Genomic DNA, 56887 nt, shown 5'->3' on the forward strand with positions numbered 1-56887 from the left:
ACGCACCGTGCGCTACCGCACCGTCGGCGACATGTCCTGCACCGGCGCCGTCGACTCCCACGCGGCCACCATCGAGGAGGTCATCACCGAGATCACCGCCTCCCGCCGCACCGAACGCGGCGCCACCAGAGCCGACGACAGACTCTCCGAAGCCGCCATGGAGGACCGCAAACGCGAAGGCTACTTCTAGAACAAGCCGGTCGGCATGCTGGTTTCGGCGGCGCTCCTGAGGGATCTTGTACTGACAGATCGTTCACCGACAGGACGGCCCGGCGCGCCACCGCGTTGCGGACACGTCGCGGCTAGAGAGGACCTCAGAACTGTGAGCTCGCGAACCACGGGGGACCCGGGCGCCGGCACCGAGGGGTACAAACGCACCCTGGGCTCCCGGCAGATGCAGATGATCGCCATCGGCGGCACCATCGGCACCGGCCTCTTCCTCGGCGCCGGCACCGCGATATCGCAGGCCGGCCCCAGCCTCATCATCTGGTACGCCGCCGCCGGCATCGTGCTTTTCTTCGTCATGCGGGCCCTGGGCGAGCTGCTCACCCACAACCCGGTCTCCGGCAGCTTCGCCGACTACGCCCACCGCTTCCTCGGGCCGTTCTGGGGGTACGCCACCGCCTGGACGTACTGGATCATGTGGGTGACCACCGGCATGGCCGAGATCACCGCGGCCGGGCAGTACGTCAACTACTGGGCGCCCGGCTTCGCCCAGTGGAAGACGGCGCTGATCTCCCTCGTGGTGCTCGCCTGCGCCAACCTGATTTCGGTGAAGATCTTCGGCGAGCTGGAGTTCTGGTTCGCGATCATCAAGGTCACGGCCATCATCGGCATGATCCTCATCGGCCTGGGCGTGCTCATCATCGGCTTCGGCGACGCCGGTGACACCGCGTCGGTCAGCCATCTGTGGGCGGACGGCGGAGTCGCCCCGCACGGGGTGTGGAACTCCCTGATGACCTTGCAGATCGTCCTCTTCGCCTACCTCGGCGTCGAGCTCGTCGGTGTGACCGCGGGCGAGACCAAGGACCCCGAGAAGAACATCCCGCGCGCCATCAACAGCCTGCCGCTGCGCTTCGGCCTGTTCTACCTCGGCGCGCTCTTCGTCATCCTGTCGGTCGTGAGCTGGCAGGAGTTCCAGCCCGGGACGAGCCCGTTCGTCGCCGCCTTCACCAAGATCGGCATCCCGGCGGCGGCCGGCATCGTCAACTTCGTCGTCCTCACCTCGGCGCTGTCCTCGTGCAACGCGGGCGGGCTGTACGCCACGGCGCGCATGCTGCGCACCGCCGGGCTCAACGGACACGGCCCCGCGGCCCTCGGCCGGCTCAGCAAGCGCGGCGTGCCGGCCACGGCGGTCGTCATCTCGGCGCTGGTCATGGCCCTGGGCGTGCTCGTCAACGCCCTCGACCCGGAGCACGCGTTCGCCTACATCACGGCGGTGTCCACCGGCGGCGCCATCACGGTGTGGAGCATCATCCTCGTGACGCACCTGCGCTACCGCCGGGCCGTGGCGGAGGGCCGGGCGGTCGCCTCCTCCTACCGCATGCCCGGCGCCCCGTACACGAACTGGATCGCGCTCGCGGCCTTCGCCTTCGTCACCGTCCTGGTCGCCTGGGACTCCGACACCCGCGTGGCCCTCTACGTCATCGCCGTCTGGTTCGTCCTGCTGGGGGCGGGCTACCCGCTCGCCCGCCGGCGCCGGGCGGCCGCGGTCCCCGCCGCGGCCGCCCAGGACACGGTGAAGACCGGCGCACGGAGCTGACGGCCCGGCGCCCCCGCCCGGGGGCGCCGGACCGCCGGTCCCCTCTTTCGGCCGCGGCTCCATCAGTTGCGGCCGAACGCTCCCGCGAACCGCACGCGCGTGGCAGCATTTTCAGCACGGTCGGCGGTGACACCCGCCGATTCGAGGGGGGCTGATGACGTGCCGGAGCCTGTGAGACGGCCCTTGGGGATCGAGGGCATCGAGGCGCTCTACCAGGAATGCCGCACCATGGTCCAGGACGGCCGTGCGGGGCGGGGCGGGCGCGGACTGCCGGTGCTGGTGCTCGTCGGCACCCGAGGCAGCGGACGCACCGCGGCGCTGGCCTGGCTCGGCTACCTCGGCTCCCACCGCCCCCACGCCTTCTACGACTTCGCCTCCGCCGGGCCGCGCCGGCCGCACGAGGTCGCGGGCCGCCTCGCCTACGGGCTCTCGCACCGCTTCGCCCGCCAGCCCGCCCTGCTCTTCCCCCGCCTCACCCTGGGCCTGCTCGTCGTCGACCCCGGGCTCTCGCTGGACGCCAACGACTCCCGGCGGGCCGGCCGGCAGCTGCGCCGCGCCCTGCACGAGGCCCGCGAGAACACCGCCGCGGCCGACCGGGCCGCCGACGTCGCCGGCCTTCTGCAGGACCTCAACCTCCTGCAGATCCCCGGCATCGGCCTGCTGGCCGGGCTGATCCGCCGCCCGCCGCGGCTCCCGCTCAGCATCGCCCGGCGCACCGGCTTCTCCTGGTACGCGGGCCCGCACGCCCCGGTGGACGAACTCGTCGCCCTCAACCAGCTGAGCAAGAGCGCGACCGACGTCGACCGGGCCGCCGTGGACCGGCGGCTGTGCGAGGCGTTCCTCGCCGACCTGCGCGGCGAGTACGCACGCCGCCGCCGCGACCGCAACTGCGCGGTCCTCCTGGACAACGTCGACGCCGAAGGCGGCCGGGACTTCCTCGACCTGCTCGTGCGGCTGCGCGACGAGAGCGGCGCCCCCGACCCGCTGCTGGCCGTCGCCACCGCCTCCGACACCGGGCGGATCCCCGGCCCCTTCGCCCGCGGGCCGGCCGGGGTGTGGATCCGCTCGCCCGAGCAGGCCTCCTACGCCGACTGGGAGCGGTCCGTCCCCGACCCGCCGCCCGACGCCTCCTGGCACTGGTACTGCGTCCAGCTGCGCGACCTGACCGCGGCCGAGGTCTCCCAGCTCGGTGCCGGGATCGCCGACCGCCTCCCCGAGGCCCCGCCGCTGGCCCACCGGCTGACGCACGGTCACGCGTGGAGCGCCGGCCGGCTGCTGGAGGCGGCGGCGCGCATACCCGGCCGCGGCGACGGCGAGGCCCTGCTGCGCGGGATCCTCGCCACCCCCGTCCCCGCCGCCGACGACCAGTCCGAGGCCGAGCCGCTCGACCGCGTCATCCTGCGCGACCTCCTGGACGGCATGAACGAGGAGCAGCGCGCCGCGCTCGTCGTGTGCGCGGCCGCCCGCGAGTTCGACGCCGCCTGGGACGCCGACCTGCTCGAGTCCTTCACCCTGCGCACGCGCAACAGCCTCGCCCGCGAGACGGGCACCCGGCTGTGGCTCACCGACCCCGTCCCCCAGGACGCCGGCGCACGCGGCGGCCGCGGCTCCGGCTACCTGGAGAACTCCCACCCCCGCCCGCTGTCCGCCAGGCCGGTCCTGCACCCGTGGCTGCGCCTGCTGCTCCTGCAGGAGCTGGCCCGCAGCCGCTCCCGCTGGGACGAGACCCACGAGCAGCTGCAGGTCTGGCACATGCTCTACGGCCACCCGCTGGACGTGCGCTACCACGCGCTCGCCCTCGGCCAGCTCGACGACGTCGTCGACCACCTCGCCCGCAGCCTGACGGAACTGCCCGACACCGACGCCTGGCTCTACGAGCTGTACGCGGTCACGGCCGCACCGCTGCGCACGCCGGTCCTGCCCGAGCGGACGGCCACGCTGCGGGTGGACCGGGTCGCCGAGGAGCTGGCCCCGCGCTCCTTCGCCGAGCGCCGGGCCCTGACCGTGCTGGTGGCCGCCCTGTGGCTGGCGGGCGACGCGCGCAACCGGCTGCCCGCGGCCCGCCCCGAACTCAACCACACCATCGGCTCGATGTTCCTCAACCTGGCCCTGCACTCCGACCCCCGCAGGGTGGGGCTCAGGCACGAGGCCGCGAAGTACAGCTGAGCGCGCCGTGACCGCGCGTGACCACCGCCGTCCGCAAGGAGCCGCATCATGCCCATGCCCCCCGGACCCGACGACCCGCCTCCCTGGTGGAAGGGGTGGCCCGGGCTCGCCGCGCTCGTCCTCGTCCTGGCCCTCCTCGCCGGCGGCGCCTTCTGGCTGCTGGGCACGGACGAGGAGGAGGACCGCTGCGCCGACGACCAGCCGGGCCTGGTGTGGGCCGGCTCCGGCAGGGACCGCGAGTGCATAGGCGTCGTCAACGAGACGGCCTACGCCTTCGCGCCCGAGCTCAAGGAGGTCACCGAGAAGATCGCCGCGGAGAACCGGCGCGTGCGCGACCAGTGGGAGAAGCCCGGTGAGGGCAGGACCCCCGTCCCCTACGTCAAGGTCGGCCTGCTGACCCCGATGACCGCGAGCGACAGCAGCGTGCTGCCCATCGAGGAGATCAGGAGCAGCCTCGAAGGCGCCTACACCGCGCAGTGCCGCGCCAACGCCTGCCCGTCCCTGTCCGCGGTGAACGCCACCGGCGTCCACGGGCGGACCCCGCAGGTCCAGCTGGTCCTCGCCAGCGAGGGCAGGAACCAGCTCCACTGGAAGCCCGTCGTCGAACGGCTGGCGGACATGACCGGCGGGGCCCACCCGCTGGTGGCCGTCGCCGGCATGGGCGTCAGCGTGCCCGAGACGCAGAGCGCCGCCGACGAGCTCGCCAAGCGGAAGATCCCGGCGATCGGCGCCGTGCTGACCGCGACCAACGTCAACTCGGAGCGCCTGTTCAAGGTCTCGCCGTCCAACACCGACTACGCCAAGGCGCTGCGGCAGCGCCTGGACCGGCTGCCCGCCGAACAGCGCCGCGGCTACCTGGTCTTCGACAGCCGGGACGACAACTACGTACGGACCATGCGCAAGGCGTACGACGACGTCTTCGCCGACTACATCGACAAGCGCCGCGTCTCCTTCGTGGGCACCACCGGCCCCCGCACCGACGGCGTGCCCAGCCTGTTCTTCAACGCCTTCAACAACATCTGCCTGACCAAGTCCGAGCTGGTCTTCTACGCGGGGCGCGGCCGCGACCTCTCCGACCTCGTGCGGTCGCTGTCCTCGCGCAGCCAGTGCGGGCATGACAAGCCCATCACGATCCTCGCGGGCTCGCAGGGGGCCGTGCAGCAGGCGAACGACGTGATGGGGCTGCTCAAGGACAGCAGGATCACCATCATGCAGGCCTCGGCGACGAGCACGGAGCAGTGGATCAAGGGGGTCGAGGCGCCGAGCGGCTTCAAGTCCTTCCACCAGAGCTTCCGCGACCTGAAGTTCCCCGACAAGGAGCTCGCCGACGGCTACGCCGTCATGCACCACGACTCCGTGCTGACGGCCGTGTGGGCGCTGCGCATGGTCACCGGCCAGACCGGCCGGGAGACGCCGAGCGTGCAGGACGTCTACAACCAGCTCACCAACCTCCACGACGCCGCCGTGGTCCCCGCCGCGAGCGGGGACCTCAGCTTCGACGACGCCTCCGACGGCTGGCCGCACAACAAGCCGGTGCCCATCATCCTGGCCCCCGGCGGCTCCCCGGGGTCCGGGCCGCTGTACAAGACCCCGTAGCGCGGCGCCCCGCGGGTTAGCGCCCCAGCTTCCGCTTGAGCTCGGCCTTGTTCATGTTCGACCGGCCGTGGATGTTGCGGCGCTGGGCCTCGGCGTACAGCTGGTCGTAGGTGGGTCCCTCGGCGCCGCTGTGGGAGCGCTGCCCGCCCCGCTTCGAGGAGGACATGTCCTGGGTCGAGGACTTGCTCGCCGTCTTCGACTCACCGGACCGGGCGCGCTCCTTGTTGACGGTGCGCGCGGCGATCTCCTTGGCGCGCTTGGTGCTCTCACCGCGCTCCTGGGCGCTCTCCTTGATGTGCTCGTACTGCCGCTCGCGCTTGGGGCTCGAACCTCGGGGCATGATGTCCATCCTTGTTGTGGTGTGTTCTGATTTCTCACCCTGCCCGTGGCCCCGGGCACCTGCAACCGGTCGGCCCGGGCAGGGCACCGGCTCACCACAGGGCCAGCAGCGAGACCAGCCCGATGCCGGCTACCGTCCAGGCCACGTAGTCGCCGACGTGCCCGGAGTGCAGACGCCGCAGCGGCGCGCTCCAGGGCACGGCCCGCGAGGCCGGGCCCACGGACCGGGCGGCGAGGGCGACGGCGAGCGCGGCCGACAGCAGCCCCAGGCCCGCACCGGTCCACGTCCACCAGTCGTACGGGCCCTCCGGCCGCCCGGCGGGGCCGCCGTCGAGCACCGCCGCCGCGTAGCCGGCGTGGTCCGTGAAGGCCTCCGCCGCGGCCGTGACGGCGGCGGTGAGCGCGGGCACCGTGCCGACGGCGAGCGACCCGGCCAGCAGCAGCGCCGCCACCGTCACCATGGGCACGGGAGGGCGGCGCACGCGGCGGCCGGTCTCGGGCTCCTCCTCCCCGCCGGCGGTCTCCGGCCCCTCGTCGTCCTCACGTCCCGCCTGCCCCGCCCCGAGGAAGACACGCGCGGCCACCCGCAGCACCGCCCCGCCGGTCACCGCCGAGACGAGCACGAACAGGGCGGGCAGCCAGGGGGACTGCTCCTCCACGAGCGCCTTGCCCAGGCTCGTGCCGAACGGCGGCAGCCCGGCGAGGGCGAGCCCGCCGGCGGCGAAGAGCAGGCCGGTGACGGGGGTGTCGCGGCCCTTGCCGTGCAGCTCGCACTCGTCGACGCTGCCGTGGCGGTCGAGCAGGATGCCGGTGCACGCGAACAGCGCGGCCTTCGCCCCGGCGTGCCCGAGGACGTAGAGCGCGGTGCCGGCGACCCCGTGCGGGGTCAGCAGGGCGATGCCGACGAGGAACAGCCCGGTGTGCGCCACCGTGGAGAACGCCAGCAGCCGCTTGACGTGCCGCTGCTGCCAGCACATCAGCGCACCGACGAGGGCGCTCGCCACCCCCAGGACCAGGAGGGTGCGCCGGGCACCGGCCGCCGGGACGCCGCCGGGTCCGGCGAAGACGGTCGTCCAGACGCGAGCGGCGCCGTAGCCGCCCATCTCCACCATGACGCCGGACAGCAGCATGCACACCGGCGTCGGCGCCACGGCGTGCGCGTCCGGCAGCCAGAAGTGGAACGGCACGGCCGCGGCCTTCACCAGCAGCCCCGTCAGCACCAGCACGAACGCGGCGACGACCAGGGCGTCGCCGCCGTGCCCGCTCGCTCCGGCCGCCCCGTCCAGTTCCCGGCCGACCTGCGCCATGCCCAGCTCGCCCGTGCGCGCGTACAGCAGGCCGATGCCCAGCAGGGTCGCGTACCCGCCGAGGGAGTTGACGAAGCCGAAGACCAGCGCGCCCTGCACGGGCCGGGCCTCCTCGACGCGGTAGCCGGTCAGGGCGTACCCGACGACGCCCATCAGCTCGAAGAAGACGAACGCGTCGAAGAGGTCCCCGGTCAGCGCGAAGCCGCACATGCCGCCCTGGAAGAGCAGCACCAGGGCGGGGAAGGCGCCGCCGTGGCCGTGCGGCGGCTCGTCGAAGTAGCGCCAGGAGTAGGCGAGCACGGCGACGACGAGCAGCGAGGTGAGCGCGGCGAGGCCCAGTCCGATGCGGTCGCCGACCAGTACGATCCCGACGCTGTGGCCGTCCTGCGGGCGCCAGGCGCCGACCCAGGAGACCCCCGGGGGACCTGCGAGCGCCGCGGCGGCGAGCCCGGCGGAGGCCGCGGCGGCCAGGCCCGCGACCGCCTCCGCCACCGGCCGGGCCACGTGACGCCCCGCCGCCACCAGCACGGCCGCTCCCAGCAGCGGCACCACGACGATCAGCGGGAGCAGCAGGTCCACCGCGGCTCAGCCCTTCAGCTCGGACAGCTCGTCCGGGTCGACGGTGCCGTGCCGCTTGGCGGTCTGGACGACGAGGGCGAGCAGCAGGGCGGTCACGGTCGCCCCCACGACGACATCGGTGAGGGCGAGGGCCTGGACGACCGGGTCGACGACTGGCGCGTCGGTCGGCAGGTCGGAGAAGACGGGCGCCGTGGCGCCCTTGCGGTAGCCGACGGCGAGCAGCAGGACGTAGGTGGAGGACTGGGTGACGGCCAGGCACCCGACGGCGTGGACGAGATTGCGGCTGGTGGCGATGCCGTGGACGCCGACGAGGAAGATCCAGCCGGCGGTCAGGTAGGGCAGCAGGCTCATGCTGTGCGTCCTTCGTCCTTCGCGTCGTCGTCCTCGCCTTCGATCTCCAGCGCCTGGCCGAGGAAGTGCGCCAGCAGCACGACGACGGCCGAGGTGACCTCCACCCCGACCGCGGCGTTCAGCAGCGGCACCGTGCCGCCCGAGGAGAGGGTGTTGAAGGTGCCCAGCGGCAGGGTGTTGGCGAGGTAGGCCGAGCCGGCGATCAGCCCGGCCGCGCCGAGCAGCACATAGGCGGCCTCCCCGGTGCCGTCGGCCAGCTCGAACAGCCCAAGCGGCCGGACGCGCTCCAGCGCCTTGTAGTCGACGGCGATGTACAGCAGGTGCAGGGACGTGGCGACGACCACGCCGCCCTGGAAGCCGCCCCCGGGGCTGAGCTGCCCGTGCGCGATGACGTAGAGGCCGATGAGCAGGGTGACGGGCAGCGCGAGGAGGCCGTAGCGGCGCAGCGCGGCCGGCACGTCGGCGGGCTCGGGCGGGACGCGCTTCTCGCCGCGGGTCCGCCGCAGCAGGACGACGGTGCCGAGGACGCAGGCGAACAGGACCGTCTCCTCGCCGAGCGTGTCGAAGGCGCGCTGGTCGAAGTTGACGGAGGATACGGCGTTCGCCGTGTGCTGCTGCAGCGCGGTGCGCACCGCCCGGTCGCCGTAGGGGTGGCTGGAGCCGCCGAAGCCGGGCAGCTCCGTGCAGGCGGCGGCGTACAGCGCGGCCGTGGCGAGCAGGCCGGCGGTCAGCACCCACAGCCGCAGGCGGCGCGTCATTCCCGCCGCCCGTCGCGCCGGATCTTGCGGACCGTCAGCAGGATCATCAGCGGGGTGACGGCAGAGCCCACGGCGAGCTGTGCGAGACCGACGTCGGGGGCCTGCAGGACGGTGAACAGCGCGGCCAGCGCGAGACCGAGCAGGGAGAGCACGACGGCCTGCCGGGCCGGGTCGCGCTGCAGCACCGCGACCGTGGCCGTGGCCGCGACGAGCAGCAGCACGACGGCGATCAGCGCGTCAGCCATGGCGCACCGCCACCGAGGTGACGGCCCCTCCGGCGATCAGCAGCAGTCCGATGAGGACCAGCTTGCCCAGGGCGCGGCCGGGGCCCGTCGCGATGCACAGGGGGACGACGGTCGCCGGGGTGGCGACCAGGACGGCGGGGGTGAGCAGGCGCAGTCCGGGCGGCCGTTCGCCGATCTCGTCGCCGAGGAGGCGGGTGAAGACCAGGGTCCCGGCAGGACCCAGCACGGCCACGACCAGGGCGAGGTCCACGTAGGAGGGCCGTCCGTAGCCCTGGGCCAGCAGGAGGAGGACGAGGCACAGCAGGAGCGTCGCCATGTTCTGCGCGACCACGCGCTGCCCGGCGGGGCCGCGCGCCGTGCCCCACAGGCAGGGCCCCAGGCCGCCGGCGACGAGTGCGCAGGCGGCCGCCAGCCACCAGTTCACCGGTCCGCGGCCCGGCGGGCGCCGCGGGCGGCCCACGCCGACACCAGGGCCGCGGCCGCCCCGACGGCGATCTCCAGGGTGTCGGCCCGGCTGATGAGGAGGGTCCACACCGCCGTGAGGCCGGCCCACCACGCGAGGATCTCCGCCGCGGCCCGGACGATGCCGTTCAGCATCCGCTCACCTCCGCTTTCAGCGGGAATGCCCCAGTATCGGCCTGTAGGCCCCGCGATCCGCGGGACGTCGCCGAGGGGCGTGTCGCCTCGCGTGTACCCGCACCCCCGCGAGGTATGGCGGCGGGCGCATGCCCGGCGCGCGCAGGGGTACTCCGGGGCGCGGGGCGACGCGGAGGGACGGCATGTCGGCAGCGAGCGCACCGCAGGATCACGGCCCCGGCCGGTCCGGGCCCCCCGGGGCTCCGCCCGGCTCCGGAGGGCGCCACGAGACGCCCGAGGAGCGCGCGGACCGGCGCTGGGCCGAACTCCTGCAGGAGGTGCGGGTCACCCAGACGGGCGTGCAGATCCTCTTCGGTTTCCTGCTCACGGTGGTCTTCACCCCGCGCTTCGCCGATCTCGGCGGCACCGACCGGACGATCTACGTCATCACGGTGCTGCTCGGCGCCGCCACCACCGGCGCCCTGGTCGGCCCGGTCTCCCTCCACCGCATCGTCAGCGGCCGCCGCATCAAGCCGCAGACGGTCACCTGGGCGGCCCGGCTGACGATGACGGGAATCGTGCTCCTGCTGTGCACGGTCACCTCGGCGCTGACGCTGATCCTGCGGATCGCGCTGCACAACAGCGCGGTCCCCTATCTGGTGGCGGGCGTCGTGGCCTGGCTGGTGCTGTGCTGGTTCGGCCTGCCCGGCTGGGTGCTGCGCCGCTACCGGTCGAAGGAATGACCCCGCACGGAACTCCCCCGGAAGGGGATGGCCCCACACATCCGTACGAGGGATTCGCCCCGCCCAGCGTTTCCCCCGCCCGGGACCGGTCACCCGTAGCACTGTGGCGGGACGCCGAACCCGCCCCGCGACGACCGCGCACCCGGGCGAAGGGAGTCCCATGTCCACGAAGGTGTCCGACCATCTCCTGCAGCGCCTGCGCGAATGGGACGTCGACCGGGTGTTCGCCTACGCGGGGGACGGCATCAACGGCCTGCTGGCCGCATGGGGCCGGGCGGACGACAACCCGCGGTTCATCCAGTCGCGGCACGAGGAGATGTCCGCCTTCGAGGCCGTGGGGTACGCCAAGTTCTCCGGCAAGGTGGGGGTGTGCGCCGCGACCTCCGGGCCGGGCGCCATCCACCTGCTCAACGGCCTCTACGACGCCAAGCTCGACCACGTGCCGGTCGTGGCGATCGTGGGCCAGACCGATCGCAGCGCGATGGGCGGCTCCTACCAGCAGGAAGTCGACCTGCTGAGTCTGTTCAAGGACGTCGCCTCCGACTTCTGCGAGATGGTGACCGTCCCCGAGCAGCTGCCCAACGTCCTCGACCGGGCCATGCGCACCGCGTACGCCCGGCGGACCGTCACGGCGCTCATCATCCCCGCCGACGTGCAGGAGCTCGACTACTCGCCGCCGCAGCACGCGTTCAAGATGGTGCCCTCCAGCCTGGGCGTGGCGCCGTACGCGCCGGTGCCCGCGGACACGGAGATCACCCGGGCGGCGGAGCTGATCGACGCCGGCCGGAAGGTGGCCGTCCTCGTCGGCCAGGGAGCCCGCGGCGCGCGGGCGGAGGTCGAGCGGCTCGCCGAGGTGCTCGGCGCCGGGGTCGCCAAGGCCCTGCTCGGCAAGGACGTGCTCCCCGACGACCTGCCGTACGTGACCGGCTCCGTCGGGCTGCTGGGCACCCGCCCCTCGTACGAGCTGATGCGCGACTGCGACACGCTCGTCGTCATCGGGTCGAGCTTCCCCTACACCCAGTTCCTGCCGGAGTTCGGGCAGGCGCGGGCGGTCCAGATCGACGTCGACCCCTTCATGGTGGGGCTGCGCTACCCCTTCGAGATCAACCTCGTGGGCGACGCGCGCGAGACCCTGATCCGGCTGCTGCCCCAGCTCAAGCCCAAGGAGCACGGCGACTGGCGGACCGGCATCGAGAAGAACACCGCCCGCTGGTGGGAGGTCATGGAGCGGCGCGCCGCCGTCTCCGCCGACCCCGTCAACCCCGAGTACGTCTTCCACGCCCTCGACCCGCTGCTGCCCGACAACGCGGTGCTGACCGCCGACTCGGGCTCCGCGGCGAACTGGTACGCGCGCCACCTGCGCATCCGCGGCACCATGCGCGGCTCGCTGTCCGGCACCCTGGCCACCATGGGGCCGGGCGTCCCCTACGCCATCGGCGCGAAATTCGCCCACCCCGACCGCCCGGCCATCGCCCTCGTGGGCGACGGGGCCATGCAGATGAACGGCATGGCCGAGCTGATCACCGCCGGCAAGTACTACAAGGAGTGGCAGGACCCGCGCCTCGTCGTGGCCGTCCTCAACAACCAGGACCTCAACCAGGTCACGTGGGAGATGCGCGCCATGGAGGGCGCCCCGCAGTTCCTGCCCTCCCAGGCCCTCCCCGACGTGCCCTACGCGGACTTCGCCCGCTCGATCGGGCTCGACGGCGTCCGCGTGGAGGAGCCGGGCGGGGTCGTCCCCGCCTGGGAGCGCGCCCTCGCCGCCGACCGGCCCTTCGTCATCGACTTCCGCACCGACCCGGCCGTGCCGCCCATCCCGCCCCACGCGACCCTCGACCAGATCGAGGCCGCCGCCGCGGCGGTCCTCAAGGGCGACAGCGACCGCGCCGCCGTGGTCCGCCAGGGGCTCAAGGCGAAGATCCAGGAAATGCTGCCCGGAGGCCACAAACGCCGCGGGCACGGGGCGGGGGACGGCGGATGAACCCGCTGCCGCGCACGGCACGGGCCCGGCCGGCGGGCCCGGCGCCCTACGCGCTGGACCGCATTGTGCGCAACGTCCGCCACGGCAGGTTCGAACGCACCCTGTCCCTGCTGACGGCGGCGGGCTCCCTCGTCACGGCGGCCGAGATCTACCTGGAGCACGACCGCGCGAGCTTCGGCAACCGCGTCATGTGGTGGCCGGTCCTGCTCGGGCCCGTCGGCGCGGCCGCGGGCGTCGCCGGGTTCGCCAGCGAACGGATGGCCAAGACCGCCCTGCCGCTGGCCTCGGCGGCCATCGCCGCCAACGGCCTGCAGGGCACCTACCTCCACCTGCGCGGCATCGCCCGCAAGCCCGGCGGCTGGTCGATGGCCCGGTACAACGTCGAGCTGGGACCGCCCCTGTTCGCGCCGCTGCTGGTGACGATGGTCGGCGGCATGGGCCTGCTCGCCGCCCTGCTGCGCAGGGAGCGGTGACGGTGACGACGCCGGGACGGCACGACACCGGGTTCGCGGGGTACGACGTCCTCGCCCAGGCCGGCACGTGGGACGCCGCCACCTCCGGCATCGTCCTCTCCCGCACGGCCGTCCAGCCGGACCTGCGGTTCTTCACCCTCGCCGAGGAGGCCGTCGCCGGGCCGCTCTTCGACCACCTCCTGGCCCAGTGGGACGACCCCAGGGTGCCCGTGCTGCAGATGATCGACGCACGGCTCGCCGAACTGGAGACCGACGGCTGGCGCTTCGCCGACATGCCCGAGGACGACGAGGCCTGGAGGTGCTCGCTCGCCGCCCTCGACGCCGACGCCCGCGCCCGGTACGGCGCCCCCTTCGCCGGCCTGGCCCGCGAACGGCAGGCCGCGCTCGTCCGGGCCGTGCGCGACACCGGCCAGGACCGCTGGCACGGGATGCCGGTCGGCCACGTGTGGGGGTTGTGGACGCGGTACACCTCCACCGCCTTCTACTCCCACCCGTGGGCCTGGAACGAGATCGGCTTCGGGGGGCCGGCGTATCCGCGGGGGTACGTACGGCTCGGGCTCGGCCTGCGGGAGCGGTGGGAAGTGCCGGACCGGCACCCGGTGGACCCGGTAACGAATTCCGCTCAGGTTGTGGGCAGGCGTTCCGTCGGGGCGGAACGGGCGGGCACAACCGGCCACCGGGCCGCACCCGAATCCGCAACGGGCCCCCGTCGCGGCCCCGCCGCAGCAGCCCGCGCCGCAATCGACACCCTGCGCCTGACCGCGGCCCCCACGACCCGCCTCCGCGCCCGCAACGCCTCCCCCTGGCTCCTCCCCCGAGGGGACACCCGCTTCGACCCGGCCCTGATCGACGGCATGCGCCGCTTCGCCGATGAGGACGAGGTGGACCTCGTCGTCATCGGCTGCGGGGCCGGCGGCGCCACCCTCACCCAGCGCATGGCCCGCCACGGCTGGTCGGTGGTCTGCCTGGAGGCCGGTCCGTTCTGGAACCCCGACACCGACTGGGTCAGCGACGAGGCCGGGTCGCACCACCTGTACTGGACGGAGCCGCGCGTCGTCTCCGGGGACGACCCGGTGCCGCTGGGGGCCAACAACTCAGGCCGCGGAGTGGGCGGTTCGACCACCCACTTCGCCGGCTACGCCCCGCGCTTCCACCCCTCGGACTTCTCGACGTTCACCGACGACGGCGTGGGCGCGGACTGGCCGCTGGGCTACGAGGAGCTGCGCGGTTCGTACCAGCGGATCGAGCAGGAGCTGCCCGTCGCCGGCCAGTACTGGCCGTGGGGCGACCCGCACGCCTACCCGCACGCGCCGCACCCGGTCGGCGGCAACGGCGAGCTCTTCCTGCGCGGGGCCGCCGCCCTGGGGATCGAGGCGCGGGTGGGCCCGGTCGCCATCGCCAACGGCCCCTTCGGCAACCGCCCGCACTGCGTCTACCGCGGCTTCTGCCTGCAGGGCTGCAAGGTCAACGCCAAGGCCTCCACCCTGATCACACACGTGCCGGACGCGCTGGCCCACGGCGCCGAGATCCGCGCGCAGTCGATGGTGACCGGCATCGAGCTGGACGGGCAGGGCCTGGCCGCCGGCGTGCGGTACGTGCGCGAAGGCAGGGAGCGGCTGCAGCGCGCCCGCACGGTCGCCGTCGCCGGCTACTCCATCGAGACGCCCCGGCTGCTGCTGAACTCCGCGTGCCGCCGCTTCCCCGACGGGCTGTGCAACGACTTCGACCTGGTCGGCCGGTACGTGATGGTGCAAGGCGCACCGCAGACCTCCGGCCGCTTCGCCGAGGAGGTGCGCGCCTACAAGGCACCGCCCCCCGAGGTGTCCTCCGAGGACTTCTACGAGACCGACCCCGCCAAGCCCTACAAACGCGGCTTCTCCCTGCAGACCGTCTCCCCGCTGCCCATCGTCTGGGCCGAGCACGTGGCCGCCCAGGGGCACTGGGGCGAGGACCTGCGCACGTACATGCGCGACTACGTCCACTGGGCGACCCTGGGCGCGCTGTGCGAACTGCTGCCCCTGCCGGACAACCGCGTGACGCTCTCGCAGGAGAAGGACCGCTACGGGCTGCCCGTCGCCCACTTCTCCTACAGCCAGTGCGACAACGACCGCATGCTCATCCGGGCGGCGCGGACGGTGATGGAGGACGTCCTGCGCGCGGCCGGAGCCACCGAGGTGATCACGATCAACCGGTACGCGCACCTCGTCGGCGGCTGCCGGATGGCCGCGGGCCCCGGCAGCGGCGTCGTCGACGCCGACCTGCGCACGTTCGCCGTGCCCAACCTGCTCGTCACCGACGGCAGCGTGCTCCCCACCCAGGGCAGCGCCAACCCCGCCCTGACCATCATGGCGCTCGTCGACCGCGCCGCCGGCCGGCTGGCCGCCGGAGCGCGCGGCGGCCTCCGTTCACCCGCGGGAGCCCGCCGGTGACCCGCCCGGGCGCGGCCGACCCGGTCGTCGAGGACGTCACGGCCGCCGCCTACACCGTCCCCACGGACGCCCCCGAGGCCGACGGCACGCTCGCCTGGGACGCGACCACCCTGGTCCTGGCGACCGCCCGGTCCGGCGGGACCACCGGCACCGGCTGGACCTACGGCGCACCCGCCACCGCGGACGTGATCACCGGTCAGCTCGCGGGCGTCGTCACCGGCCGCTGCGCCTTCGACGTGCCGGCGGCCAACGAGGCGATGAGCCGCGCGGTGCGCAACGCCGGCCGGCCCGGCCTGGTCGCCGGCGCCCTCTCCGCCGTCGACATCGCGCTGTGGGACCTCAAGGCCCGGCTCCTCGGCCTGCCCCTGGTGCGGCTGCTCGGCGCGAGCCGCGCCGAGGTGCCCGTCTACGGCAGCGGCGGCTTCACCACCTACGACGACGCCGGCCAGGACCGTCAGCTGCGCGGCTGGACCGAGCAGCTCGGCATCCCCCGCGTCAAGGTCAAGATCGGGGAGGACCGGGGCGGGGCGGAGGACCGCGACCGCCACCGCGTCGCCCGCGCCCGCCGCAGCATCGGCGACGACGCCGAGCTCTACGTGGACGCCAACGGCGCCTACACCCGCAAGCAGGCGGTCCGCGCGGCCCGGCACCTCGACGCCCACGGCGTCCTGTGGTTCGAGGAGCCCGTCTCCTCCGACGACCTGGCCGGCCTCGCCGGGATCCGCGACGCGGTCACCGCCGACGTGGCCGCCGGCGAGTACGGCTACACCCTCCCCTACTTCGGCGCGATGCTCGCCGCCGGCGCCGTGGACTGCCTGCAGGCCGACGCCACCCGCTGCGGCGGCATCACCGTCTGGCTGCGGGCCGCCGCGCTCGCCGAGGCGGCCGGCCTGCAGATCTCCGGGCACTGCGCGCCGCACGCCCACGCGCACGCCGCGGCCGCCGTGCCCAACCTGCGCCACCTGGAGTGGTTCCACGACCACACCAGGATCGAGTCGATGCTCTTCTCCGGAGCCCTCGACCCGGGCGGGGGAAGCGTCCGCCCCGGGGCGGACGGCACACCCGGGCACGGCCTGGTCCTGCTCGCCGGCCGCGCCGAACCGTACCGGGTCGGGTGACTCCGGTGACCACCCGCCCCCGGGAAGGGAGCCCCATGGACCAGACCGTCGTCATCACCGGTGCCAGCGCCGGGATCGGCCGTGCGACGGCCCGCCTGTTCGCCCGGCGCGGCGCCCGGGTGGCGCTGCTGGCCCGTGGCGACGGCGGGCTGGCGGCCGCCGCCGCCGAGGTCGCCGAGCTGGGCGGGAAGCCCCTGGTGCTGCCCACCGACGTGGCCGACCACGCCCAGGTGGAGGCCGCGGCGGCCGCGGCCGAGGACGCGTTCGGCCCGATCGACGTATGGGTCAACGCGGCCTTCGTCTCCGTCTTCGCCCCCTTCACCCGCATCGAACCGGAGGAGTACGAGCGCGTCACCGCCGTCACCTACCTCGGCTGCGTCCACGGCACCCGGGCCGCGCTGCGCCGGATGCTGCCGCGCGACGCGGGCACGATCGTCCAGGTCGGCTCGGCGCTCGGCCACCGCTCCGTGCCCCTGCAGTCCGCCTACTGCGGCGCCAAGCACGCCGTCAACGGCTTCACCTCGGCCGTACGGACCGAGCTGCTCGCCCGGCACAGCAACGTGCGCGTGACGGTCGTGCAGATGCCCGCGGTCAACACGCCCCAGTTCTCCTGGGTCCTGTCCAGGCTGCCGAACCACCCCCGGCCCGTGGCGCCCGTCTACCAGCCCGAGGTCGCCGCCCGCGCCGTCGTCCACGCGGCCGCGCACCCGCGGCGCAAGCAGTACTACGTCGGCGCCTCGACCGTCGCCACGATCCTCGCCGACAAGGCGGCCCCCGCCCTCCTGGACCGCTACCTGGCCCGTACCGGCATCGACGCGCAGCAGACCGACGAACAGGTGCGGGCGGACCGGCCGCACAACCTGTGGGAGCCGGTGGACGACACCGGCGGGGGCGACTACGGCGCGCACGGCGTCTTCGACGCCGAGGCCCACGCGCGCTCCCCGCAGGCCGCCCTCGCCCGCCACCCCCTCCTGCTCCCGGCCGCGGCCCTGCTCGGCACGGCCGCCGCCGTCCGGACGCTCCTGCGGCGGCGCCGGGACTGAGACCGGGTGTTTCCCCGCCGCCCGTTGCGGTTACCCAGGAGTCCGAAGCCCCGCCCTCCAGGAGGACACACCCCGATGACGGAATACGGCTACTTCCTCTCCACCGAGGAACACGGCCCCGCCGACCTGGTCGAACAGGCGCGCATGGCCGAGCAGGCGGGCTTCACCTCCCTGTGGATCTCCGACCACTTCCATCCGTGGAACGGGGAACAGGGCCAGGCCCCCTTCGTCTGGTCGGTGATCGGCGCGCTCTCGCAGGCCACCTCCCTGCCCGTCCGCACGGCCGTCACCTGCCCGGTCATGCGGCTGCACCCGGCCGTCACGGCCCAGGCGGCGGCCACGGCCGCCGTCCAGCTCGGCGGGGGCTTCCGGCTCGGCGTCGGCAGCGGGGAGGCGCTCAACGAGCACATCCTCGGCGGCGCCTGGCCGCAGGCGGCGATCCGGCTGGAGATGCTGCAGGAGGCCGTCCAGGTGATGCGGCTCCTCTTCGAGGGCGGCGAGGTCAGCCACCACGGCAAGCACTACACCGTGGAGAACGCCCGGCTGTACACCGTGCCCGACGAACCCGTGCCCATCGACGTCTCGGCGTTCGGGCCGACCGCGACCGAGCTGGCCGGGCGCATCGGCGACGGCTTCATCACGATGGCCCCCGACGCGGAGGCCGTCGACCGCTTCCGGCGCAGCGGGGGCGGCGCCAAGCCCGTCTTCGGCGGGCTGAAGGTGTGCTGGGGCACCGACCGCGAGGAGGCCGTGCGCACCGCGCACCGCCTGTGGGCCAACGAACAGCTCCCCGGGGAGCTGCCCCAGATCCTGCCGACGCCCCGGCACTTCGAACAGGCGAATGAGCTGGTTCCGGTGGAGCGCGTCGCCGAAGCGGTCACCTGCGGGGACGACGTGGACGCGCACCTGGCAGCGATCACGGCGTACGCCGACGCCGGGTTCGACACCGTCTTCGTCAACCAGATCGGGCCCGACCAGCGCGGCTTCTTCGACTTCTACCGCAGCAAGGTGCTGCCGCAACTGCCGGACTGATCGTGCTGCCGGACTGACCCTCCGGACCGGCGGAAAGACGGAAAGGACGCTTCATGACCATGCGGATCGCATTCCTGGCGGCACCGGAGGGTGTCGAGCAGGTCGAGCTGACGGAGCCCTGGCGGGCCGTGCTGGAGGCCGCCGGCGCGCCGCGGCTGGTGTCGACGAAGACCGGCCGCATCCAGGCCTACCACCACCTCGACAAGGCCGACACCTTCGCCGTCGACGAGGACGTGGTCACGGCGCGGGCCGGGGACTTCGACGGGCTCGTCCTGCCGGGCGGCGTCGCCAACCCCGACTTCCTGCGCACGGACGAGCGGGCCGTCTCCTTCGTCAAGGACTTCTTCGACGCGGGCAAGCCGGTTGCGGCGATCTGCCACGCCCCCTGGACCCTGGTCGAGGCCGGTGTCGTGCGCGGCCGCACCCTCACCTCCTGGCCGAGCCTGCGCACCGACATCCGCAACGCGGGCGGCACCTGGGTGGACGAGGAGGTCAAGGTCTGCACCTGCGCCCCCGCCACCCTGATCACCAGCCGCAAACCGGCCGACCTCAAGGCGTTCTGCGCGGCCTTCATGACCGAGTTCCGCAAGGCGGCCGGAGGCTGATGCCCGCTCCGGAGGACTACGACGCGAGCCCCTTCGTTCCCGGCGGAGCCGACCTGCAGGGCCTGCGGGACGCCGCGGCCGGCTGCCGGGGCTGCCCGCTGTTCCGCGAGGCCACGCAGACCGTCTTCGGCTCCGGCGAGGCCTCCGCCCGGGTGGTGCTCGTCGGCGAGCAGCCGGGCGACCAGGAGGACCGCAAGGGGGAGCCGTTCGTCGGCCCGGCCGGAGGCGTGCTGACCCGGGCGCTCGCGGAGGCCGGCATCGACCCGGCGCAGGCGTACGTCACCAACGCCGTCAAACACTTCAAGTTCGAGCAACAGGCGCGGGGCAAGCGCCGCATCCACAAGGCGCCCAACCTCCACGAGATCAGCGCCTGCCGCCCCTGGCTCGCCTCCGAGCTGCGGCTGATCGGCCCGGAGGTGGTCGTCGCCCTCGGCGCGACCGCCGGCAAGTCCCTGCTCGGATCTTCCTTCCGGGTGACACAGCAGCGTGGCATCCCCCTGCCGATGCCGTCACTCGACGGAGACGGCGACGGGGACGGGGAGGGCGAGGGCACGCTCGTGGCGACCATCCACCCGTCAGCCGTGCTGCGCGCGGACGAGCGGGCCCGCGCCGACGCGTACGCGGGCCTGGTCGCGGACCTCGGCGTGGCGGCCCGGCTGCTGCGCGGCGGGAGCGGGTGAGCGGCCGGCCCGCAGGCCCGGCACCGGCAGGGCACGCGGCCCGTACCCGGGCGGTCCGCACCGGGAAAGCGCACGGCGGGAAGGGCGTTTTCCTGCGCGGGAGCGGCCTTGCGCGACATGCTGAGTGCATGTCCGATCACAGCGAGCGAGTGCCGGGGTACCGGCAGATCAGGATGGCTGCGCCCGGCGCCCCGGTCGCCGCCCCGGCGGACGAGGAGGCGTGGCGGGCGCGCGAGGAACAGGAGCGCAGACGACGGCTCGGCGCAGCGGGACGGGGCGGGGCGCGGCGGGGCCCGGAGGCGCAGGACCAGGCCCGTCGTGCCTAAACTGGTGCCGTGCAGAGGGGGGTTGGCAGACGATGAGTGAAGAGAGGGACGGTCCGGGCCGGCGCCGGCTGACGGTGGCGCAGAAGCTCGACCACCTGCTCAAGATGCGTGCCGGGCCCAGCGAGAACGGGAAGCCGTCCTACAAGAAGCTGGCGGCGGAGATAGCCGCCCAGTCCGGCGAGACCTTCTCCAGCGTCTATCTGTGGCAGCTGCACCGCGGGGAGCGCACGAACCCGACGCTGCGGCACCTGCGCGCGATGGCCACGTACTTCGACGTGCCCGTCTCCTATTTCACCGAGGACGACGTGGCCCGCCGGATGATCGACGAGGAGGTGCTGGCCGGCCGCGAGCTGGATCAGGCCATGGCCGAGGCCGGAGTGAGCGCGGTGTACCTGCGCGGCGACCTCGCGGCGCTCTCCCCGGAGGGGAAGCGGATGGCCGCCGACATGATCCGCCAGCTCCGCGAGCTGGAGCAGGGCACCAGGCGCGCCTAGCGCCTGCCGGGGCCCCACCCCCGAACCCCCACGAGAGCCGTGCTCTGCCGAGCCACGGGCGCTGCGTACCGCGCGGCGTCCGTGGCTTCGGCATGCGGTTGAAATGCCCCAACTCTCAAGTTAGGGTCACTTCTTGTGTCGCCATAAGCTACGGTGAACCAACTATTGGTCAACTTGTTCATACGAGTTAACGTCTTCATCGACTTCACGGTCCGGCCTCCTGAGACACATCACTACCCACGGCATCACGGCAGCAAAGACCGGGCCGTCACACGGGGGACCCGGGGGAGTGGCATGCAGCTCCGGGACGGCCCCGCCGCCTTACGGGGAGGGCACGCGCGTGCACGACATCCTGAAAGCCGCCGGTGACGGCCGGGGCCAGAGCATCCTCATCGAAGGCACGGCCGGCATGGGGCGCACCAGGCTCCTGCGCCACGCCATGGACCAGGCCGGCGAGCACGGCCTCCACCTGCTCTCCGCGCGGGCCCGCGCCTCCGAGCAGGACGTCGAGTACAGCATCGCCCAGCAGCTCATGGCCGGGGCCCGGAGCATCCTGGACGGCGCGGGCGCGGGGCAGCAGGGCCCCGGAGGCGGGGCCCCAGCCCCCTGGGAGGCCCACCTGAACTGCCCCGCGCCGTACGCCCCGCACGCCGCGCCCGGATCCGGCGCGGTCCACCCGCTCGCCCGGCTGCTGTCCACGGGCACCCCGCTGATGCTGGCCATCGACGACCTCCAGTGGGCCGACACCGCGTCCCTGCGCTGCCTCGGCTACCTGATGGCCCGGCTGGAGAACACCCCGGTCGCCCTCGTCGCCACCGTCGCCCTCGGCGAGACCCCCGGCGACCCGGTGCTGGCGGAGGTGCTCTCCTCGTTCCGCCACCGGGTCCTCTTACGGGACCTCACCACCGAGGACACCGCCCGCATCGCCGCCGACACCTTCACCGTCCCGGACGCCGCCGACGCCGCGCCCGACCCCCGCTTCGTCGCCGCGTGCCGCACCGCCACCGGCGGCAGCCCCTACCTCCTCGAAGCCCTCTTCCGCGTCATGCGCCTGCACGGCCTGCGGCCCGACGCCGACGCCGCGCGCCGCATCGGGGAACTCGCCCCGGTGGAGGTCGCCGACACCCTGCTGCCGCGCTACGACCGCGCCTACCCCGGCGCCGCCTCCGTGCTCCAGGCCACCGCGGTCCTCGACGGCTCCGCCACCACCCCCATGATCGCCCGGCTGCTCGGGCTGGACGCCCTGGGCGCGGCCGACATCGTCGACGCCCTCGTCCGCGCCGGCGCCCTCACCGGGCAGGAGACGGTCGTCGGCTTCGCCCGCCCGGTCCTGCGCGCCGCGGTCCTGGCCCGCATCCCGCCCAGCCGCCGCGACGCCCTGCACGCCCGCGCCGCCCAGCTCCTCCACGAGTCGGGCGCCCCCGCCGAGCGCGTGGCCACCCAGCTCCTGCGCGTCCGCAGCACCCTCGGCCTGCACTGGACCTGCTCCGTGCTGTGCACGGCCGCCGGAGAGGTGATCCAGCGCGGCGACGTGGACCGGGCCCGGGCCTATCTCCACCGCGGCCTGGAGGAGTGCGAGGGCCTGTGCCGGGCCAAGCTGCTGCGCGCCCTCGGCCAGATCGAGCTCGCCGCCGACCCGGCCGCCGCGGTCGAACACCTGCGGCGCGCGCTCGCCCTCCAGCCCGACGCCGCCGGGCGCGCCGACATCCGGCTGTGCATCGCCCACGCCCTGCAGCTCCTGGGCCGCCCCGAGGAGGCCGAGCGCGTCCTCCTGGAAGGCATGGCGGAGGCCCGCAGCGCGGAAGAGTCCTCCGCGGCCGTCCTGCGGGCCGAGCGCTGCCTGCTGCGCGAGCTGAACCACGCCGTCGACGCGGCCGTCGAGGCGGACTGCGCCGGCGTGGGCGACCTGCTCCCGCTGGAGGCCGGCGCCACGCCCGGCGAGCGCCACACCCGGCTGAGCCTGGCCGCCCTGCGCTCCTCGCGCCGCGGCGAGGAGCGCGACCGGGCCGTGCACCAGGCCCGGCAGGCCCTGCAGGAGGAGCACACCAGCCTCGACTGGCGCATCGCGACCCGCACCGTGCCCCTGCAGGTGCTCGCCCGCGCCGACGAGCTCGACCTCGCCCTGTCCGAGTGCCGGGCGCTGCTGGACCGCGCGCGGGCCGAGGGCTCGCGCACCCTGCTCACCATCGCCCACAGCATGCGCGCCGAAGTGCGCTACCGCACCGGTGACATACCCGGCTGCCTGGAGGACGCCCGCAGCGCCCTGGAGCCCGCCGGGACCTCGCCCTCCGGGCACTGGAGCCGCACCGGCCAGGCGGTGGCGGCGGTCGTCGCCTCGCTGCTGGAGACCGGCGAGCTGCGCGAGGCCAACCGGGCCCTGAGCGACTTCGCCCTGGACGGCGACGTGCCCGAGGGCGCCGGATTCGCGGCCCTGCTCTTCCACCGCGGCCGGCTCCGCGTGGCCTGCGGCCACCCGCAGGCGGGGCTGGCCGACCTGCTGGAGTGCGGCCGCCGGCTGGCCGACGCCGGCCAGCTCAACCCCGCGGTCCTCTCCTGGCGTTCCGAGGCCGCGCTCGTGCACGCGGCGCTCGGCGAGCGCGACACCGCGCTCGTCCTCGTCGACGAGGAGCTCGCCCGCGCCCGCCACTGGGGCGGCCGCCGGGCGACCGGCCGGGCCCTGCGGGCGAGCGGGCTGCTGGCCAAGGGCCTGGGCGGCGAGGAGGCGCTGCGGGAGGCCGTCGAGGTGCTGGAGGACTCCTCCGCCCGGCTGGACCTGGCGCGGGTGCTCACCGACCTCGGCATCCTGATGCGCAAGTCCAGCCGGCTCGGCGAGGCGCGCGAGCACCTGCGGCGCGCGCAGTCGCTGGCCGAGCAGTGCGGGGCCGCCGTGCTGGCCCAGACGGCCCGTCAGGAGCTGCTGGTGGCCGGGGCCCGGCCGCGGCGGCCGACCGAGGTGGGCATCGACGCCCTCACCCCGACCGAACGCCGCGTCGCGCTCATGGCGGTCGCCAAGTTCACCAACCGCGAGATCGCGGGGAAGCTCTTCGTCACCCAGCGCACCGTCGAGCTGCACCTCAGCCGCGTCTACCGCAAGCTGGCGGTGACGGGCCGCTCCGGTCTGGCGGAGTATTTCGCGGAGCTCCCGGAGAGCGGGGGAGCGGCAGGCTCCGAGCACGCCGTGGAGCGGGCCTGGCCGGACGTCCGGAGCGGTGCGCGCGACAGGGCGGCCGTCTGAGGCGGCCGGTGCGGCCGCGCGCCGCCGGCCGGGTGCGGCGGCTCACGCGCCGCGCCGGCCGGCGAAGTCCAGCCGCTCCTCGACGGCGATGCCGTACCAGCTCAGCTGCCGCACCTTGTCGGGGTTGCTGGTCAGCAGCCTGACCCGGGAGACGCCCAGGGCCCGGAGCATCTGGGCGGCGGCGTGGTAGTCGCGGGCGTCGTCCGCCAGGCGCAGGCCGTGGCCCGTTCCGGCGCGGCCGGTGCCGCGGTCCTGGACGCTGTACGCGTCGAGCTTGTCGTAGAGGCTGAGGTCCGTGCCGCCCGTGCTCTCCTGGCGCAGGTAGATCAGGATGCCGCCGTCCGCCGCCACCCGCTGCAGCGACTCGTCCAGCTGCGAGCCGCAGTCGCAGCGGCCCGAGCCGAGGACGTCGCCGGTCAGGCACTCGGAGTGGACGCGCACCAGCGGGACGCCGGGGTCGCGGCTGTAGGACACCGCGATGTGCTCCAGGCCGTCGGAGAGCCCGTCGAAGGTGATGACGTGCGCGGTCTGCCAGGAGCCGTCGGCCAGGTGGAGCGGGATCTCGACCCGGGAACGGACGCGGGCCCCGCCCCGGTGTCCCGCCGGGGACGGGTCCCACGTCTCGTCGTTCAGCACATCGCAGTTCAGCACTTCGGGCACGGCTGCCTCCCACGGAGATGCACATCCGGCGCGCCGTTCGCCCCGGGTCACTCCAGCATCACCGCCGGGGCGGTCCCGTACAGCACGGACCGGCCCGGTACAGCGACCGAAGCTTTTCCGCGCCGCGTACCGAACCGGGTCCCCGCCGGGGCGGAATCAGGCCGTTCGCTCCGATTCCTGCAGTGGCGCGGCGGCCGCGGGCGTCTCGTCCCCGGCTCCGCCGTCGCCGGCGAACTTGCGGACGGCGGTGCGCAGTCCCGCGGCGATGCCGAGGAAGGCGCACACCGCGGCGATGACGTAGATGATGCCGAGTCCGCGGCTGTCGTTCCAGTCGTGCGAGGAGCCGTACGCGGTGATGGCTGTGCCGAGGCCGGTCATCACGGCCACGGACAGCGTCTCGCACAGCTGCAGGCTGGAGCTCGCCGAGCCCTCCTTGCCCTTGGGGGCCAGCGACAGGACGATCGTGGTGACGGCGGGGTAGACGAAGCCCATGCCGAGGCCGGCGATCGCCCAGCCGACGATCGCGAGCGGGACGCTTTTGAGGTCGGTGCCGACGGCCAGGGCGATCAGCGCGTCACCGGCCACCAGGAGGACGAAGCCGAGGACGACGCGGGCGTGCCGGCCCTTGCCGCCGCTGCGGGTGTCCAGCTTGGCCTGGAGCCAGGCGCCGCTGACCCAGGTGAGGGCGCCCGCGGACAGCGCGAGGCCGGAGCCGAGCGTGCTCAGGCCGAGGACGCGGGTCATGCTGAGCGGGAAGAAGGACTCGCCGCCGTAGTAGGCGGCGCTGACCAGGCCGCGCACGATCATGCCGGCGGGCATGCCGCGGCGGACGGTGAGCGTGCCCGCCGGGAGCAGCTTGTTCAGCACGGGCAGGGTGATGGCGATGCCGACCACGACCAGCGGCACCAGCACGGCGATGTTGCGGTTCTCCAGGCCGGCCAGCAGCGCGCCGACGCCGAGCACCAGCAGCACCGTCAGCGGCAGCCGGTTCTCGCCCGGCGAGCCGTCGCCGGTGGGCTTGAGCTTGCGCATCGCCGGCAGGGTGAGCAGCGCGGCGATCGGCACCAGCGGCACGAGGATGAGGAAGACCACCCGCCAGTTGGTCGCACTGGCGATGGCACCCGCGATGGCCGGGCCGAGCAGGGCGGGCAGGGTCCACGCCGAGGCCACCAGGGCGAGCATCCGGGCGCGCAGCGCGTCGGGGTAGGCGAGGCCGACGATCAGGTAGGCCAGGGCCAGCACGCCGCCGACGCCCAGGCCCTGCAGGATGCGGCCGGCCAGCAGGATCCACCAGTTGGTGGCCACCGCGGCGACCACGCAGCCGATGACGAAGACGATGAAGGCCTGCACGTAGGGGCGGGTGGGCCCGGCCTTGTCGGCGCCCTGCCCGGCGGCGATGGTGCCGAAGAGGTTGGCGAGCATGAAGGCGGTGAAGGCCCAGCCGAAGAGGTGGACCCCGTCCAGGTCCTCGGCGGCCTCGGGCAGGACGGTCGCGACACCCAGCCAGAGGAAGGCCACCAGGGTGACGGACGTGATGAGCCCTAAGGACAGCGCGCGGTATTGCGGCGAGAGGACGCCGCCCTCGGCGGGGTCGGCGGCGGGCGCCTCGGTCTTGTCGGTCATCGGACCTCCGAACCAGCGGTACATAGGCAATTTGCTATTTAGGAGATCCACTATATAGGCGCTGTTTGATAGCCTGTCAAACGTGAGAGACACTGCGGAGGACAAGACGGACGTCGCCATGCTCCGGGCGCTCGGACACCCCGTGCGGCTCGGCATCATGCGCGCGCTGGCGGCCGAACCCGAGACGTGCGCCTGTGACTTCACCGAGCTCTTCGAGGTCACCCAGCCGACCATCAGCCAGCACCTGAAGGTGCTGCGCGAGGCCGGCCTCGTGGTCACCCGCCGCCGCGGCACCCAGATCTGCTACTCGGTCCGCCCCGACGGGCTCGACCGGCTCCACGAACTCCTGACGGCCATTCAGCCGCCGCGGCTGGCCGCCGCCGGCTGACCGCCCGCCCCGCCCCGGTGCCCGCACGGACACCGGGGCCGGCGGCGCGCCCTCAGCGGACCGCTTCGAACATGACGATGGGCGGATTGGCCAGGAACCCCTCCCAGTACGCGGCCCCGAAGCGTTCGAGCACCGCCTGCGGCACGTGCAGCGGCACCCACGACACCTTCGCGAACCCCGCCGCCGCGAACGCCGCCTCGTACACCTGCGGCCGGATCAGGCACGTCTCGAAGGTGATCGGCGGCTCCAGCGCCGCGGTCACCCGGATCCGGGTGCCGAAGGCCGAGGTCTCCAGGGGGTCGAAGGCGAAGCCGTACGGGTCGGGCAGCGGCCCCTCGAAGGAGAAGCGCGGGTTCTGCGTCACCCCGATGAACCGCCCTCCCCGCGGCAGCCGTTCGAACGCGCCGCGGCACATGGCCGTGAGCGTCGCCTCCTCCCGCGCGTAGTTGAGGAGGTAGGCCGCGGTCACCACGTCGAAGCGGCCGAGGTCCGGCAGGTCCGCGGCGTCCGCGGCCACGTAACGGGTGCCCAGCGGCGCCCGCTCCTCGACCGCCCGCGCGGCCGCGACCATCTCCTCCGAGACGTCCGCGCCCACCACCCGCCGCGCGCCCAGCATCTTCGCCTGGCGGGTGTAGAAGCCGTCGCCGCACGCCAGGTCGAGGACGTCCAGCCCGGTCACGTCGCCGAGCAGGGCCAGGAAGCTCGCGCGCTCCGGGTGGACCGTGGGCAGCGACCGCGCGTCCTCCCAGCGGGCTCCGATCACGTCGTACTGCGCGGCGGTGCGCTCTTGGGTCATGAGGGGTCTCCTCCGGTGGGCGGGGCCCCGGCCGTGACCGGCTCGGGGAAGGCGGTGGGGGCGGCCGGTGGCGCGGGCGTGCCGGAGGCCCGGTGGATCGGGCCGTGCGCGTCCCGCAGCGGCAGGCCCGTCCCGCCGTGCCGGACCGCGATCAGCTCGGCGGCGATGGACACGGCGGCCTCCTCGGGCGTGGACCCGCCGAGGTCCAGCCCGATCGGGGAGCGCAGCCGGGCCAGTTCCTCCTCACCGGCGCCCGCCTCCCGCAGCCTCCGCAGCCGGTCCTCGTGCGTGCGCCGCGACCCCATCGCGCCGACGTAGGCGACCGGCAGCCGCAGCGCGGCCCGCAGCAGGGGGACGTCGAAGCGCTCCTCGTGGGTCAGGACGCAGATGACCGTGCGCCCGTCCCAGGCGGCCCCGGCGAGATAGCGGTGCGGCCACTCCCGCACCACCTCGTCGGCGTCGGGGAACCGCTCGGGGGTGGTGAAGGCCGGCCGGGCGTCGCACACGGTCACGTGGTAGCCGAGGAACCTGCCCATCCGGGCGAGGGCGCGGGCGAACTCCACCGCGCCGAAGACCAGCATCCGGGGCCGGGAGAGGAAGGAGTGCACGAACACGCGCGCGGCGGCGGAGCCCGCCCGCACCCGCACCTGCCCGGTGCGGCCGCGCTCCAGCATCCGCGAGGCCTCCGCGGCGGCCGCCCGGTCGAGCGCCGCGTCGCCCAGCGAGCCGGAGACCCCCGCGGGCCCCACGGCCAGCCAGGCGCCCGGCTCCGGCGTGCCGCCCACGCAGGTGACGTGCGCGAGCGGTCCGCCCGGTCCGCCGGGCGCCTCCAGGGCCGCCAGGACCGCGTCCCACTGCGGCTCCCGCTCCGGCACCACCCGGCGGACCAGCACCTGCAGCGTGCCGCCGCACGTCAGCCCGGCGGCGAAGGCGTCCTCGTCCCCGACGCCGTACTCCGCCAGGAACGGACCGTCCCCCAGGGCGGCCCGGCGGGCCAGTTCGTAGACCTCCGCCTCGACACAGCCCCCCGACACGCTGCCCGCCACCTCGCCGCCGGGGCCGACGGCGAGCGCGGCGCCCGGCTGCCGGGGCGCGCTGCCGCGCACCCCGACCACCGTCGCCAGCCCGAAGGGGGCGCCCGCCGCGTGCCAGCGGCGCAGCACCGGAGCGATGCCCAGCACCGTGCTCACCGCCCCCCGGCGTCGTCCGCGGCCGTCAGCCCCGCCACGTCCTCCGGGCGCAGCGGGATGCGCGGCAGGGCCAGGCCGGTGGCGTCGCGCACGGCCGCCGCCACGGCGGCGGGGCTGGAGATGTTCGGCGGCTCGCCCACGCCGCGCACGCCGTAGGGGGCGTGCGGGTCGGCCAGTTCGAGCACGTCCACGTGCATCGGCGGCACGTCGTGGACGGTGGGGATGAGGTAGTCGGTGAACGAGGGGTTCTGCATCAGGCCGCCCTCGACCCGGATCTCCTCCATCAGCGCGAGCCCCAGGCCCTGCACCGTGCCGCCGTGGATCTGGCCCAGCAGGGCCTGCGGGTTGACGGCCTTGCCGACGTCCTGCGCGGTGGCGATCTCCACCGTCCGGACGAGGCCGAGCTCCACGTCCACGTCCACCACCGCCCGGTGGGCGGCGAAGGCGAACTGGAAGACCGAGTCGCCCTGTCCCGTGCGCGGGTCCAGAGGGAACGTCGGCCGGTGGTGCCACTCCACGGTCTCCTCGACCGCCTCGTCGCCCAGCACGTCGGCCAGCTTGCACAGCACCTCCCCGCCGGCCCCGGTCACCGCCTCGCCGGACAGGCCCGCGGCGGTGCCGGGCCGGCCCAGCAGGCGGTCCGCGCGCTCCAGGACGCGGGCCCGCACCGCCTCGGCCGCCGCCTTGACCGCGCCGCCGGTGACGTACGTCTGGCGGGAGGACGACGAGGGGCCGGCCGAGCCGAAGGCGCTGTCCCCGAACTCCACCGCCACCTGCTCGACGCCGAGTTCGGTGCGGGCGATCTGGGCCTGCACGGTCACCACGCCCTGGCCGACCTCGGCCGCCGCGCTGGTGACCACCGCCCGCACCTGCCCGCCGCCGGCCTCCAGCCGGACCCGGGCCGTGGAGTAGTCGTCGAAGCCCTCCACGAAGCCGACGTTCTTGAATCCGACGGCGTAGCCCACGCCGCGCACGACCGACTCGCCCCGCGAGGTGGTGCCGGTCAGGTGGCCGCCTTCCGGCAGCGACGGACCGGGCATCGGCCGCTCCCGCACCCGGCGCAGGAGCTCTGCGACCGGCGCCGGGTGGTCCAGGACCTGGCCGTTGGCCACCGCCGACCCCTCGGCGACCGCGTTGCGGATCCGCAGCTCCACCGGGTCCATGCCCAGCTCGCGGGCGAGCCGGTCCATCTGCGACTCGTAGCCGAAGCAGGTCTGTACGGCGCCGAAGCCCCGCATCGCCCCGCACGGCGGGTTGTTGGTGTAGACGACGCGCACGTCCACCTCGGCGTCCGGCACCTCGTACGGGCCCAGCGAGCAGGTGGCGACGGTGCCGGCCACGGCGGGGGAACTGGAGGAGTACGCGCCGCCGTCGAGGACGATCGACGCCTTGACGTAGACGAGCCGGCCGTCGCGCGTGGCGCCGTGCTCGTAGGCCATCTTCGCCGGGTGGCGGTGCACGTGGCCGACGAAGGACTCGCCGCGCGTGTAGCACATCTTCACCGGGCGGCCGGTGCGCAGCGCCAGCAGGCAGGCGTGCGCGTGCATCGACAGGTCCTCGCGCGCGCCGAACGCCCCGCCCACGCCCGCCAGGTACAGCCGCACCTTCTCGCGCGGCAGGCCCAGGGCCTCGACGACCTGGTCGTGGTCGACGTGCAGCCACTGCGTGGCGACGTGCAGGGAGACCCCGCCGTCCGGGTCGGGCACGGCCAGGCCGGATTCGGGCCCCAGGAACGCCTGGTCCTGCATGCCGACCTCGTAGACGCCGCGCACCACCACGTCGGCGGTGAGCGGCTCCCCGCGCGCGGCGCGGCCGCGGCGCAGGGGGACGTGCCGCAGGAGGTTGCCGCCCGGGTGCACGGCGGGGGAGTCCGGGGAGGCGGCCGCCCCGGCGTCGGTGACCGGCGGCAGCACCTCGTAGGCGACGCGCACCAGTTCCGCGGCGCGGCGGGCCGTCGCCGGGTCCTCGGCGGCCACGACGGCGACTGGCTCGCCCTCGTAGCGCACGGTGTCCACGGCGAGCACCGGCTGGTCGACGACCATCGAGCCGTGCAGGTTGCGGCCGGGCACGTCGCGGTGGGTCAGCACCGCGCGGACGCCGGGCAGGGCCAGCGCCGCCGAGGTGTCGACGGAGAGGATCCGGGCGTGCGGGTGGGGGCTGCGCAGCGTCGTGCCCCACAGCATGCCCTCCGCCTCCAGGTCGGAGGAGTACGCGAAGGCGCCCCGGACCTTCAGCGGCCCGTCGGGGCGCGGCGCGCTGTCGCCGACCGTCCCGGGAGCGCGGCGGGCGTGCGGGGCGTGCGGGGTCACGGGCGGGGCTCCAGGGATCGCGTGCGGTCGGCGGCCAGGCGGACGGCTTCGAGGATGTGCCGGTAGCCGGTGCAGCGGCACAGGTTCCCCGCGAGGGCGTCCTTGATCTCGGCCTCGCCGGGGTCGGGGCAGCGGCGCAGCAGGTCCTCGGTGGCCTTGAGCATGCCGGGCGTGCAGAAGCCGCACTGCACGGCGCCGCAGGCGAGGAAGGCCTCCTGCACCGGGTGCGGCCCGTCCCCGCCGTCCATGCCCTCGACCGTCTCCACGCTCCGGCCGTGGGCCTGGGGCGCGGGCACCAGGCACGCGCACACCAGCACCCCGTCCAGGTGGACCGAGCACGAGCCGCACTGGCCCTGCTCGCAGGCGTTCTTCGTGCCGTGCAGGCCGAGGCGCTGCCGCAGGACGTACAGCAGGCTCTCCGTCCCGGCCACGCCCTCGACGTCGTGCCGCTCGCCGTTCACCGTCAAGGTCAGGCGCATGACTCCCTCTCCGTCCGCCGGTCCGCGCGGTGGTCGTCCCACACCCGGCCGAGGGCCCGGCGCGCCAGCACGGCCACCGCGTGCCGGCGGTAGGCGGACGAGCCGCGCACGTCGTCGGCCGGTGCGGTCGCCGCCGCGGCCAGTTCCCCGAAGCGCTGGAGCACGCCCTCCGGGAGCGGCCCCCGCGTCCGCCACAGCCCCCGTTCGGCGAGCTCCCCGGCGATGAACCGCTCGGCCTCCAGGGCCGGCAGGGGCACCGGCGCCGCCGAGCCGATGCCGGTGCCCACCCACGCGCGGGAGGGCCACAGCGCCACGGCGAACGAGCAGGTCGCCATCACCACGGCGCCGCGCCGCCCGGCCTTGGCGTAGGCCTGCGGGCCCTGCGCCTCCGGTATCCGCACCGCGCGGATCAGCTCGTCCGGCGCGCGGACCGTGCGGCCGGGGCCGGTGTAGAAGTCCCGTACCGGCACCCGGCGGGCGCCGCGCACGGACACCAGCTCCACCTCCGCGCCGCACGCCAGCAGCACGGGGTGGACGTCGCCGGTGGGGGAGGCGGTGCCGAGGGCGCCGCCCACGGTGCCGCGGTTGCGGATCTGGCGGGAGCCCACGGTGCGGGCCGCCGCCACGAGTCCGGGCAGCGGTGCGGCCAGTTCCTCGATGATCCGGGTGTAGGGCACCGCAGCGCCCAGCCGGACCTCGCCGGCCGACCGCTCCCAGCGGGCCAGGGAGGCTGTCCGGGTGAGGTCGACGGCGGCCGCGGGGTGCTCGCGGCCCGTGCTCAGGCGCACCATCACGTCGGTGCCGCCCGCCACGGGGACCGTGCCCGCGCGGGCGGCCATGGCCTCCAGCACGTCGTCGAGGCGCTCGGGCAGCAGGAAGTCCATGGGGAGCCGTGCCCCGGTCTCCGTGCTCACCCGCGGCTGTCCCCGGCGTCCTTGACGCAGCGGAAGAGCACCCACGGCGGGTTGGCCGTGAAGTCGTCCCAGTACTCCGGCCCGAACTCCAGGACGCCGTCGGTGGACAGCCGCACCGGGCTCCAGGTGCAGTCGCGGAACCCGGCGGCCGTGAAGGCCTCCTCGTACACCCGCCCGGACGGCAGGTAGGCGGTGAAGCTGACCGGGGGCTCGGTGTGCGCCGTGACCCGGATCCGGCCGTCGTGCGCCGGGTCCTCCGCCTGCTCGAAGGAGAAGCCGTACTTCTGCGGCAGGGGCCGGCCGAAGTCGAAGTCCGGGTGGGCGACGAGGGCCCGCAGCTCGCCGCCCGCGCGCAGGTTGCGCGCGCACGACCGGGCCATGAGCCCCATCGTCTCCGGGGAGTCGGCGTAGTTGAACAGGTACGCCGCCAGCAGCACGTCGAAGTCGCCCAGCCGCGGCAGCTCGGTGCCGTCGCCGACCGCGTACTCGACGCCCAGCGGCTCGCGCTCCTCCGCGGCCCGGCCGACCTCGACCATCCTGGGGGAGATGTCCACGCCCAGCACGCGCCGCGCGCCCAGCCGGCGGGCGTGCCGGCTGTAGACGCCCGTGCCGCAGGCGAGGTCGAGGACGCTCCTGTCCCGCACGTCGGCCAGCAGGCCCAGCACGCTGGGCCGCTCCACGAACCGGGTCAGCGGCAGGAGCTTGGAGAGCTCGTAGTCCCCGCCGATCCGGTCGTACTGCAGATCGTCGTGGGCGGGGGGCGCTGCGCGGCCGTCGGCGGCGTCGGTCATGGGGCGCGTCTCCTTCATCCGGACGTTCAGGACTCCACGATTCCGTTCGCCGCGCGGCAGATGGATCACGGAGCGCCCCGTAACACGCCCCGGAGCATTTGGGTGCCGGTACCGAGACAACAGCCCGGGCCGCGCCAGACTGGCGCCGTACCGGCGAAGCCGGGGGAAGAGAGGCGGTGCCCATGGAGACCCGGGTCACGGAGATCGCGCCGGACATCTACCGGCTGTCGACGTACGTCGAGGACGCGGACTTCATGTTCAACCAGTTCCTCGTCGACGCCGAGGAACCGCTGCTGTTCCACTGCGGGCTGCGGTCGCTCTTCCCGCTCGTGTCGCAGGCCGTGGCCCGGGTGCTGCCGGTGGAGAACCTCCGCTGGATCACCTTCGGGCACGTCGAGGCCGACGAGTGCGGCTCGCTCAACTCCTGGCTCGCCGCCGCCCCGCGGGCCCGCGCGGCGCACGGGGCCATGGGCTGCCTGGTGTCCGTGAACGACCTGGCCGACCGCCCGCCCGTGCCGCTGGGCGACGGCGAGGTGATCGACCTCGGCGGGAAGCGGGTCCGGCGGCTGGAGACCCCGCACGTGCCGCACGGCTGGGACGCCGGGCTGCTCTTCGAGGAGACCACGCGGACCCTGTTCTGCGGCGACCTCTTCACCCGCATCGGCGACGCGCCCGCCCTCACGGAACAGGAGATCGTCGGGCCGGCCGTCGCCGCCGAGGACGTCTTCGGGGCGACCTGCCTGACGGCCGCCACCGCCCCGGCCATGCGCCGGCTCGCCGGGCTGGAGCCGGTGACGCTGGGCCTGATGCACGGCCCCTCCTACAACGGCGACTGCCCGCAGGCGCTGCGGGACCTGGCCGGGGCCTACGAGGAGCGGTTCACCGCCTCGGTGGAGCGCGAGGGCGGCCCGCGCTGAGGCCCGGCGGTCACCTCAGAGGGCCGTGCGCCGCGCGGGACAGGAGAGGTCGGCGCGCGGCAGCGTGCCCCGGGTCAGCCAGGCCGTCGCCGCGTCGCCGGCGCACGGGTCGGCCGTGAACCCGTAGACGCCGTGCCCTCCCTGGGCGGCGTCCACCATGACCGCGCGCCGCCCCAGGGCCTTGCGCACGGCCCGCGCCCCCGCGTACGGCGTGGCGGGGTCGCGGCGGTTCTGCAGCATGAGGATGTTGCGCGGGCCGCGGTCGCCGATGCGCACGGGCGGCTCCTCGGGGCGGTACGGCCAGAAGGCGCACGGCCAGATGTTCCCGGTCATCGCCCCGGCGACGGGATAGCGCCACGCGTCGTGCTGCTGGGCCCGCCGGTAGGCGGCCACCGAGCGCGGCCACGGGGTGTCCTGGCACAGGACGGCCAGCATGGTCGGCAGGACCAGCTGCTGGGTCCGCGGTTCCAGGGGGACGGCCGCCTGCAGCGGGGCCAGGGCCTTCTCCGCCCCGGCCTCGTCGGGAGCGCCGGGCGCGCGGGCGAGGAACCGCCACACGTCCGCCAGGTGCGGGAAGAAGGAGTCCGAGAACAGGGCCTGCAGGGTGATCTGGCGCAGGACGTTGTCGTCGACGGCGTAGTGGCCGACCTCCTTCGGGCGGGCGGCGGTCTCCGCGAGCAGCCGGGCGTACGTCTCGGACACCTCGTCGGCCGTCGTGCCCAGGTGGTAGGCGGAGTTCCGCCCGGCCACGTACGCGGTGAGGTCGGGGAAGCGCTTCTGGCTTCCCGGCCCGAAGGCGCGCAGGGCCTTCCACCAGCCGGCCCGGGCGTCGGGCGCGCTGTCCAGCACCACCCGGTCGGTGCGGGCGGGGAAGACGGTGGCGTACGCGGCGCCGAGGTGGGCGCCGTAGGACACGCCGTAGTACGAGATGCGCTTCTCGCCGAGCGCGCGCCGGATGCGGTCCATGTCCCGGACGGTGTTGGCCGTGTACATGGTCGGCAGCAGGTCGCCGGCGTTCCGGGCGCACGACTGCGCGATGCTGCGGTGGAGTTCGGCGGTGGCGGCGAAGGGCCGGTGGGGGAGGGGCATCGACACGGGCGCGTGCCGCAGCTGCGCGGCGCTCAGACCGCAGGAGACCGGGGTGCTGGTGAACAGACCGCGCGTGTCGAAGCCGATGAGGTCGTAACCGGCCCGTACGGATGCGGGTACGTGCGCCGCGAACCACAGCGGCATGGGCGTCCCCGGGCCGCCGGGGCCGCCCGGGTTGAGCAGCAGCACCCCGCGCCGGGGGCCGGGCCCGGTGGCCGCGAGCCGGGAGATGCCGATCGTGACGCTGCGGCCGGCCGGTGCCGCGTAGTCCAGCGGCACCCGGACCGTGGCGCACTGCAGGCCGCTGCGGGCGGGCGCCGCGACCTCCGCCGGGCACGGCCCCCACCGGAGGCTTTGCGGGGCGGGCGCGGCCGGACTCCCGCCGGTCAGCAGCACCAGAGCGACCGCCACTCCCGCGGCCCGGCGGCACGCCCGGCGACATCTCACGAAGGGTCCTCTCCACTGGATCTGACGGAGAGTTATGTTCCGGTCGCCGCCTCCTTCAAACGGATCGGGGGCGGGGTGCATCCGGTCGGCGTACGAATCCTGGACATTGGATATCCAGGTTATGTAGTGTCCAGGTCATGAAGATGAGCGGTGGCGTCGAGTGGGCCTTGCACTGTTGCCTCAACCTGGCCTGGGCCGGCGGGGAGCAGGCGGTGCCGGCCGCCCGCCTGGCGGCCTTCTACGACCTGCCCACGGCGTACCTCAACAAGCAGATGCAGGCGCTGGCGCGCGAGGGCATCGTCTCCTCCGTGCCCGGCCCCCGCGGCGGCTTCCGGCTCGCCCGGGCGCCCGAGGACATCACCCTGATGGACGTGGTGACGGCGATCGAGGGCCCCGAACCGGCCTTCCGCTGCACCGAGATCCGTGAGCAGGGCCCGCTGGGCGAGCCGGTCGCCGACGGCAGCCGGTGCCTGATCGACCAGGCCATGCGCCGGGCCGAGCTCGCCTGGCGCAGGGAGCTCGCCGCGCAGACCCTGGCCGACGTCAAGAAGAACGTGGAACGGGACGTCCCCGAGGTGCCCGAACGCACCCGCCGCTGGTTCGCGCAAGCACGCGCCTGACCACCGGATCCGCCACAGACCCGCACGCAGACCTGTACGCGGACGCGTACGCAGACCCGTTCACAGACCCGTTCATAGACCCGCACGAGCGCACAGAGGAAGAGTGACCATGTCCCACACCATCGTCAACCCCGCCGCCCTGCACGACCCCACGGGCTTCGGCTACAGCCACGTCGCCGTCGCGCCGTCGCCGGACCTCGTGTTCGTCGCCGGGCAGTACGCCTCCGACGCCGACGGCCACGTGACCTCCGGCGACTTCGCCGAGCAGGTCGAGCTCTCCTTCGCCCACCTGGGCACCGCCCTGGCCGCCGCGGGCCTCGACTACAGCCACGTCGCCCGCCTCGGCACCTACATCGTCGGCAACGACCAGGCCAAGCTCGAAGCCCTGGTCGCGGTCATAGGCCGGATCTGGGGCGACAAGCCCCCGGCGCAGACCCTGCTCGGCGTCGCCGGGCTCGCCCTGCCGGGCATGCTCTTCGAGGTCGACGCGGTCGCCGTCCGCCCCTGACCGGCCGCCGCCGTCACGCGCAGGACTCCGCCGCCTCGTGCTGCGGGTGCGGACCGGAGGGCGACGGCGGCCGCTGATCGCCCGTCACCAGCCGCAGGGCGCGGCGGTCGGAGATCGACAGCTTCCGGTAGACCCGGCTCAGGTGCATCTCCACCGTGCGCCGGGTCACGTACAGCCGCCCGGCTATCTCCTTGTTGGTGAGCCCCTCCGCCGCGAGCAGCGCCGTCCGGCGCTCGGCGGGGGTGAGCGAGGCGGGGCCGATCTCGGTGTCGCGGCGCGGGCGCGCCCCCGCCTCGACCATGTCCTGGCGCAGCTCCTGCACCAGGACGTGCGCCGCGCACTTCTCGGCCAGCGCGGCCGCGGCCCGCAGGTGTTCGCGGGCCTGGCGCGCCTTGCGGGTGCGCATCAGCTCGCGCCCGAGGTCGCGCAGCGCCCGCGCCTCGTCCAGCGCCGCACCCGCCTCCCGCAGCAGCAGGACGGACTCGGTGAGCAGCGCCGCCCGCTCCTCGCCGGGAGCCAGCAGCCCGGCCGCGCGCAGGGCGACCCCCACCGCGTGGGGCGCGCCGAAGGCCCGCGCGAGGGCCAGCTCCTCGCCGGCCAGCCGCCGGGCCGCCTCCTCGTCGCCCAGCCGGGCGTGCGCCAGGGCCGCCTCGGAACGCCAGGGCCACAGCGCCGGGTTGGTCCAGCCCCGGTGCAGCAGCAGCCGCCCGCACTCCTCCAGGTCCGCCAGCCCGGGACCGACCCGCCCCAGGGCGACCTGCAGCCGCCCGCGGTGGAACAGCAGGCCGGGCAGCGTGACCGCCGGCACCGCGCCCTCCAGACCGGGCTCCAGCAGGACCCGCTGCGCCTGGTCCAGGTCCCCGGATTCGTACAGGGCGCTGCCCAGCCAGCCGCGGGCCATGGCGGAGCCCAGCCACTCGTGCTCGGCGGGCTCAGGGCCCCGCTCCAGCACCTCGTGCGCCGCGTCCAGGCACTCCGTCAGCCGGCCCGCGCGGTAGGTGCATTCGGCGAGCACGGCCCGGGCGAGCGCCGCCACGGTGCGCGAACCCTCCGCGGTCGCCGCGCTCAGCAGGGCCGCGCAGTTGTCCAGGGCCTCCTCCTCGGCGCCGGAGCGGGCCAGGACGAGGACGAGGCCCAGCCGCATCAGGGCGTGGTCGTTGACGGTGGCGGCCGGTTCGCTGAGCGCCAGGCGGGCCTGCTGGAGCGCCTCGGCCCGCCGGGTGCCGCTCCACTGGGCGCCCACGGCGGCCAGCGCGGCCTCGGCCCGGCGCACCCACGGGCTCCGGGCGACTTCGCTGAGCTGCGCGGGGGAGGACGTCGAGGGCGGCGCCTGGTGCGTGCCGCGGCCTTCGAGGAGTTCGAGCAGGCCGCGTACGGCGCGGAAGCCCGCCCGCAGCTCCTTCGGGGCGCCCGCGCGGTCGAGTTCGCCCGCCTCCTGTTCCACGATCCGCAGCGCTTCCGGCACGTCGCCGGTCAGGGCGGCGGCCTGGGCCAGGTCGAGCAGGGCCATGGCCCGCTGCCCGGTGTCGCCCCGGATCAGGTCGACGGTGCGGCGCAGCCGGGCGACCGCGGGCTCGGGGCCGTCGGCCAGCTCGATGTGGCCGAGCCGGCGCAGCAGCCCCGGCTCCTCCTCCGGCCCGCACTCGGCGAGGCCGCGCTCCAGGCAGACCCGGGCCTCGGCGAGGGCGCCGCCCGCGAGCGCCGCGTCGGCCGCGTCCACCAGCAGCCGCAGCGCCCAGCGCTCGCCCACGGGGGCGCCGGGCAGCAGGTGCGCGGTGATGCGCTCGCGGGGGGCGCTGCCCGCGTAGAGGGCCTTGGCGGCCTCGGCGTGCAGGCGCGCCCGCTCGCTGGGCGGCATCCGGGCCCGGAAGGAGGCCATGACCACGGGCTGGGCGAAGCCGATGCCGTCGTGGCCCTCCGTCAGGACGCCCCGGCGTACCAGCCGGTAGAGGGCGTCGGCCGCCTCGCCGGCGCCGATGCCGACGAGCCGGGAGACGAGCGGGCCGCTCGCCCCGGGCGCGACGATGGAGACGGCGTCGAGGACGGCGCCGACCTCGGGGGAGCAGCCGCCGAGCCGGGTCAGCAGGGTCTCGGCGACCTCCACCGGCGCCAGCCGGGCCACACGGCCGGCGGAGAGGTCCCCGGAGGTGAGGCCGGTGCGGTGCAGTTCGCGCAGCAGGGCCTGGAGCAGCAGCGGGTTGCCGCCGGTGGCCGTGCGGCAGGCGCGCGTGAGGTCCTCGGGCGCGGGCTCGCCGAGGAAGGACGTCAGCAGATAGCCGACGCTGTCGGCGTTTAGGCCCTGCAGCACCACGCGGCGGTGGAAGAAGGAGGCGACGCCGGCCGCGGACTCGGAGCCCTGCCCGCCCGCGCCGTCGCCCGTCAGGTCGGGGCGGTCCGTGCCGAGGGTGGCCAGCAGGACGACGGGCAGGCCCTCCAGGCGGGCCGTCAGGTAGCCGAGCCAGTGCAGCGACGGGGCGTCCGTCCACTGCAGGTCGTCGATCGCGATCAGCAGGGGGGCGCCGGCCGTGGCGGCCGTGATCATGCGGTGCACCGCGGCGGCCTCCCCGGCCCCGTCCGTGCCGTCCGCCCCCCGCGGGCTCCCGGGCTCTCCGGCAGGGCCGGTCAGCTGGTCGCGGATCTGGTGCAGGACGCCGTGGGCGCGGTCGCGCTCGCCGGGTCTGGCGCGCGCGGAGACCGTTCCGAAGCCCTTGCTGCGGGCGGTCCTCAGCGCGGCGCGCACCAGGTGCGACTTGCCGGCGCCGATGCCGCCCTCCAGCAGCAGGCTGGCCCCCATGCCCGCCTCCGCGGCGGACAAGGCCCCGTCCAGGGCCGTCATTTCGCTGTCGCGGCTGAGCAACAGTCTCTCCCTCCCCTCGTGCCTGCCGGGCCGTCACGGCGCCCGGCCTCCGCTGCCCCCGCGCGTCAGAAGCCGTCGAACACCCCGTGGCTGTGGCGCCCGCGCCAGGCCTCGGTGGCGACGCCCTTGAGCACGACCTCGACCACGTCCTCCGCGAGCGTCGCGGTCACCGGCAGGTGCCCGAAGAGCACCCGGTAGTACGTGGTGGAGGCCAGCATGTCGAGCAGCAGGTCGATGTCGGCGTCGGGGCGCAGGTCCCCGCGCCGGATGCCGCGGCGCAGCGCCTCGGCCGTCGAGGCCCGGCGCGTGTGGAAGAAGCGCTCCAGGAACAGGCTCTCCAGCTCGGGGTGGTCGGCGAGGTCGGCCACGAGGGCGGGCAGGACGCGCCGCCCCAGCGTGGTGCCGAAGGCCTGGCTCAGCGTGCCGATGCCGGCGATCAGGTCGCAGTGGGTGCAGCCGGTGTCGGGTGTCGGGGTGGCGCCCACGGTGGTGACCAGCGCGTCCACGACGAGGTGCTGGCGGGACTGCCAGCGCCGGCGCAGGGCCGGCTTGCTCGTCCCCGCACGGGCGGCCACCGCTTCGAGCGTCAGGTTCCCGTAGCCCGACTCGTTGAGGATCTCCATCACCGCGGCGGGCACGGCCGCGTCGATGCGGCCGTCCCGTGGCCTGCCTGTGCGCTGCTGGCCGCCTTCGCGCGTCTCCCGCGCTTCGGCCACCGCGCCGTTCGGGGTGTTCACCATGCGGCCAGTATAGGTAAGCTGCAATTGATTCCGTCCCGGAACGTAACGAAACGTTGTGCTGGAGGTCGTCGTGTCGCAGGAGGTGAACCAGGCGGTGGAGGGGCCCGGCGGCCCGCTCGCGCCGCCCGGTGCGGACGTCTCCCCGTCGCCGACGGCGGGGGAGGGCCCGGCGGAGAGCGTCTTCTCCGGGGCCCGCCGCGCGCTGACCCTCGGCGTCGTCCTGTCCGTGAGCATGGTCGCCTTCGAATCCCTGGGCGTGGCCACGGTCCTGCCCGGCATCGCGGACGACCTGCACGGACTCGGCGCCTACGGCTGGGGCCTGTCGGCCCTGATGCTCGCCAACATCGTCGGCACGGTGGTCGCCGGACGCGCGGCCGACCGGGGCGGGCCCGCGCGCTCCATGGCCGCCGGGACGCTGGTCTTCGCCGCCGGCTGCGCGGTGGCGGGCGCGGCGGTCTCCTGGCCGCTGTTCCTGCTCGGCCGCGCGCTGCAGGGCCTCGGCGTCGGAGCTGTCATGAGCATGGCCTACACCGTGATCGGGCTCGCCTACCCCGAACACCTCAGGGCGCGCATGTTCGCCCTCCTCTCCTCGGCCTGGACCATCCCCTCGCTGATCGGCCCCGTCGTCGCCGGCACGCTCTCCGACCTCGCGGGCTGGCGCGGCGTGTTCCTGCTCATGCTGCCGCTGATCGCCGTCGCCGCCGCCCTCACCCTCCCGGGCCTGCGCCGCCTCGACCGCCCCGCCGCCTGCGCCGCCACCCCCGCCGGACCCTGGTGGCGGAGCCCCCTCGCCGCGAGCATCCTCCTCACCGCGGGCACCGCACTCTTCCTCCAGGCGCTGCTCCTTGACAACCTCGCCCTGCTGATCCCGCTCGCCCTCGCCGGCCCGGCCGTCGCCGTGCCCGCCCTGCGCCGGGTCACCCCCGCCGGAACCCTCCGCCTACGGGCCGGAGTCGGCGCCGGCATCGGCATCCGCTTCCTGCTGTGCGGCGTCTACTTCGGCAGCGAGGCCTTCCTCCCGCTCGGCCTGCAGGAACTGCGCGGCGTGCACGCCTCCCCGGCCGGCCTCGGCCTGTCCGCCGGCGCCATCACGTGGGTCGCCGGCTCCGCCTGGCAGGCCCGGCGCGACGGCCGGGCACAGGGCCGCACCGGCAGCGTCACCCTCGGCTTCGCCGTCCTGCTCGCCGGGCTCGCCGTCATGGCCGCCGCCGTCCTCGCCGAGGCCGTGCCCCCGCTCGTCGCCGTCGCGGGCTGGGCCGTGGGCGGCTTCGGCATGGGCGTCGCCTTCAATGCCGCCACGACCGACACCCTCGAACAGGCCCCCGCCGGCCGGCAGGGCCTCGTCAGCGGCTCCCTGCAGCTCGCCCAGACCCTCGCCACCGGCCTGGTCTCCGGCATCGGCGGCGCCGCGGTCGCCACGGCCCACCGGCACGGCGCGACCACCCGGGCCGGGCTCCTGTTCACCTTCGCGCTCACCGCGGCGCTCGCCCTGGCAGGCGTGCTGCTCTCCAGACGCCTGCGCCCCGCCCCGGCCGGCTGACCGGCCGGCCCCCACGACCTCACCCGCACCTGCGGGGGCTCTTCCCCCAAGGCCCCCGTCCCCAAGGCCTGAGCACCCCGAGGCCCCCTACGCACCACGTCAAGGAAGGAGTCCGACCGTGGAGAACGTACTGCTGCTGGGGCTGAGCGCCCCGGCCGACGACGACCCCTACGGCGACCCGCTGCTGCGCGCGCTCTCGGCCCCCGGTGCCTCCGGCACCCGGCTCGTCGTCAGCACGGCGCCGTCCGTACTGGCCCGGGCCGGCAGCGAGATCATCGCCCCCTCGCACCCCGTCGCCGACGCCCTGCGCCAGATGGCCTCGCTCGCCGACGGCATCGTCATCACGACCCCCGAGACGGCCGCCGCGCCGCCCACCTCCCTGCGCACGCTCCTCAACTGGCTGACGTGGCCCACCGAAGGCTCCCCGCTCATCGGCAAGCCCGTCGCGGTCATCACCACCTCCACCGCCCCCGCGGCCGAGCCCGAGCCGTACTGCGAGGTCGAGCGGATGCTCTTCTCCGCAGGCGCCACCATCATCGGCCCGCGCACCGTCGTCGCCCGCGTCGACCGGACCCTGCGCGAGGAGCCCGACGGGCAGGTCGCCTTCGGCGACCCCGGCGCGGCCGTCCGCCTGCTGTTCCACATCCACCGCACCGCCGCGGCCGCCCGGGAGACCTCCGGCCTGCCGCCCGCGGACGACTTCCGGCCCTGGCTGCTCTGACCGCGCACGCAGGACGGCCCCGGCGGCGGACGACCGCCGCCGGGGCCGTCATGGCCGCCGGAGCCGCAGGGGAAGCCGGGCCGCCGGGGTGGCGCGCCGCGGGTCCGGCCGTCAGCCGGCCGTGCAGCGCAGCATCGCCAGCGGCGGATTGGCGAGGAAGTTCTCCCAGAACTCCGCGCCGTACCTGCTGACTCCGTCCTCGGGCACCTGCAGCGGCACCCACGTGACGTCCCGGAAGCCGGCCGCCCACAGCGCGCCCTCGCACACCTCGCGCCGCGGGTAGTTGGTCACGAACTCGACGGGGGAGTCGAGCAGCGCCGTGACCCGCACCCGCGGTCCCACCTCGCCCTCGCCCACCTGCTCGTAGCGGAAGCCGTACTTCTCCGTGGGCGGCCCGTCGAAGCGGAACTCCGGCGCCTGGGTGAGGACGAAGAACTCCCCGCCCGGCCGCAGGCTGCGGTGCACGCCCCGGCACATCCACTCCATCGTGGCCGCGTCGTCGGCGTAGTTGAGGAGGTAGACGGCCGTCGCCACGTCGAAGTGCCGGTCGAACAGGGGCAGGTCGGCGCCGTCGCCGACCAGGTAGCGCACCCCCAGCGGGTTGCGCTTCTCGATGGACCAGGCCGCGGCCACCATGGTGTCGGAGACGTCGACGCCGAGGACCTCCGCGGCGCCGAGCAGCTTCGCCTGCCGGCTGTAGAAGCCCGTCCCGCACGCCAGGTCCAGGACCGACTTGCCGCTCAGGTCCCCGAGCATCCGCAGGAAGCTGTCCGACTCCGGGTAGCGGGCCATGGGCAGCGACTTGAATCCCTCGTAGGCCTCGCCGATGTCGTCGTACTGCTGCACGGTCATGTGAGTTCCTTCTCCAGGGGGGTGTCGAGGAGGCCGGCCCCGGGAACGGGCCGGCCGCGCAGCCGGTCGCCGGCCAGGGCTGCGCGCCTGCCCTGATGCCGGGCGGCCGCCAGCGCCTGGACGGTCGGCAGGACCCCCGCCGACCGGGCGTGCGACGTGCCGTACGGATTGCCCCCGGCCTCGAACACCACGGGATCGGTGTAGCCCGGCGGCACCACGACCGCACCGCAGTGGTGCAGCACGTGGTGGAGGGAGAGGAGCGCCGACTCGCTGCCCGCGTGCGGCCGGGCGGTGGAGACGAACCCGCTGGCGGGCTTGCCCGCGAGCGGGCCCGGCCCGGCCGGGGGCTCCAGCGACTGCAGGAAGCCCAGCAGCGGCGCGGCGACGGCGCCCGCCCGCACCGGGGTGCCGAAGACCACGGAGTCCGCCCACGCCACGTCGGCAGGGTCGACGGCGGCCGCCGCCGGGGCCCCGCCCGCACGGCCGGGCAGCCCCGACTCCCGCCGCACGCCCGGCCCCGTCAGCCGGCGCAACCGCACCTCGGCACCGAGCTCCCGGGCCCCGGCCGCGCACTCCTGCGCCAGCAGCCGGACCGTCTCGTCCTCGGCGCAGTGGACGACCGTCACCCGGCTGCGGGCCGCGGCGTCCGGGCCGGGAGGGCCGCCGGACCGCGCCCGGGCGGCCACGCCGGCCAGCCGGCGGCCCAGCTCCCAGGCCGCGTCCCGGTCGTGCTCCGCGACGCCGCCGTCGCGGAGGGCGGTGACCGCCAGCCCGTACGGATTGCCGCCCGCGCCGCGCCGGGCGGGACCGGCGGGGTCCGCCGGATCACCGGGGCCGGCCGGGCCCGCCCCGACGGTCCAGGCCCCCCAGTGGTGAGCCGACTGATACATCGTCAGCAAGGTGGCCTCGCGGCCGCCGTGCGGGCAGGTCGAGGCCGTCATCCCCGTCACCACCCGGTCGGTCAGCAGCCCATCCCACCACAGCTTCGTCGTGCCGTCCAGGAACCGCTTGAACGGCGCGGAGACGTTGCCGAAGTACGTGGGGGAGGCCAGCACCAGGCCGTCGGCCCACAGCACGTCCTCCGGCCGGGCCTCCTCGTCCGGCCACGCGGGGCCGGCCTCGTCGTCGGCGACGCGCAGCAGCCGCACCCGGGCGCCGTGCGCCCGCGCCCCGGCGGCCGCGGCCTCGGCCAGCGCCCGCATGGTGCCGCGCCTGCTGTGGTAGACGACCGCGACCTGCGGGGTCACGACACCTCCTCCGGCTCCGGGCCGCCGGGGAGGGGGCGGGCGCGCAGCACCATCCGGACGTCGTCGCCGAGCCGGGCCACCTCGTCCAGCCTCAGGCGCAGCGCCTCGCTCAGGGTGCCCGCGCCGAACCCGTCGAGCACCGCGCGCCCCTCACCGCCGATCAGCACCGGGGCGACGTACGCCACGACGCGGTCGAGCAGGCCCTGCGCCGCGAACTCCGCGGCCAGCCGGGCGCCGCCCTCCAGCAGCACGGAGCACAGCCCGCGCTCGTACAGCGCCTTCACCAGCGCCGTGAGGTCCAGCCGCCCGCCGGGCTCGGGAAGGGTCAGCACCGCGTGGCCGTGGGGGAGTACGGGCGGGGCCGCCGACTCGCCGACGACCACGAGGGTGGGCGCCGCGTCGTCCAGGACGCGCGCGTCCGGGCGGATGCCGCCGGTGCGGTCCAGCACCACGCGCAGTGGCGGCTTGCCCTCCACACCGTGCCGCAGGCCGAGGTGCGGGTCGTCCGCCCGCAGCGTCCCCGAGCCGACGAGCACCGCGTCGTGCGTGGCCCGCAGCGTGTGCGCGTCGGCGCGGGCCTCGTGGCCGGTGATCCAGCGCGAGGTGCCGTCGGGCGCCGCCGAGCGACCGTCGAGGCTCCCGCCGAACTTCCAGGTCACGCACGGCCGGCCGAGGCGGGTCGCGGTCAGCCACAGCTCGTTGGCCCGCTCCGCCTCCTCCCGCAGGACGCCTCCGACGACCTCGACCCCGGCGGCGCGCAGCCGCTCGGCGCCGCCCGCGTGGCCGGGGACGGGATCCGGCACCGCATACACCACGCGGGCGACCCCGGCCGCGAGCAGCGCGTCCGCGCAGGGTCCCGTACGGCCCTGGTGCGCGCAGGGCTCCAGGGTGACCACGGCCGTCGCGCCCCGCGCCCGGTGCCCGGCCGCGGCCAGCGCCTCGACCTCGGCGTGCATGTGGCCGGCACCGCGGTGGTAGCCCTCCGCCACGGTGGCGCCGCCGGGGTCCAGCAGGACGCAGCCGACGACCGGGTTGGGGCTGGTGCGGCCCAGCGCGGTCACCGCGAGCGCGAGCGCCCGCCGCATCGCCTCCCGTTCGGCGGGCGTGGCGCCGCCCGGGGCCGTCACGCCGTCTCCGCGAGACGGAAGCCCATGGCGTAGATCTCGCGCTTGTACCAGCCGTGCCGGCGCCGGACGCGGGCGAGGTCGCCGAAGCGGGTGAAGCTGCCGCCGCGGGCGATCCGGTAGGCGCCCTGGGTCACGGCGAGGTCGTCGGCGATCTCCTGCCCGCCGGGGTAGGCGGCGTAGTCGTCGGCCACGTACTCCTCGACGTTGCCCGCGAGGTCGTGCACGCCGAACGGGGAGCGGCCGGCGGGGAAGACGCCGATCGGCGTGGTCGCCAGGGGGCCCTCCTCGACGGTGTTGGCGGCCCCCGGCCGGAAGTCGTCGCCCCAGGGGAAGTCGCGGCCGTCCCCGCCGGAGGCCGCGTACTCCCACTCGGCCTCGGTCGGCAGCCGGAAGGCGCGGCCGGTGCGGCCCGCGAGCCAGACCGCGTAGGCGTCGGCGGCCTCGGGGGTCACGGTCCACACGGGGTGGTTGGCGAGCTGCGCGGGGTAGACGCCGAAGCGCCAGGTGGTCGGCAGCTCGGTGCGGCCGGTGTCCTCCAGGAACAGGCGGTACTCGGCGTTGGTGACGGGGTACAGGGCGATGCGGAAGGCCGCGAGGTCCGCCTCGTAGACGGGGGACTCCTTGGCGATCCACTCCTCCTCGACGCCGGCGTGGCGCCAGCGGGCGGTGACCGTGCCGACCTCGCCGGGCTCCAGGCCGAGGCGGACCCGGGCGGCCGGCACGTCGGCCATCGGCGGGTCCTCGGGGCGGATCCGGGGGTCGCCGACGAGACCGAGGACGGTGCCGGCGGCGTGGCGGCGGGCGAACGGCTCGGCGGGGTCCTGCGCGATCGCGACGAGGGCTTCCGGCTCCGCGGCGAGCAGGTCGCGGTGGCCGGCCAGGAGGTACTGCGGGCCGCGCGACACGAAGGCGTCGGGCAGGCCCATCGCGGCCCGGTCGGTCAGGGTGTTGGGGTTGGCGAGGACGACCGGCGGCGTGCTGCTGGTCATGACTGGTCTCCCGTGGACGGTCGGAGGAGGCTTCCGGTCGGCCGCACGCGGTCTCCGGCGCGGCGGAACGTGCTCACCAGGTAGGTGAGGTTCCCGACGGCGCGGGGCACCTGGCGGGCCGTCACGAGGGCGAACCCGTGGCAGGCGGCCAGCGCGGTCAGCTCGGCCTCGGTGAACTCGCGGTAGAGGCGGCTGCCCTCGTTGGCGTAGAGGCCGCCCCTGCCGTCCGCCGCGTGGAAGACGGAGAGCGTGAGGAGGCCGCCGGGGCGCAGCAGTTCGTGGACGCGGCGCAGGTACGTGCCGTAGGTGCCGGGGTGCTGGTGGTGGAAGCACCCGTTGTCCAGCACCGCGTCGTACTGCGCGGTGCCGGGCAGGTCGAGGGCGGCGGTGGCGAGGAAGCGGGCGCGGCCGGGGTGGCTGCGGGTGAGGGCCTCCCACTCGGGGGAGGCGACGAGGTCGATGCCGGTGACCCGGTGTCCGGCGGCGAGCAGGAGCCCGGCGTCGCGGCCGCGGCCGGCGCCGATGTCGAGCACGTGGGCGGGGGCGCCGGCGCCGGTCCGGGTGCGGAGGGCGTGCATGAGCAGGCGCGGCGCCCGGCGCATGGCCTCCTCACCGGTCCAGACGTCGCGGCCGCCGGCGTAGTGGTCGCGGAAGTCGCTGTGCAGGACGGCGGCGTAGAGGGCCTCGTCGAGCGGTGCGGCTTCGGTGCGTTCGACCGTATACCGGTCGGCTATGGAGTGGCTTGCGCCCATCGGTGCACGGTCCTGTCGTGTTCTGGTGCTGGTGGTGCTTGTGCTGCTGCTCGTGCTGCGGCGGGTCCGGACATGGGGCGGTCGCGGGGGAGGCGGGCGAGCAGTCCTCGCCTCCCCCGCGACCGGTGCGGGTGCCCGTGCTAGACGCCGGGCGTGTAGTACACCTGGCCGTCGTAGGAGGACGCGGCGAAGGCCTTGCGCTCGGCGTCCCAGGTCAGGGACGAGATGCCCGCGGTGGTCGGGCGGACGACGGCGGTCCACTCGCCGGCGGTGCGGTCGTAGAGCGCGATGCGGCCGTTGTAGGCGCCGGCGGCGACCACGCGGCCGTCGCCGGAGGCGGCGACGCACTTGATGGAGTGGGTGTGCGGGGTGTCGAGCACCTGGGCGCGCTGCTGCGGGTCCCAGATGCGCAGCTTCAGGTCGCGGCTGACGCTGGCGAACCAGCCCTCGCCCAGGCCCGCGCAGCCGTTGGCGATCCGGTCGTGCGCGTCCTCGATCGTGGCGACCTTGCTGAGGTCGGAGATGCGGTACCAGGTCGCGGAGGCGTCGGCGGCCACGGAGAAGATGAGGTCGCCGGAGACCGCGACGCCCTTGACGGCGTTGGTGTGCAGCGGCAGGTCCTCGACGTGCTCGGCCTCGCCGGCGCCGGTCAGGCGCAGCAGCAGGCCCTCGCCGGTGTAGGCGCCGACGACCGCGTAGGAGGCGCCGTCGCGCTCGAAGGCCGCGCCGCAGTTGAGCGGGGAGCGGTGCTGGTGGAGCTCACGGCCGGTCAGGGCGTCGAAGACCTTGCCGAGCTGGCCGCCGGAGAGCACCAGGCCGCCGAGCGGGGTGAGGAAGTTGCACAGGCTGCCGGTGCGGGCCACGACCTCGCCCTCGTGGTGCACGACGCCGGTGTCGCCGCGGTGCACGATGCCCGCGTCGCCGATGGTCAGCGTGCCGGAGGCGGTGGGCAGCACGGCGTTGACGCCCTGGGTGGGCGGCACCTCGGCGGCGTCCCAGGCCCGGCCCTCGTAGTCGTAGCCGCGGTAGCCGGCGCCGAAGGTCGCGAAGACCAGCCGGGAGCCGCCGGCGAAGGCGCAGGAGCGGGGCCAGACGTCGTCGGGCAGGGCGGTGGTGTCGCGCCGCTCGGGGACGCCCGAGGCGACGTCCCACAGCTGCATGGTGCGGTCGTAGCTGAGGCTGACCAGCAGGTTGCGGGCGTCGTCCAGGACCAGGCGCTTGATGCCCGCCTCGTGGGCCGGCAAGACCGTGCGCTCGGTGGGGCCGACGACGATGATCTGCCCCTCGTCGTTGCCCGCGAAGATGGTGCCGCCGGAGGAGATGGCGATGGTGTCGGTCTCGATGCCGTCCATGTCGAGGTCGGCGATCAGCCCGCCGGTCTCCAGGGACCAGCGCTTGATGGTGCCGTCGTCGCTGGAGGAGATCAGCTCGTCGCTGTCGCGGGCCCACTCCACCGAGATGACGTCGGCGGTGTGGCCGGTGAAGCGGGCGACGAGCTTGCCCGTGAAGTCGTAGACCCGTACCCGGTGGTCGCGGGAGGCGGTGGCTATGAGCTCCTTGGACGGGTGGAAGACGGACATCTCCACGTCGTCCTCCTGGTCGGCGAGGACCGCGACCAGGCGCAGGTCCGGCACCGTCCACAGGCGGGCGGTGTAGTCGCTGGAGGAGGTCACCAGGTGGCGTCCGTCCGGCGAGAACGAGCACTGGTTGGCCAGGTGGTCGTGGAAGGAGCGGGCGATGGCCGTCCCGGTCCGCTGGTCCCAGCAGATGACCTGGTTGTCGTAGCCGGCGGTGGCGACGTAGGCGTCCCGCCAGGCCGCGATGCCGCTGATGGGTCCCCGGTGCTGGATCACGCTGTTCCTTCCACGAGTTCGATCGAGTGGCCGCCGTACTCGGCCTTGGCGCGCAGGTAGTGGTCGTTGTTCTCGTTACGGAAGATTCCGGTACGGATCTGTTCGACGACCTCGATCCCGTACGAGGCGAGCTGCGCGGCCTTGTCGGGGTTGTTGGTGTGCAGCCTGACCCGCGTCACTCCGAGGGCCTGGAGCATCTGGGCGGCCGAGCGGTAGTCCCGCAGGTCGTCCGAGAAGTTCAGCTCGCGGTTGGCGGCGAACGTGTCCAGGCCCTGGTCCTGCAGGCGGTAGGCGTCGAGCTTGTTGTAGAGCCCGATGCCCCGGCCCTCCTGGCGCAGGTAGAGCAGGACGCCGCCGGAGGCGGCGAGCAGCTGCATCGACTCGGTCAGCTGAGGGCCGCAGTCGCACCGCGCGGAGCCGAAGACGTCGCCGGTCAGGCACTCGGAGTGCAGCCGGACCAGCGGGACGTCCGCGATCGGTCCGAACTGCACCGCCACGTGCTCGAGGCCGTCGCCGAGGCCGGTGAACGTCACCATCTGGCCGGGCGTCCAGGCCCCGTCGGCCCGCTGCACGGGGATCTCGACGCGGGCTCTGATGCCCACGGACCCCTCCGGCGGTTCCACCGACGCCCCGTGCAACGGGGTGTCCTCCCCATTGAGTGTTTTGGGCACTGCTTCCTCCCGTAGAACGAGCACGCCCCGAACCCCAGGGCGCAGTCACAGCATGGGTGCGGAGGGCAGCGTGGACAGCACGGTCCGTACCGGTACGGGTACCGAGATCATTTGACAGCGGTACCGAACCATCCGGTCTGTTCGTTTGGAAGCCCGAAGCTTTTGGCGCGTCAGTTCCGCCGTGCGATCCGGACGCTTCGGGATCTTCAGCCGGACTCCTGCTACCCGGAAACCGCTCGTCCGGTTCTGTCTCTGATGTGGTGGGAGGCGCCTCCCGGAGCCTAGGGGAGACGGCCGCCCGTCCGTCACGGTGGGGCACCGGCCGGCCGGACCACCCCTCGACATCACTCCTTCGGGCTAATCTCCCGGCCGCCGGGAACCGCTGCGCGGCACCGCGGGGGTACTCCGGGCACCGGTACCGCGACCTGCGCAACCACCCCCCGCCGGGCCCCCCGCGCTGCTACCGTCGCGCGGCATGGAGCAGCTCTTCAGCGACGACGAACTCGCCCTCATCGCGGCGGCCGCGCAGGAGTCGGGGATGGACCCGCGCGACTGGGTCCGCGCCGTGGTCCTGCAACTCCTCACCGACGAGGAGTACTTGGAGGAGGACCCGACCGACTCCAGCGGCCACCGCGCGGGGGACGGCCGGCCGCCGTACCGGGCCGACATGGAGCACGCCGTGTGGCCGGTCACCACCCACCGCGGCTCCGGCCGCAACATGCACGAGCTGCATCACGCCGGATGCTGGGTACCGAAGGGGGGCGAGAGGACCATGTCCACCCCGCAGGCCCGCGAAGAGCTCCTCACCCGCAACGCCCACCCCTGCGAGGCCTGTCAGCCGGAACGGTTCCTTACCCCGCTGGTCTAGCCGTCCGCCGCAAGGGCTGCCGGACCGCACGGCGGCTCGTGCACGACCCGGCCGGGCCGTGCACGAGCCGCCTGTGCGGTCCGTCCTGCGCCGGCCGCTAGGCGGCGGGGGTCCCCGCCGGCTCGTCCTGCGGGGCGAGGACGGAGGTGACGTAGCCCGCCAGTCCCTTCGCCGTCGGGTAGTTCCACAGCACCGTCACCGGCAGCCGTACGCCGAGCAGCTTCTCCAGCTGGGCGCAGACCCGCATCGACATCACCGAGTCGAGCCCGAGGTCGGTCAGCGGCCGCTCCGGGTCCAGCTCACCGGCCGGCATCTTCATCTCCCGCGCCAGGCGGCCGGTGATCTCCTCGCCGACCCGGGCGGCGAGCACGTCCGCCGGCAGCTCCCGCCAGCGCGCCGGGTCGTCCTCGGCGGACGCCGCCGCGCCGTCCGCGGACAGCGGCTCCCCGCCGGACGCCGTCGCGTCGTCGTCCGCCGCCGCCCCGTTCTCGTGCAGCGCCCCGAAGCGGGTGCCCGGCAGCCACGCGCGCAACTGCCCCTGCTCGTCGCTGATGACGATGTCGACCGTGTCGGTCGCCGGGTCCACGAGCCGGATGTCGACCCAGCCGGTCTCGGGGGCCTCGCCCACCACGCGGACCTCGCGGATGTGGGCGGGCATCCGCACGGTGGGCGGCCCGCCGTAGATGACCGGGACGATGCCGAGGGCCGCGTCCAGCAGCGGCGCCCACGTGACCTGGTCGCCGGGCACGGCGGGCGCGTGCACCCGGGCGCGGATGACGCCGTCGCCCGTCAGCAGCTCCTCGACCGTCCACGGCCAGGCGATGCCCTCCACGCCGATCGCGTCCAGGCGCCCGATCACGACCGACGGGTCGGCCGCCGTCAGGTCCCGGGGCGGCGTCACGGACAGCATGCCGGCCGGGAACGGCGGGGCGTCCGCGGCCATGGTGGACGAGGTGGTGTGGGTCAGCCAGTTGCCGGGGCCGGAGGTGCCGGACGGGCCCGCCGGACGGGTGCTCAGCCGCAGCGTCAGCCCCTCCTGCACGACCTGGACCTCGCGCGGGATCGCCAGCGCGACGGGGAACTTCAGCGAGACGTCGAACAGCGCCTTGCTGCCGCCCTGCCCGGGCGCCGCCTCCAGGAACGTGTGGATGATCGAGGAGGCCGGCACGATCGAGGTGCCGTGCAGCGCGTGCCCGCCGGGGAACGGCCGGACGGCGTCGTCCAGATAGGTGTTCCAGATGCGCAGGGGCGTCGAGGCGGCGACGTCGACCGGCGGGCCCAGCAGCGTGTGCCCGGTGACGTCGTGCCCGTGGGCGACGACGGCGCCGGCGGGCAGCACGGCGTCGGTCCAGTAGCGGCGGTGCTGCCAGGCGATCGGGGGCAGCTCCGCGATCCGGCCCGCCGGGTACTGCGCGCTCCAGTCGACCTCGGCGCCGTGGCTGTGCAGCGAGGCCAGGTTCAGCAGCAGCGTGCGCAGCTCGGGCTGGTTGCGGCGCAGGGTGTGGGCGACGTGGCCGCCCGTCACGTCCAGGTGGGCCAGGGTCTCGCCGATCGAGTGGGAGACGACCGGGTGGGGCGAGACCTCCAGGAAGCGGCGGTGGCCGTCCTCGACGGCGGCGGTGACGGCCTGGGCGAGGCGGACGGGGTTGCGCAGGTTGGCCACCCAGTAGCCGGCGTCGTGGAGCACCTGCGCCCGCGGGTCGTCGAGCGCCGTGCTGTAGAGGGGCACCTGCGGGGTGCGCGGCCGCAGGTCCGCGAGGGCCTCGCGCAGGTCCTCCGTCAGCGGGTCCATGTGGGCGCTGTGGAAGGCGACGTCGGAGTTGACGTTGCGGACGGGCACGCCGTCCGCGCCCCAGTCCCGTACGAGCGCGGCGACGGCCTCCGCGTCGCCCGAGAGCACGGCCGAGGCGGGGGAGGAGGCGATCGCGGCGCAGACCGCGGCGTTCCCTTCGAGGCGGGCGGCCACCTCCTCGAAGGGCAGGCCCGCCATGGCCATGCCGCCCTTGCCGGCGACCCGGCGCAGCAGCGAGGACCGGCGCCCGCTGAGCCGCGCGCCGTCCTCCAGGGACAGCGCCCCGGCGACGACGGCCGCGGCGATCTCGCCCACGGAGTGTCCGATGACGGCGGCCGGGCGATGGCCGTAGGAGCGCCACACCTCGGCGAGCGCGACCTGCACCGCGAAGATCATCGACTGGGCGCGGTCGACGGCCTCGAAGTCCCCGGAGACGACGGCCTGCCGTGGCGAGAAGCCCAGTTCGGTGCGGAACACCGGCTCCAGGCGGTCGATGACGTCCGCGAACACCGCGTTGGTCGCGAGCAGTTCGCGGGCCATCCCGGACCAGTGCGAGCCGTGGCCGGAGAAGACCCACACCGTCCCGTCGCCCGAGCCCGGGCGGACGGTGCCCTCGGCGACGTTGTCCTGCTCCTGCTCCTCGGTCTCCCCGGCCGCGACGGCCCGCAGGGCGGCCACCAGCTCCGCCCGGCCGTCCGCCACGACCGTGACCCGGTGGTCGAGGTGGGAGCGGCGGGTGGCCAGCGTGTGGCCGACCGAGCGCAGCGGGGTGTCGGGGTGCCGCTCCAGCCAGTCGGCGAGCCGGCACGCGTACTCGGCGACGCCCGCCCGGGAGCGGTAGGACAGCGGGAAGAGCTGCGGCACGTTCGGCAGCGGCTCCTCCCCGCTCTCCTCGGCCGGCTCGGGCGCCTCCTCCAGGACGACGTGGCCGATCGTGCCGCCGTAGCCGTACCCCGAGACGCCCGCGCGCCGCGGGGTGTCGCCCTTGGGCCAGACCTGGTGCTCGGTCACCAGCCGCAGCCCCCACTCCTCCCACGGGATGTCCGGGCTGGGCTCGCTGGTGAGGACCGTCGCGGCCATCTCGGCGCGCTGCAGCATCAGCGTCGCCTTGATGATGCCCGCGACGCCCGAAGCGGGCTCGGCGTGCCCGATGTTGGACTTCACCGAACCTATCCAGCACGGCTTGTCGGCGGCGCGGCCCGCGCCGAAGACCGCGTGCAGCCCCGAGGCCTCGACCGGGTCGCCGAGCCGGGTGCCGGTGCCGTGCGCCTCGATGTAGCCGGCCGTCGCCGGGTCCAGGCCCGCGGCCCGCTCCCAGGCCAGCCGGAGCAGATCGCGCTGCGCGTCGGGGTTCGGCGCCATGATGCCGCTGGTCCGGCCGTCCTGCGCGACGGCCGACCCCTTGATCACGGCCAGTACGCGGTCGCCGTCGCGCTGCGCGTCCGACAGCCGCTTGAGGACCAGCACCCCGCAGCCCTCGGCCCGGCCGTAGCCGTCGCCCTCCGCGTCGAACGGCTTGCTGCGCCCGTCGGGGGAGAGCGCGCCGGCCGCTTCGAGGGTGAGGGTGTAGGCGGGGGAGAGGATGATGTTCACGCCGCCCGCCAGCGCGAGCGAGGTCTCGCCCGCCAGCAGGGACTGGCAGGCCAGGTGCACGGCCACCAGGGAGGCGGAGCAGGCCGAGTCCAGCACGAAGCTCGGCCCGTGCAGGTCCAGCACGTGCGAGACGCGGTTGGCGATGCCGGTCAGCTGGGCGCCGATGCCGGTCCACGGCTCGATCCGCGGCAGGTCCTCCAGCAGCCGGCGCCCGTAGTCGTCCGAGCAGGTGCCGATGTAGACCCCGGCGTCGGAACCGGCCACCGAGCGGGGCGCCATGCCGGCGTGCTCCAGTGCCTCCCAGGCGACTTCCAGCACCAGCCGCTGCTGGGGGTCCATCAGCTCGACCTCGCGCGGCGCGATACCGAAGAACTCGGCGTCGAAACCGTCGATGTCCCCGATGAAGTTGCCGGGGCGTTCGGCTCTGCGCAACGCCTCGGTGAACTCCGGGCTAATCTTTGTGTAGGCGCGCCACCGGTCCTCCGGTGTGGATTCCACGGATACCTTGCCGCCGGCCAGGAAGTCCCAGAAGGATTCGGGGGAGTCGATACCGCCGGGGAAGCGGCAGCCGATGCCGACGAGGGCTACTGATTCGTTAATACGCATGCGTCTCAATTCCGTTCGTCCGGGCGAGTGCGGATGCATGACGGAGCGGTGGAAGTCGGGGGTGGGATGCTTTCGCAGAAGGCCGGGCACGATGCGTGCGGGCGTTCGCGGAGCCGCCGACGCTCCGCAGGGAAATGCTCGTTGACGAGTTCCCGGTGACTTCCTGACGAGATCCGCTGTCCTTGTGCAACGTTCACACACCATGCGTGGCTGGTCCACACATCGCCGTGGAAGTTGTCAACTTGGTAAGGGGTGCGCGCTCTTCGCGGCCGCCGGGCGGGGCTGTGAGCTGGCCGGCAGGCAGCTGTTACCCGTGGTCACCAGGCGGGGTGCTCCGGCCAATCTCCGTCCGGCCCGTTTCTCGCGCCCGCGCTCGGGGCGATGCTGTTCGCGGTGGCGAACGGTGTCCGGGTGTGAGCTGCAACACCGCTGAATCGCCGCTGTTTCCAGCCATCCGAACCCGTCCGAGGGCGACCGATTTTGCAGTACGTTCGGCCGTGTTCCATCATTGTGACCGCGCGTCAGGCGGACCGCCGGCGCTTCACGAGTGCGTGGTGCACGCGTTCTCGTTGAACAGTCAACCGGAGGGCGGCGAGCGCACTGGCCCCGCCCGGCCGGAACCCCCATCCCTCATTCCCTGAGCTAGGCAAAGGCAGCATGCCCGTCCATCAGCTATCGGACCTCATACGTTATGTCCGTCACAACTCCCCGTTCTATGCGGACCTCTACGCGGACCTTCCGCCGGATGTGGACTGCCTCACCGATCTGCCGGTGGTGGACCAGAGCGCTTTCTGGGCCGCCAATACCCTCCACGGCAATCGCGTCCTGACCGCCCCGCTCGACGAGGCCTCGGTCTTCAAGACCGGCGGCACGACCGGCGCACCCAAATTCTCCTGCTACACCCGCGAGGAATGGCGGGAGTTCGTGACCGCCTTCGGCCACGGCCTCGTCGACGCCGGGCTGCGCCCCGGCCACCGGGTCGCGGACCTCTTCTACGCGGGCGAGCTCTACGCCAGCTTCCTCTTCATCCTCGACTCCCTCTCCCACGCCCCCGTGGGCAGCGTGCGCCTGCCCATCGGCGGCGGCGCCCCGCTGGAGACGACCGTCCCCACGCTGCGCGACTTCGCCGCCCAGATCGTGGCCGGCACCCCGACCACCCTGTGCCGCCTGGCCGAGCACCTGATCGCCGACGGCGAGCAGCTGCCCTCCGTCGAGCTGCTGTTCTTCGGCGGCGAGGCCCTCTTCGACGACCAGCGCCGCCTGCTGGCCCGCGCCTTCCCCAACGCCGAGCCCCGCACCCTCGGCTACGCCAGCGTCGACGCCGGCCTCCTCGGCCGCCCCGTGCCCGGCGCGGCGGACGCCCGCACGCACCGCGCCTTCACCCCGCACACCGTCGTCGAGATCCTCGACGACGCCACGGACGAGCCCATCCGCGAGGCCGGCCGCCCCGGACGCGTCGTCGTCACCCAGCTCTTCCGCCGCCTCATGCCCGTCATCCGCTACCCCGCGGGCGACCGCGCCGAGTGGACCGACCCCGAGGCGGGCGTCTTCCGCATCCTCGGCCGCGCCGAGGAAGGCGTGCGCGTCGGCCCCGTCTCCCTGTACTCCCAGGACGCCCAGAGCGCCGTCGCCGCGGCCGACACCGAGGGCCGCGTCGTGGGCATGCAGCTCGTCGTCCGCCGCTGGGACGGCCGCGACGGCCTCGTCCTGCGCCTTGCCGTATCGCCCGACGACCCCGGCTCCGAGGACCCGGCCGGGCTCGGCGTCCTCGCCAAGTCCGTCGTGGCGGAGCTCGAAGAGGCCCGCCCCTTCTACCCCGACGCCGTCGCCACCGGCTTCGTCCACCCGCTGTCCGTCGAGTGGGTGCGCCACCGCGACCTCACCGTCAACCAGCGCTCCGGCAAGCTCGTCCGCGTCATCGACGAAAGGCCCACGGCATGACCGCCGCCCCGACGGCCGGCACCGGCCGCCGGCTGCCGCTGGTCCTGCGCAACCGCGCCTTCGGCGCCGTGTGGCTCGGCCAGGTGCTCACCCAGGCCGCCGTCCGCATGTTCCAGGTCGGCGTCTCCTGGTGGCTCGTCGCCTACGCCGTCTCCGGCGGCAACGGCCT

Annotated in this window: 50 protein-coding genes and 1 pseudogene (1 of these 51 cut by a window edge); 25 read left to right on the top strand and 26 right to left on the bottom strand. The window is 74.6% G+C overall.

All coding sequences use genetic code 11. The annotated features are described in order from the left end of the window. From NQU55_RS30565 to NQU55_RS30580, 4 genes and pseudogenes are all read left to right on the top strand, one after another. Positions 1–190 (top strand): annotated as a pseudogene (locus NQU55_RS30565) (sulfate adenylyltransferase subunit CysD); the annotation flags it as partial. 204 nt (positions 191–394) lie between these two features. Then, positions 395–1762 carry an amino acid permease gene (locus NQU55_RS30570; RefSeq protein ID WP_240976781.1) on the top strand — a complete coding sequence of 456 codons (1368 nt, stop codon included), beginning with the start codon at positions 395–397 and terminating at the stop codon, positions 1760–1762. A 171-nt stretch (positions 1763–1933) separates the two neighbouring features. Next, positions 1934–3928 (top strand): hypothetical protein, encoded by a 1995-nt coding sequence (locus NQU55_RS30575; RefSeq protein WP_256791545.1) that lies wholly within the window; start codon positions 1934–1936, stop codon positions 3926–3928. 48 nt (positions 3929–3976) lie between these two features. Further along, positions 3977–5524 carry an ABC transporter substrate-binding protein gene (locus NQU55_RS30580; protein WP_168095019.1) on the top strand — a complete coding sequence of 516 codons (1548 nt, stop codon included), beginning with the start codon at positions 3977–3979 and terminating at the stop codon, positions 5522–5524. Between the two features lie 16 nt (positions 5525–5540). Here the strand turns inward: NQU55_RS30580 and NQU55_RS30585 are convergent, their stop codons facing one another. The 7 genes from NQU55_RS30585 to NQU55_RS30615 form a co-directional block, all read right to left on the bottom strand. Further along, on the bottom strand, positions 5541–5864 hold the full coding sequence (locus tag NQU55_RS30585) for a plasmid stabilization protein (protein WP_168095018.1): 324 nt from the start codon (positions 5862–5864) through the stop codon (positions 5541–5543). A gap of 91 nt (positions 5865–5955) precedes the next feature. Continuing rightward, positions 5956–7749 (bottom strand): complex I subunit 5 family protein, encoded by a 1794-nt coding sequence (locus tag NQU55_RS30590; RefSeq protein ID WP_256791546.1) that lies wholly within the window; start codon positions 7747–7749, stop codon positions 5956–5958. A 6-nt stretch (positions 7750–7755) separates the two neighbouring features. Next, positions 7756–8100 carry a sodium:proton antiporter gene (locus NQU55_RS30595; RefSeq protein WP_058043235.1) on the bottom strand — a complete coding sequence of 115 codons (345 nt, stop codon included), beginning with the start codon at positions 8098–8100 and terminating at the stop codon, positions 7756–7758. After that, positions 8097–8858, bottom strand: coding sequence for an MnhB domain-containing protein (locus tag NQU55_RS30600; RefSeq protein WP_168092240.1), 762 nt, complete (start codon positions 8856–8858; stop codon positions 8097–8099). The genes NQU55_RS30595 and NQU55_RS30600 overlap by 4 nt, the downstream gene beginning before the upstream one ends. Continuing rightward, positions 8855–9103 (bottom strand): Na(+)/H(+) antiporter subunit B, encoded by a 249-nt coding sequence (locus NQU55_RS30605; RefSeq protein ID WP_168092241.1) that lies wholly within the window; start codon positions 9101–9103, stop codon positions 8855–8857. Before NQU55_RS30605 ends, NQU55_RS30600 begins: the two co-directional genes overlap by 4 nt. After that, the gene (locus tag NQU55_RS30610; RefSeq protein WP_168092242.1) at positions 9096–9527 is read right to left on the bottom strand and encodes an MrpF/PhaF family protein; all 432 of its coding nucleotides are present in this window, start codon (positions 9525–9527) and stop codon (positions 9096–9098) included. The genes NQU55_RS30605 and NQU55_RS30610 overlap by 8 nt, the downstream gene beginning before the upstream one ends. Continuing rightward, entirely contained in the window at positions 9524–9700 is a 177-nt protein-coding gene (locus tag NQU55_RS30615; RefSeq protein WP_168092243.1) for a hypothetical protein, read from the bottom strand. The genes NQU55_RS30610 and NQU55_RS30615 overlap by 4 nt, the downstream gene beginning before the upstream one ends. Before the next feature lie 182 nt (positions 9701–9882). Here NQU55_RS30615 and NQU55_RS30620 point away from each other — a divergent pair, with 182 nt between their 5' ends. The 12 genes from NQU55_RS30620 (at position 9883) to NQU55_RS30675 (ending at position 23838) form a co-directional block, all read left to right on the top strand. Continuing rightward, positions 9883–10422: a DUF6328 family protein gene (locus NQU55_RS30620; RefSeq protein WP_240976256.1), complete on the top strand. Its 540-nt coding sequence runs from the start codon at positions 9883–9885 to the stop codon at positions 10420–10422. Between the two features lie 160 nt (positions 10423–10582). Beyond that, on the top strand, positions 10583–12403 hold the full coding sequence (locus tag NQU55_RS30625) for a thiamine pyrophosphate-requiring protein (RefSeq protein WP_168092244.1): 1821 nt from the start codon (positions 10583–10585) through the stop codon (positions 12401–12403). Continuing rightward, positions 12400–12876: a hypothetical protein gene (locus NQU55_RS30630; protein ID WP_240976257.1), complete on the top strand. Its 477-nt coding sequence runs from the start codon at positions 12400–12402 to the stop codon at positions 12874–12876. The genes NQU55_RS30625 and NQU55_RS30630 overlap by 4 nt, the downstream gene beginning before the upstream one ends. 2 nt (positions 12877–12878) lie before the next feature. Beyond that, positions 12879–15305 (top strand): GMC family oxidoreductase, encoded by a 2427-nt coding sequence (locus tag NQU55_RS30635; RefSeq protein ID WP_206329176.1) that lies wholly within the window; start codon positions 12879–12881, stop codon positions 15303–15305. Continuing rightward, positions 15302–16423, top strand: coding sequence for an enolase C-terminal domain-like protein (locus NQU55_RS30640; RefSeq protein WP_168092245.1), 1122 nt, complete (start codon positions 15302–15304; stop codon positions 16421–16423). The genes NQU55_RS30635 and NQU55_RS30640 overlap by 4 nt, the downstream gene beginning before the upstream one ends. Before the next feature lie 35 nt (positions 16424–16458). Next, positions 16459–17466, top strand: coding sequence for an SDR family oxidoreductase (locus NQU55_RS30645; protein WP_168092246.1), 1008 nt, complete (start codon positions 16459–16461; stop codon positions 17464–17466). Positions 17467–17541: 75 nt separating this feature from the next. Further along, positions 17542–18498: a TIGR03557 family F420-dependent LLM class oxidoreductase gene (locus NQU55_RS30650; protein WP_168092247.1), complete on the top strand. Its 957-nt coding sequence runs from the start codon at positions 17542–17544 to the stop codon at positions 18496–18498. Positions 18499–18557: 59 nt separating this feature from the next. Then, positions 18558–19103, top strand: a complete 546-nt coding sequence (locus tag NQU55_RS30655; RefSeq protein WP_168092257.1) for a type 1 glutamine amidotransferase domain-containing protein — start codon at positions 18558–18560, stop codon at positions 19101–19103. Continuing rightward, positions 19103–19783 carry a UdgX family uracil-DNA binding protein gene (locus tag NQU55_RS30660; protein WP_168092248.1) on the top strand — a complete coding sequence of 227 codons (681 nt, stop codon included), beginning with the start codon at positions 19103–19105 and terminating at the stop codon, positions 19781–19783. Before NQU55_RS30655 ends, NQU55_RS30660 begins: the two co-directional genes overlap by 1 nt. 128 nt (positions 19784–19911) lie before the next feature. After that, positions 19912–20109 carry a hypothetical protein gene (locus tag NQU55_RS30665; protein ID WP_168092249.1) on the top strand — a complete coding sequence of 66 codons (198 nt, stop codon included), beginning with the start codon at positions 19912–19914 and terminating at the stop codon, positions 20107–20109. 32 nt (positions 20110–20141) lie between these two features. Continuing rightward, the gene (locus NQU55_RS30670; protein WP_168092250.1) at positions 20142–20603 is read left to right on the top strand and encodes an XRE family transcriptional regulator; all 462 of its coding nucleotides are present in this window, start codon (positions 20142–20144) and stop codon (positions 20601–20603) included. A 340-nt stretch (positions 20604–20943) separates the two neighbouring features. Further along, entirely contained in the window at positions 20944–23838 is a 2895-nt protein-coding gene (locus NQU55_RS30675; RefSeq protein WP_168092251.1) for a helix-turn-helix transcriptional regulator, read from the top strand. 42 nt (positions 23839–23880) lie between these two features. Here NQU55_RS30675 and ribA read toward each other — a convergent pair whose 3' ends face one another. Both ribA and NQU55_RS30685 read right to left on the bottom strand, forming a co-directional pair. Next, positions 23881–24498: a GTP cyclohydrolase II RibA gene (gene ribA, locus NQU55_RS30680; protein WP_206329177.1), complete on the bottom strand. Its 618-nt coding sequence runs from the start codon at positions 24496–24498 to the stop codon at positions 23881–23883. Positions 24499–24654: 156 nt separating this feature from the next. After that, positions 24655–26121, bottom strand: coding sequence for an MFS transporter (locus tag NQU55_RS30685; RefSeq protein ID WP_168092252.1), 1467 nt, complete (start codon positions 26119–26121; stop codon positions 24655–24657). Positions 26122–26203: 82 nt separating this feature from the next. On the opposite strand from NQU55_RS30685, the gene NQU55_RS30690 reads away from it, so the two are divergent. Next, positions 26204–26509: an ArsR/SmtB family transcription factor gene (locus NQU55_RS30690; RefSeq protein ID WP_229899435.1), complete on the top strand. Its 306-nt coding sequence runs from the start codon at positions 26204–26206 to the stop codon at positions 26507–26509. A 52-nt stretch (positions 26510–26561) separates the two neighbouring features. Here NQU55_RS30690 and NQU55_RS30695 read toward each other — a convergent pair whose 3' ends face one another. The 6 genes from NQU55_RS30695 to NQU55_RS30720 are packed head-to-tail and all read right to left on the bottom strand — an operon-like array spanning position 26562 to position 32988. Next, positions 26562–27305 carry a class I SAM-dependent methyltransferase gene (locus NQU55_RS30695; RefSeq protein ID WP_168092253.1) on the bottom strand — a complete coding sequence of 248 codons (744 nt, stop codon included), beginning with the start codon at positions 27303–27305 and terminating at the stop codon, positions 26562–26564. Continuing rightward, positions 27302–28486 (bottom strand): XdhC family protein, encoded by a 1185-nt coding sequence (locus tag NQU55_RS30700; protein ID WP_168092259.1) that lies wholly within the window; start codon positions 28484–28486, stop codon positions 27302–27304. Before NQU55_RS30700 ends, NQU55_RS30695 begins: the two co-directional genes overlap by 4 nt. A gap of 5 nt (positions 28487–28491) precedes the next feature. Then, positions 28492–30804 (bottom strand): xanthine dehydrogenase subunit D, encoded by a 2313-nt coding sequence (gene pucD, locus NQU55_RS30705; protein ID WP_168092254.1) that lies wholly within the window; start codon positions 30802–30804, stop codon positions 28492–28494. Continuing rightward, on the bottom strand, positions 30801–31283 hold the full coding sequence (locus NQU55_RS30710; protein ID WP_256791548.1) for a (2Fe-2S)-binding protein: 483 nt from the start codon (positions 31281–31283) through the stop codon (positions 30801–30803). Before NQU55_RS30710 ends, pucD begins: the two co-directional genes overlap by 4 nt. Continuing rightward, the gene (locus NQU55_RS30715) at positions 31274–32167 is read right to left on the bottom strand and encodes an FAD binding domain-containing protein (protein WP_168090973.1); all 894 of its coding nucleotides are present in this window, start codon (positions 32165–32167) and stop codon (positions 31274–31276) included. Before NQU55_RS30715 ends, NQU55_RS30710 begins: the two co-directional genes overlap by 10 nt. A gap of 26 nt (positions 32168–32193) precedes the next feature. Then, the gene (locus tag NQU55_RS30720) at positions 32194–32988 is read right to left on the bottom strand and encodes a class I SAM-dependent methyltransferase (RefSeq protein WP_168090962.1); all 795 of its coding nucleotides are present in this window, start codon (positions 32986–32988) and stop codon (positions 32194–32196) included. Between the two features lie 182 nt (positions 32989–33170). Between NQU55_RS30720 and NQU55_RS30725 the strand changes: the two genes are divergently transcribed. Then, positions 33171–33905 carry an oxygen-binding di-iron domain-containing protein gene (locus tag NQU55_RS30725; protein ID WP_168090961.1) on the top strand — a complete coding sequence of 245 codons (735 nt, stop codon included), beginning with the start codon at positions 33171–33173 and terminating at the stop codon, positions 33903–33905. Positions 33906–33920: 15 nt separating this feature from the next. Here the strand turns inward: NQU55_RS30725 and NQU55_RS30730 are convergent, their stop codons facing one another. Then, on the bottom strand, positions 33921–35441 hold the full coding sequence (locus tag NQU55_RS30730; RefSeq protein ID WP_168090959.1) for an alpha/beta hydrolase: 1521 nt from the start codon (positions 35439–35441) through the stop codon (positions 33921–33923). A gap of 137 nt (positions 35442–35578) precedes the next feature. On the opposite strand from NQU55_RS30730, the gene NQU55_RS30735 reads away from it, so the two are divergent. Both NQU55_RS30735 and NQU55_RS30740 read left to right on the top strand, forming a co-directional pair. After that, complete coding sequence (locus NQU55_RS30735; protein ID WP_206328871.1) at positions 35579–36061, top strand: RrF2 family transcriptional regulator; 483 nt, start codon at positions 35579–35581, stop codon at positions 36059–36061. A 109-nt stretch (positions 36062–36170) separates the two neighbouring features. Further along, entirely contained in the window at positions 36171–36569 is a 399-nt protein-coding gene (locus NQU55_RS30740; protein ID WP_168090958.1) for a RidA family protein, read from the top strand. A gap of 13 nt (positions 36570–36582) precedes the next feature. Here the strand turns inward: NQU55_RS30740 and NQU55_RS30745 are convergent, their stop codons facing one another. Together NQU55_RS30745 and NQU55_RS30750 are read right to left on the bottom strand one after the other, a co-directional pair. Continuing rightward, positions 36583–39426: a helix-turn-helix transcriptional regulator gene (locus NQU55_RS30745; RefSeq protein ID WP_168090956.1), complete on the bottom strand. Its 2844-nt coding sequence runs from the start codon at positions 39424–39426 to the stop codon at positions 36583–36585. A 65-nt stretch (positions 39427–39491) separates the two neighbouring features. Further along, on the bottom strand, positions 39492–40166 hold the full coding sequence (locus NQU55_RS30750) for a TetR/AcrR family transcriptional regulator (protein ID WP_168090955.1): 675 nt from the start codon (positions 40164–40166) through the stop codon (positions 39492–39494). Between the two features lie 70 nt (positions 40167–40236). Between NQU55_RS30750 and NQU55_RS30755 the strand changes: the two genes are divergently transcribed. After that, positions 40237–41706: an MFS transporter gene (locus NQU55_RS30755; RefSeq protein ID WP_256791550.1), complete on the top strand. Its 1470-nt coding sequence runs from the start codon at positions 40237–40239 to the stop codon at positions 41704–41706. 118 nt (positions 41707–41824) lie between these two features. Then, positions 41825–42427: an NAD(P)H-dependent oxidoreductase gene (locus tag NQU55_RS30760; protein WP_168090953.1), complete on the top strand. Its 603-nt coding sequence runs from the start codon at positions 41825–41827 to the stop codon at positions 42425–42427. 111 nt (positions 42428–42538) lie between these two features. On the opposite strand, the gene NQU55_RS30765 is transcribed toward NQU55_RS30760, so the two are convergent. From NQU55_RS30765 to NQU55_RS30795, 7 genes are all read right to left on the bottom strand, one after another. Beyond that, positions 42539–43279: a class I SAM-dependent methyltransferase gene (locus NQU55_RS30765; protein WP_168090952.1), complete on the bottom strand. Its 741-nt coding sequence runs from the start codon at positions 43277–43279 to the stop codon at positions 42539–42541. Further along, positions 43276–44526, bottom strand: coding sequence for a flavodoxin family protein (locus NQU55_RS36965; RefSeq protein ID WP_168090951.1), 1251 nt, complete (start codon positions 44524–44526; stop codon positions 43276–43278). The genes NQU55_RS30765 and NQU55_RS36965 overlap by 4 nt, the downstream gene beginning before the upstream one ends. After that, the gene (ribD, locus tag NQU55_RS30775) at positions 44523–45611 is read right to left on the bottom strand and encodes a bifunctional diaminohydroxyphosphoribosylaminopyrimidine deaminase/5-amino-6-(5-phosphoribosylamino)uracil reductase RibD (protein ID WP_168090970.1); all 1089 of its coding nucleotides are present in this window, start codon (positions 45609–45611) and stop codon (positions 44523–44525) included. The genes NQU55_RS36965 and ribD overlap by 4 nt, the downstream gene beginning before the upstream one ends. Positions 45612–45649: 38 nt before the next feature. Next, complete coding sequence (locus NQU55_RS30780; protein WP_168090950.1) at positions 45650–46642, bottom strand: formylglycine-generating enzyme family protein; 993 nt, start codon at positions 46640–46642, stop codon at positions 45650–45652. Beyond that, entirely contained in the window at positions 46639–47394 is a 756-nt protein-coding gene (locus NQU55_RS30785; RefSeq protein WP_168090948.1) for an SAM-dependent methyltransferase, read from the bottom strand. Before NQU55_RS30785 ends, NQU55_RS30780 begins: the two co-directional genes overlap by 4 nt. A gap of 140 nt (positions 47395–47534) precedes the next feature. After that, positions 47535–49247, bottom strand: a complete 1713-nt coding sequence (locus tag NQU55_RS30790; protein WP_168090946.1) for a WD40 repeat domain-containing protein — start codon at positions 49245–49247, stop codon at positions 47535–47537. Then, positions 49244–49783, bottom strand: coding sequence for a GTP cyclohydrolase II (locus tag NQU55_RS30795; RefSeq protein ID WP_168090969.1), 540 nt, complete (start codon positions 49781–49783; stop codon positions 49244–49246). Before NQU55_RS30795 ends, NQU55_RS30790 begins: the two co-directional genes overlap by 4 nt. Positions 49784–50393: 610 nt before the next feature. On the opposite strand from NQU55_RS30795, the gene NQU55_RS30800 reads away from it, so the two are divergent. Then, positions 50394–50786 carry a DUF6233 domain-containing protein gene (locus NQU55_RS30800; RefSeq protein WP_168090943.1) on the top strand — a complete coding sequence of 131 codons (393 nt, stop codon included), beginning with the start codon at positions 50394–50396 and terminating at the stop codon, positions 50784–50786. A gap of 97 nt (positions 50787–50883) precedes the next feature. Here the strand turns inward: NQU55_RS30800 and NQU55_RS30805 are convergent, their stop codons facing one another. Next, the gene (locus NQU55_RS30805) at positions 50884–54777 is read right to left on the bottom strand and encodes a type I polyketide synthase (protein WP_168090941.1); all 3894 of its coding nucleotides are present in this window, start codon (positions 54775–54777) and stop codon (positions 50884–50886) included. A 657-nt stretch (positions 54778–55434) separates the two neighbouring features. Here NQU55_RS30805 and NQU55_RS30810 point away from each other — a divergent pair. Next, positions 55435–56718, top strand: coding sequence for a phenylacetate--CoA ligase family protein (locus NQU55_RS30810; protein ID WP_168090939.1), 1284 nt, complete (start codon positions 55435–55437; stop codon positions 56716–56718). Next, positions 56715–56887, top strand: the 5' portion of a protein-coding gene (locus NQU55_RS30815) for an MFS transporter (RefSeq protein ID WP_168090937.1). 1138 nt of this gene lie beyond the right edge of the window; only the first 173 of its 1311 coding nucleotides appear in the window; the start codon lies at positions 56715–56717; its stop codon lies off the right edge, out of view. The genes NQU55_RS30810 and NQU55_RS30815 overlap by 4 nt, the downstream gene beginning before the upstream one ends.

The organism is Streptomyces telluris (assembly GCF_024519335.1).
In the GTDB taxonomy this organism is placed as follows: Bacteria; Actinomycetota; Actinomycetes; order Streptomycetales; family Streptomycetaceae; genus Streptomyces; species Streptomyces telluris.

Bases quoted from the DNA above. Each gene is read 5' to 3' on its own strand.
- NQU55_RS30660 (WP_168092248.1), top strand. From the start codon at position 19,103: ATGCCCGCTCCGGAGGACTACGACGCGAGCCCCTTCGTTCCCGGCGGA.
- NQU55_RS30785 (WP_168090948.1), bottom strand. From the start codon at position 47,394: ATGGGCGCAAGCCACTCCATAGCCGACCGGTATACGGTCGAACGCACC.
- NQU55_RS30605 (WP_168092241.1), bottom strand. From the start codon at position 9,103: ATGGCTGACGCGCTGATCGCCGTCGTGCTGCTGCTCGTCGCGGCCACG.
- NQU55_RS30625 (WP_168092244.1), top strand. From the start codon at position 10,583: ATGTCCACGAAGGTGTCCGACCATCTCCTGCAGCGCCTGCGCGAATGG.
- NQU55_RS30655 (WP_168092257.1), top strand. From the start codon at position 18,558: ATGCGGATCGCATTCCTGGCGGCACCGGAGGGTGTCGAGCAGGTCGAG.
- NQU55_RS30645 (WP_168092246.1), top strand. From the start codon at position 16,459: ATGGACCAGACCGTCGTCATCACCGGTGCCAGCGCCGGGATCGGCCGT.
- NQU55_RS30630 (WP_240976257.1), top strand. From the start codon at position 12,400: ATGAACCCGCTGCCGCGCACGGCACGGGCCCGGCCGGCGGGCCCGGCG.
- NQU55_RS30800 (WP_168090943.1), top strand. From the start codon at position 50,394: ATGGAGCAGCTCTTCAGCGACGACGAACTCGCCCTCATCGCGGCGGCC.
- NQU55_RS30765 (WP_168090952.1), bottom strand. From the start codon at position 43,279: ATGACCGTGCAGCAGTACGACGACATCGGCGAGGCCTACGAGGGATTC.
- NQU55_RS30810 (WP_168090939.1), top strand. From the start codon at position 55,435: ATGCCCGTCCATCAGCTATCGGACCTCATACGTTATGTCCGTCACAAC.
- NQU55_RS30805 (WP_168090941.1), bottom strand. From the start codon at position 54,777: ATGCGTATTAACGAATCAGTAGCCCTCGTCGGCATCGGCTGCCGCTTC.
- NQU55_RS30595 (WP_058043235.1), bottom strand. From the start codon at position 8,100: ATGAGCCTGCTGCCCTACCTGACCGCCGGCTGGATCTTCCTCGTCGGC.
- NQU55_RS30695 (WP_168092253.1), bottom strand. From the start codon at position 27,305: ATGACCCAAGAGCGCACCGCCGCGCAGTACGACGTGATCGGAGCCCGC.
- NQU55_RS30710 (WP_256791548.1), bottom strand. From the start codon at position 31,283: ATGCGCCTGACCTTGACGGTGAACGGCGAGCGGCACGACGTCGAGGGC.
- NQU55_RS30580 (WP_168095019.1), top strand. From the start codon at position 3,977: ATGCCCATGCCCCCCGGACCCGACGACCCGCCTCCCTGGTGGAAGGGG.
- ribD (WP_168090970.1), bottom strand. From the start codon at position 45,611: ATGCGGCGGGCGCTCGCGCTCGCGGTGACCGCGCTGGGCCGCACCAGC.
- NQU55_RS30795 (WP_168090969.1), bottom strand. From the start codon at position 49,783: ATGGTGACGTTCACCGGCCTCGGCGACGGCCTCGAGCACGTGGCGGTG.
- NQU55_RS30750 (WP_168090955.1), bottom strand. From the start codon at position 40,166: ATGGTGAACACCCCGAACGGCGCGGTGGCCGAAGCGCGGGAGACGCGC.
- NQU55_RS30585 (WP_168095018.1), bottom strand. From the start codon at position 5,864: ATGCCCCGAGGTTCGAGCCCCAAGCGCGAGCGGCAGTACGAGCACATC.
- NQU55_RS30600 (WP_168092240.1), bottom strand. From the start codon at position 8,858: ATGACGCGCCGCCTGCGGCTGTGGGTGCTGACCGCCGGCCTGCTCGCC.
- NQU55_RS30685 (WP_168092252.1), bottom strand. From the start codon at position 26,121: ATGACCGACAAGACCGAGGCGCCCGCCGCCGACCCCGCCGAGGGCGGC.
- NQU55_RS30735 (WP_206328871.1), top strand. From the start codon at position 35,579: ATGAAGATGAGCGGTGGCGTCGAGTGGGCCTTGCACTGTTGCCTCAAC.
- NQU55_RS30780 (WP_168090950.1), bottom strand. From the start codon at position 46,642: ATGACCAGCAGCACGCCGCCGGTCGTCCTCGCCAACCCCAACACCCTG.
- NQU55_RS30620 (WP_240976256.1), top strand. From the start codon at position 9,883: ATGTCGGCAGCGAGCGCACCGCAGGATCACGGCCCCGGCCGGTCCGGG.
- NQU55_RS30670 (WP_168092250.1), top strand. From the start codon at position 20,142: ATGAGTGAAGAGAGGGACGGTCCGGGCCGGCGCCGGCTGACGGTGGCG.
- NQU55_RS30715 (WP_168090973.1), bottom strand. From the start codon at position 32,167: ATGGACTTCCTGCTGCCCGAGCGCCTCGACGACGTGCTGGAGGCCATG.
- NQU55_RS30615 (WP_168092243.1), bottom strand. From the start codon at position 9,700: ATGCTGAACGGCATCGTCCGGGCCGCGGCGGAGATCCTCGCGTGGTGG.
- NQU55_RS30720 (WP_168090962.1), bottom strand. From the start codon at position 32,988: ATGACCGACGCCGCCGACGGCCGCGCAGCGCCCCCCGCCCACGACGAT.
- NQU55_RS30570 (WP_240976781.1), top strand. From the start codon at position 395: ATGCAGATGATCGCCATCGGCGGCACCATCGGCACCGGCCTCTTCCTC.
- NQU55_RS30740 (WP_168090958.1), top strand. From the start codon at position 36,171: ATGTCCCACACCATCGTCAACCCCGCCGCCCTGCACGACCCCACGGGC.
- NQU55_RS30725 (WP_168090961.1), top strand. From the start codon at position 33,171: ATGGAGACCCGGGTCACGGAGATCGCGCCGGACATCTACCGGCTGTCG.
- NQU55_RS30650 (WP_168092247.1), top strand. From the start codon at position 17,542: ATGACGGAATACGGCTACTTCCTCTCCACCGAGGAACACGGCCCCGCC.
- NQU55_RS30665 (WP_168092249.1), top strand. From the start codon at position 19,912: ATGTCCGATCACAGCGAGCGAGTGCCGGGGTACCGGCAGATCAGGATG.